At 72.4% G+C, this 56863-nt stretch carries 50 protein-coding genes, 2 tRNA genes, 1 rRNA gene and 1 other RNA gene (1 of these 54 cut by a window edge); 30 read left to right on the forward strand and 24 right to left on the reverse strand.

Annotated elements, in window-relative coordinates:
• Nucleotides 1–89: ribosomal RNA gene (gene rrf, locus ACGFIA_RS12450) — 5S ribosomal RNA — on the forward strand; the annotation flags it as partial.
• Between the two features lie 208 nt (nt 90–297).
• Nucleotides 298–924, forward strand: a complete 627-nt coding sequence (locus ACGFIA_RS12455; protein WP_357389577.1) for an NAD(P)-binding domain-containing protein — start codon at nt 298–300, stop codon at nt 922–924.
• A gap of 56 nt (nt 925–980) precedes the next feature.
• Here the strand turns inward: ACGFIA_RS12455 and ACGFIA_RS12460 are convergent, their stop codons facing one another.
• The 3 genes from ACGFIA_RS12460 to ACGFIA_RS12470 form a co-directional block, all read right to left on the reverse strand.
• A complete protein-coding gene (locus tag ACGFIA_RS12460) occupies nt 981–2798 on the reverse strand; it encodes a VanW family protein (protein ID WP_357389591.1) in 1818 nt (605 codons plus the stop codon).
• A 136-nt stretch (nt 2799–2934) separates the two neighbouring features.
• Nucleotides 2935–4200 carry a lipopolysaccharide biosynthesis protein gene (locus ACGFIA_RS12465; protein ID WP_393259880.1) on the reverse strand — a complete coding sequence of 422 codons (1266 nt, stop codon included), beginning with the start codon at nt 4198–4200 and terminating at the stop codon, nt 2935–2937.
• The gene (locus tag ACGFIA_RS12470; RefSeq protein ID WP_357474501.1) at nt 4197–8591 is read right to left on the reverse strand and encodes an alpha-(1->3)-arabinofuranosyltransferase; all 4395 of its coding nucleotides are present in this window, start codon (nt 8589–8591) and stop codon (nt 4197–4199) included. The genes ACGFIA_RS12465 and ACGFIA_RS12470 overlap by 4 nt, the downstream gene beginning before the upstream one ends.
• 168 nt (nt 8592–8759) lie before the next feature.
• On the opposite strand from ACGFIA_RS12470, the gene ACGFIA_RS12475 reads away from it, so the two are divergent.
• From ACGFIA_RS12475 to ACGFIA_RS12485, 3 genes are read left to right on the forward strand one after another with little or no spacing between them, the layout of a single operon-like run.
• Complete coding sequence (locus ACGFIA_RS12475; protein ID WP_393260422.1) at nt 8760–10640, forward strand: hypothetical protein; 1881 nt, start codon at nt 8760–8762, stop codon at nt 10638–10640.
• Nucleotides 10637–12343, forward strand: a complete 1707-nt coding sequence (locus ACGFIA_RS12480; RefSeq protein WP_393259883.1) for a hypothetical protein — start codon at nt 10637–10639, stop codon at nt 12341–12343. The genes ACGFIA_RS12475 and ACGFIA_RS12480 overlap by 4 nt, the downstream gene beginning before the upstream one ends.
• A 35-nt stretch (nt 12344–12378) precedes the next feature.
• Complete coding sequence (locus tag ACGFIA_RS12485; RefSeq protein ID WP_091425994.1) at nt 12379–12573, forward strand: hypothetical protein; 195 nt, start codon at nt 12379–12381, stop codon at nt 12571–12573.
• On the opposite strand, the gene ACGFIA_RS12490 is transcribed toward ACGFIA_RS12485, so the two are convergent.
• Both ACGFIA_RS12490 and ACGFIA_RS12495 read right to left on the reverse strand, forming a co-directional pair.
• Nucleotides 12558–13736, reverse strand: coding sequence for a glycosyltransferase family 4 protein (locus ACGFIA_RS12490; protein WP_393260425.1), 1179 nt, complete (start codon nt 13734–13736; stop codon nt 12558–12560). The genes ACGFIA_RS12485 and ACGFIA_RS12490 overlap by 16 nt on opposite strands.
• 152 nt (nt 13737–13888) lie before the next feature.
• Entirely contained in the window at nt 13889–15118 is a 1230-nt protein-coding gene (locus ACGFIA_RS12495) for an acyltransferase (protein ID WP_357474491.1), read from the reverse strand.
• A gap of 113 nt (nt 15119–15231) precedes the next feature.
• On the opposite strand from ACGFIA_RS12495, the gene ACGFIA_RS12500 reads away from it, so the two are divergent.
• From ACGFIA_RS12500 to ACGFIA_RS12510, 3 genes are all read left to right on the forward strand, one after another.
• Nucleotides 15232–16383 (forward strand): porin PorA family protein, encoded by a 1152-nt coding sequence (locus ACGFIA_RS12500; protein WP_357389563.1) that lies wholly within the window; start codon nt 15232–15234, stop codon nt 16381–16383.
• A gap of 393 nt (nt 16384–16776) precedes the next feature.
• The gene (locus ACGFIA_RS12505; protein WP_357389561.1) at nt 16777–17400 is read left to right on the forward strand and encodes a DUF6230 family protein; all 624 of its coding nucleotides are present in this window, start codon (nt 16777–16779) and stop codon (nt 17398–17400) included.
• Between the two features lie 77 nt (nt 17401–17477).
• Nucleotides 17478–19037 (forward strand): DUF6114 domain-containing protein, encoded by a 1560-nt coding sequence (locus ACGFIA_RS12510; RefSeq protein ID WP_357474488.1) that lies wholly within the window; start codon nt 17478–17480, stop codon nt 19035–19037.
• Between the two features lie 45 nt (nt 19038–19082).
• On the opposite strand, the gene ACGFIA_RS12515 is transcribed toward ACGFIA_RS12510, so the two are convergent.
• Nucleotides 19083–20753, reverse strand: a complete 1671-nt coding sequence (locus ACGFIA_RS12515; protein WP_357474485.1) for a DUF885 domain-containing protein — start codon at nt 20751–20753, stop codon at nt 19083–19085.
• A 73-nt stretch (nt 20754–20826) separates the two neighbouring features.
• Here ACGFIA_RS12515 and ACGFIA_RS12520 point away from each other — a divergent pair, with 73 nt between their 5' ends.
• Nucleotides 20827–21801, forward strand: a complete 975-nt coding sequence (locus ACGFIA_RS12520; protein WP_393259888.1) for a DMT family transporter — start codon at nt 20827–20829, stop codon at nt 21799–21801.
• A 3-nt stretch (nt 21802–21804) separates the two neighbouring features.
• Here ACGFIA_RS12520 and ACGFIA_RS12525 read toward each other — a convergent pair whose 3' ends face one another.
• Nucleotides 21805–22875 (reverse strand): PHP domain-containing protein, encoded by a 1071-nt coding sequence (locus ACGFIA_RS12525; protein ID WP_357479290.1) that lies wholly within the window; start codon nt 22873–22875, stop codon nt 21805–21807.
• Between the two features lie 48 nt (nt 22876–22923).
• Nucleotides 22924–23667 (reverse strand): M23 family metallopeptidase, encoded by a 744-nt coding sequence (locus ACGFIA_RS12530; protein ID WP_357389551.1) that lies wholly within the window; start codon nt 23665–23667, stop codon nt 22924–22926.
• A gap of 171 nt (nt 23668–23838) precedes the next feature.
• Between ACGFIA_RS12530 and ACGFIA_RS12535 the strand changes: the two genes are divergently transcribed.
• From ACGFIA_RS12535 to ACGFIA_RS12550, 4 genes are all read left to right on the forward strand, one after another.
• Nucleotides 23839–24135, forward strand: a complete 297-nt coding sequence (locus ACGFIA_RS12535; RefSeq protein WP_357389587.1) for a hypothetical protein — start codon at nt 23839–23841, stop codon at nt 24133–24135.
• 72 nt (nt 24136–24207) lie between these two features.
• Nucleotides 24208–24378 (forward strand): hypothetical protein, encoded by a 171-nt coding sequence (locus ACGFIA_RS12540; protein ID WP_018786529.1) that lies wholly within the window; start codon nt 24208–24210, stop codon nt 24376–24378.
• Between the two features lie 121 nt (nt 24379–24499).
• Entirely contained in the window at nt 24500–25024 is a 525-nt protein-coding gene (locus tag ACGFIA_RS12545) for a tRNA adenosine deaminase-associated protein (protein ID WP_357389549.1), read from the forward strand.
• A gap of 148 nt (nt 25025–25172) precedes the next feature.
• On the forward strand, nt 25173–25637 hold the full coding sequence (locus tag ACGFIA_RS12550) for a nucleoside deaminase (protein ID WP_357389585.1): 465 nt from the start codon (nt 25173–25175) through the stop codon (nt 25635–25637).
• An 11-nt stretch (nt 25638–25648) separates the two neighbouring features.
• On the opposite strand, the gene ACGFIA_RS12555 is transcribed toward ACGFIA_RS12550, so the two are convergent.
• From ACGFIA_RS12555 to deoD, 3 genes are all read right to left on the reverse strand, one after another.
• Nucleotides 25649–26116, reverse strand: a complete 468-nt coding sequence (locus tag ACGFIA_RS12555) for a thioesterase family protein (protein WP_357389547.1) — start codon at nt 26114–26116, stop codon at nt 25649–25651.
• On the reverse strand, nt 26113–26751 hold the full coding sequence (locus ACGFIA_RS12560) for a TetR/AcrR family transcriptional regulator (protein ID WP_357389545.1): 639 nt from the start codon (nt 26749–26751) through the stop codon (nt 26113–26115). Before ACGFIA_RS12560 ends, ACGFIA_RS12555 begins: the two co-directional genes overlap by 4 nt.
• A 112-nt stretch (nt 26752–26863) precedes the next feature.
• Nucleotides 26864–27571: a purine-nucleoside phosphorylase gene (deoD, locus tag ACGFIA_RS12565; RefSeq protein ID WP_357389543.1), complete on the reverse strand. Its 708-nt coding sequence runs from the start codon at nt 27569–27571 to the stop codon at nt 26864–26866.
• 75 nt (nt 27572–27646) lie between these two features.
• On the opposite strand from deoD, the gene ACGFIA_RS12570 reads away from it, so the two are divergent.
• Nucleotides 27647–27733 (forward strand) — tRNA-Ser (locus ACGFIA_RS12570).
• A gap of 64 nt (nt 27734–27797) precedes the next feature.
• On the opposite strand, the gene ACGFIA_RS12575 is transcribed toward ACGFIA_RS12570, so the two are convergent.
• The 6 genes from ACGFIA_RS12575 to ACGFIA_RS12600 form a co-directional block, all read right to left on the reverse strand.
• Nucleotides 27798–28382, reverse strand: coding sequence for a SigE family RNA polymerase sigma factor (locus ACGFIA_RS12575; RefSeq protein ID WP_357474470.1), 585 nt, complete (start codon nt 28380–28382; stop codon nt 27798–27800).
• Nucleotides 28379–28990, reverse strand: coding sequence for a permease-like cell division protein FtsX (locus ACGFIA_RS12580; RefSeq protein ID WP_357474467.1), 612 nt, complete (start codon nt 28988–28990; stop codon nt 28379–28381). The genes ACGFIA_RS12575 and ACGFIA_RS12580 overlap by 4 nt, the downstream gene beginning before the upstream one ends.
• Before the next feature lie 86 nt (nt 28991–29076).
• Nucleotides 29077–29598, reverse strand: coding sequence for a hypothetical protein (locus tag ACGFIA_RS12585; RefSeq protein WP_357474464.1), 522 nt, complete (start codon nt 29596–29598; stop codon nt 29077–29079).
• A complete protein-coding gene (locus ACGFIA_RS12590) occupies nt 29595–30209 on the reverse strand; it encodes a hypothetical protein (protein ID WP_357389535.1) in 615 nt (204 codons plus the stop codon). Before ACGFIA_RS12590 ends, ACGFIA_RS12585 begins: the two co-directional genes overlap by 4 nt.
• A 51-nt stretch (nt 30210–30260) precedes the next feature.
• Nucleotides 30261–30773: an NUDIX hydrolase gene (locus ACGFIA_RS12595; RefSeq protein WP_357389533.1), complete on the reverse strand. Its 513-nt coding sequence runs from the start codon at nt 30771–30773 to the stop codon at nt 30261–30263.
• Nucleotides 30774–30794: 21 nt separating this feature from the next.
• Nucleotides 30795–31292: a hypothetical protein gene (locus tag ACGFIA_RS12600; protein WP_357479297.1), complete on the reverse strand. Its 498-nt coding sequence runs from the start codon at nt 31290–31292 to the stop codon at nt 30795–30797.
• A 1037-nt stretch (nt 31293–32329) separates the two neighbouring features.
• Between ACGFIA_RS12600 and ACGFIA_RS12605 the strand changes: the two genes are divergently transcribed.
• The 3 genes from ACGFIA_RS12605 (at nt 32330) to ACGFIA_RS12615 (ending at nt 34245) form a co-directional block, all read left to right on the forward strand.
• Nucleotides 32330–32662: a YciI family protein gene (locus ACGFIA_RS12605; RefSeq protein ID WP_357389529.1), complete on the forward strand. Its 333-nt coding sequence runs from the start codon at nt 32330–32332 to the stop codon at nt 32660–32662.
• Complete coding sequence (locus tag ACGFIA_RS12610) at nt 32659–33879, forward strand: RNA polymerase sigma factor (RefSeq protein ID WP_393259897.1); 1221 nt, start codon at nt 32659–32661, stop codon at nt 33877–33879. Before ACGFIA_RS12605 ends, ACGFIA_RS12610 begins: the two co-directional genes overlap by 4 nt.
• Before the next feature lie 114 nt (nt 33880–33993).
• Complete coding sequence (locus ACGFIA_RS12615; protein ID WP_357389525.1) at nt 33994–34245, forward strand: TM2 domain-containing protein; 252 nt, start codon at nt 33994–33996, stop codon at nt 34243–34245.
• Nucleotides 34246–34323: 78 nt separating this feature from the next.
• Here ACGFIA_RS12615 and ACGFIA_RS12620 read toward each other — a convergent pair.
• Nucleotides 34324–34408 (reverse strand) — tRNA-Ser (locus ACGFIA_RS12620).
• 81 nt (nt 34409–34489) lie between these two features.
• On the opposite strand from ACGFIA_RS12620, the gene ffs reads away from it, so the two are divergent.
• The 9 genes from ffs (at nt 34490) to ACGFIA_RS12665 (ending at nt 44823) form a co-directional block, all read left to right on the forward strand.
• Nucleotides 34490–34579, forward strand: an RNA gene (ffs, locus tag ACGFIA_RS12625) — signal recognition particle sRNA small type.
• Between the two features lie 107 nt (nt 34580–34686).
• A complete protein-coding gene (locus ACGFIA_RS12630; RefSeq protein ID WP_357474446.1) occupies nt 34687–37620 on the forward strand; it encodes a DNA polymerase III subunit gamma and tau in 2934 nt (977 codons plus the stop codon).
• 108 nt (nt 37621–37728) lie between these two features.
• Entirely contained in the window at nt 37729–38037 is a 309-nt protein-coding gene (locus tag ACGFIA_RS12635) for a YbaB/EbfC family nucleoid-associated protein (protein WP_357389583.1), read from the forward strand.
• Nucleotides 38038–38045: 8 nt separating this feature from the next.
• Nucleotides 38046–38639, forward strand: a complete 594-nt coding sequence (gene recR / locus ACGFIA_RS12640; RefSeq protein ID WP_357389521.1) for a recombination mediator RecR — start codon at nt 38046–38048, stop codon at nt 38637–38639.
• A 231-nt stretch (nt 38640–38870) separates the two neighbouring features.
• Complete coding sequence (locus tag ACGFIA_RS12645) at nt 38871–40541, forward strand: ABC transporter substrate-binding protein (RefSeq protein WP_357389519.1); 1671 nt, start codon at nt 38871–38873, stop codon at nt 40539–40541.
• 104 nt (nt 40542–40645) lie between these two features.
• Nucleotides 40646–41653 carry an ABC transporter permease gene (locus ACGFIA_RS12650; protein ID WP_357389517.1) on the forward strand — a complete coding sequence of 336 codons (1008 nt, stop codon included), beginning with the start codon at nt 40646–40648 and terminating at the stop codon, nt 41651–41653.
• On the forward strand, nt 41650–42690 hold the full coding sequence (locus ACGFIA_RS12655) for an ABC transporter permease (RefSeq protein ID WP_393259902.1): 1041 nt from the start codon (nt 41650–41652) through the stop codon (nt 42688–42690). The genes ACGFIA_RS12650 and ACGFIA_RS12655 overlap by 4 nt, the downstream gene beginning before the upstream one ends.
• 43 nt (nt 42691–42733) lie before the next feature.
• Nucleotides 42734–43720: an ABC transporter ATP-binding protein gene (locus ACGFIA_RS12660; RefSeq protein WP_357389515.1), complete on the forward strand. Its 987-nt coding sequence runs from the start codon at nt 42734–42736 to the stop codon at nt 43718–43720.
• Entirely contained in the window at nt 43717–44823 is a 1107-nt protein-coding gene (locus tag ACGFIA_RS12665; protein WP_357389513.1) for an oligopeptide/dipeptide ABC transporter ATP-binding protein, read from the forward strand. Before ACGFIA_RS12660 ends, ACGFIA_RS12665 begins: the two co-directional genes overlap by 4 nt.
• A 51-nt stretch (nt 44824–44874) precedes the next feature.
• Here ACGFIA_RS12665 and ACGFIA_RS12670 read toward each other — a convergent pair whose 3' ends face one another.
• Together ACGFIA_RS12670 and ACGFIA_RS12675 are read right to left on the reverse strand one after the other, a co-directional pair.
• Complete coding sequence (locus tag ACGFIA_RS12670; RefSeq protein ID WP_357389511.1) at nt 44875–45309, reverse strand: hypothetical protein; 435 nt, start codon at nt 45307–45309, stop codon at nt 44875–44877.
• Nucleotides 45291–45950, reverse strand: a complete 660-nt coding sequence (locus ACGFIA_RS12675; protein ID WP_357389509.1) for an HNH endonuclease family protein — start codon at nt 45948–45950, stop codon at nt 45291–45293. The genes ACGFIA_RS12670 and ACGFIA_RS12675 overlap by 19 nt, the downstream gene beginning before the upstream one ends.
• Before the next feature lie 108 nt (nt 45951–46058).
• Between ACGFIA_RS12675 and ACGFIA_RS12680 the strand changes: the two genes are divergently transcribed.
• Complete coding sequence (locus tag ACGFIA_RS12680) at nt 46059–47501, forward strand: MFS transporter (RefSeq protein WP_357389507.1); 1443 nt, start codon at nt 46059–46061, stop codon at nt 47499–47501.
• A gap of 121 nt (nt 47502–47622) precedes the next feature.
• Here the strand turns inward: ACGFIA_RS12680 and leuA are convergent, their stop codons facing one another.
• Both leuA and ACGFIA_RS12690 read right to left on the reverse strand, forming a co-directional pair.
• On the reverse strand, nt 47623–49368 hold the full coding sequence (gene leuA / locus ACGFIA_RS12685; RefSeq protein ID WP_357385337.1) for a 2-isopropylmalate synthase: 1746 nt from the start codon (nt 49366–49368) through the stop codon (nt 47623–47625).
• 238 nt (nt 49369–49606) lie between these two features.
• Entirely contained in the window at nt 49607–50881 is a 1275-nt protein-coding gene (locus tag ACGFIA_RS12690) for an MFS transporter (RefSeq protein ID WP_393259908.1), read from the reverse strand.
• A gap of 71 nt (nt 50882–50952) precedes the next feature.
• Between ACGFIA_RS12690 and ACGFIA_RS12695 the strand changes: the two genes are divergently transcribed.
• Entirely contained in the window at nt 50953–51939 is a 987-nt protein-coding gene (locus ACGFIA_RS12695; protein WP_393259911.1) for an ArsR family transcriptional regulator, read from the forward strand.
• A 10-nt stretch (nt 51940–51949) separates the two neighbouring features.
• Here ACGFIA_RS12695 and ACGFIA_RS12700 read toward each other — a convergent pair whose 3' ends face one another.
• Nucleotides 51950–52714, reverse strand: a complete 765-nt coding sequence (locus tag ACGFIA_RS12700) for a hypothetical protein (RefSeq protein ID WP_393259914.1) — start codon at nt 52712–52714, stop codon at nt 51950–51952.
• Nucleotides 52715–52951: 237 nt separating this feature from the next.
• Between ACGFIA_RS12700 and ACGFIA_RS12705 the strand changes: the two genes are divergently transcribed.
• Nucleotides 52952–54217 (forward strand): aspartate kinase, encoded by a 1266-nt coding sequence (locus tag ACGFIA_RS12705; RefSeq protein ID WP_357385345.1) that lies wholly within the window; start codon nt 52952–52954, stop codon nt 54215–54217.
• A 6-nt stretch (nt 54218–54223) separates the two neighbouring features.
• On the forward strand, nt 54224–55285 hold the full coding sequence (locus tag ACGFIA_RS12710; RefSeq protein ID WP_393259917.1) for an aspartate-semialdehyde dehydrogenase: 1062 nt from the start codon (nt 54224–54226) through the stop codon (nt 55283–55285).
• 180 nt (nt 55286–55465) lie between these two features.
• Here ACGFIA_RS12710 and ACGFIA_RS12715 read toward each other — a convergent pair whose 3' ends face one another.
• Nucleotides 55466–56863: the 3' portion of a diguanylate cyclase gene (locus ACGFIA_RS12715; protein ID WP_393259920.1), read on the reverse strand. It continues 60 nt past the right edge of the window; only the last 1398 of its 1458 coding nucleotides appear in the window; its start codon lies beyond the right edge, outside the window — the gene reads right to left on this strand; its stop codon occupies nt 55466–55468.

Below are 56863 nucleotides of genomic sequence, written 5' to 3' on the forward strand. Positions count from 1 at the left end.
CCGGTCACATTCCGAACCCGGAAGCTAAGCCCTCCAGCGCCGATGGTACTGCACTCGGGAGGGTGTGGGAGAGTAGGACACCGCCGGACAATCTTTCAATTCAGGGCCACCCCGCACAGGGTGGCCCTGAATTGCGTACTCCCCCGGAATCACCACGCCGGGCCGCCTCCGTCTCGTACCGTCGAGCCGGGACCGCCGACACACGTCGGCCCGCCCGCCGGCTCGGCGGCGCGAAACGTGACGTGCCGTACGCCGGGGCCGTGATGAGGTCCGACCGTACGGGGTACAGGAGTGGGCATGGAGATCGGAATCATCGGGTCAGGGCACATCGGGGGCACCCTCACCCGTCGTCTGCGTTCACTCGGTCACGACGTCGCGGTGGCCAACTCCCGCGGCCCACAGAGCCTGACCGACCTCGCCGCCGAGACCGGCGCCCGGGCCGTCTCCGTGGAGGAGGCCGTGCGGGATGCGGAACTGGTCGTCGTCGCGATCCCGCTGAAGGCGGTGCCGCAGCTCCCGGCGGCGCTTTTCGACGGCAAGCTGGTGGTCGACGCCAACAACTACTACCCCCAGCGCGACGGGGACATCCCCGAGCTGCTGGACCGCAGCCTCAGCTCCAGCCGCTGGACCGCCGACCACCTCAAGGGCGCGCGGGTGGTGAAGGTGTTCAACAACATCCAGGCCGCGCACCTGATGGACGAGGGCAAGCCGGCGGGTACGGCGGGCCGGATCGCGCTGCCGGTGGCCGGTGACGAGGCCGACGCCAAGCGGATCGTCATGGGGCTTGTGGACGAGCTGGGCTTCGACCCGGTCGACGCGGGCACTCTCGACGAGAGCTGGCGGCAGCAGCCGGACACGCCCGTCTACGGCACCGACCGCGACGCGGACGGCGTACGCGAAGGGCTGGCCGCGGCGCGGCCCTGAGAAGCATGAGAAGGCCCCGCCGGCGACATGCCGGCGGGGCCTTCTGCGTGAGCGGATCAGTCGTCGCCCGGCTTGGGGGCGCAGATGAAGCGGGGCTCGGCGTCGTAGCGCCAGCTGAACTTCTCCCGCTTGACCACCTTGCCGTCCTTCTTGATGACCCGGTACGCGTCCTGGGCGAACCCGACACTGCCGGCGGCGGCGATGCAGGTCGGCCCGGGCGTCAGGTAGACCGTCTTCGGCTGGGTGATGTCGCGGCGGGGGCCGTACTCGGTCTTCACACTGTCGTAGATCTTCGTGCTCCAGATCGAGACGGTGATCGAGCTGGACGTGTACGAGGTGTCGATCAGCACCCCGTAGGGCGTGTTGTTGCGGAACTTGAAGTCGAGCTGCGGCCAGTAGATGGTCGACTCGATCACCGCCGGGTAGCGGCTGAAGTAGAACGAGTGCGGCTTGTGCTCGACGTCCTCCAGCCCGGCGTAGTAGGTGGCGTTGAACAGCGTGGTGGTGAACTGGGAGACACCACCGCCGACACCCGGCACGAGTTTCCCGCCGACGATCGTCGGCGCGTCCTTGTATCCCTGGTCGTAGCCGCGTTCGCCGGTGTGCCCGTTGAGCGAGAACGTCTCGCCCGGCTTCACCAGCGCACCGTCCACGTCCTTCGCGGCCCGCACGATGTTCTGGCTGCGCGGCGAGGAGAGACCGCCGGTGAACTGGGTGGTGAAGCTCGACACCCGTTCCTTGATGCCGAGCTTCGCCAGTTCCGCCTCGGTCAGCTCGGGGGCGGCAGGCTTCAGCTCGGCGGTGACCGTACGGCCCTCGGTCTTCGGAAGCACCGCGAGCAGGGCCGGGCCGAGCGCGGCGGCGTCGACCTGGCGCCCGGCCTTGCTGGGCACCACCTTCGGCTTGCCGCCGCTGATGGTCAGGCCGGCGTCCTTCGGCTCCACCTCGAGCTTCGTGAGCCGGTCGCCGAGCGCGGCACGCAGCCGCTTGACGTCGACCTTCGGGGTGAGCGTGCCCGCGTCGTCGGCGGAGAAGCGCAGCGACCGGGCGATGGCGGCGGGCGGGATGGTGACCGAGCCGCCGTCGGTGGTGAGCGTGACAGGCGCGGCCACCGCGGGCCGGGCCAGCTCGGCGACGAGGCGATCCACCTCCTCGCGGGTGGTGGCCGGCCACTTCTCGACCAGCGGCACGGTGACCGGCTCGGCGGCCAGCCAGCCGGCCTTCACCACGGCGGTGGCCCCGTCCGTGTCGATCGTCAGCGCCGGCTTCGGGTAGACCGGCTTCGGTGTGGTGCCGGTCCAGATGATCGCCGGCATGGTCATCTCACGCCCCTGCGGGCCCATCACCTTGCGCAGGGCCGCCCCCAGCTTGGCCTGGTCGACGGTGACCACCGGCTCGACCGTACGGGAGCCGACGAGCCGGCTCACCGCGTGCGCGTCGGCCTCGGCCGCCGCTGCCACTGTCGCGTCCACGTCGATGGCGAGCCCCACGTCGGAGGGCTTCAGTTCGGCCTTGTTCTCACCCACAGTGACCGCGAGCGGGGCGTTGAGCTTCTCGGCCCGGCGTTCCAGCTCGGCGCGCAGCGTCTGGGCCGCCTCCGCGCGGCTGCGCCCGCCCAGCTCGGTGCCGAGCACCGTGGTGCCGCGGGGCACGTCACCGGCGTACGCGTAGGCGCCAAGGCCGACGCCGCCCGCCAGGACGGCCGCGACGATCCCCCCGGCCAGCAGCAGCCGGGTCCGTCGCGAGCGTGTGGGCTTGGCCGCGTCGCCCCCGGGCGGTGTGGCGACCGGCTCGATCTCGACGCCGGGCCAGCTCACCGCCGCCACCTTGATGGTGGGTCGGTCGTCGGCAGCCGGCATCTTCTCGCCGTACATCGTCACTGCAACCTCGATCGGAAGTACACGCGGGGACCGCTTCCCCCACGGGAGACACCTACGGTAACCAACGCTCGGGCCCACCGGGAGTGTCCGGCCCGGAGGTCGTGTCGGGTGACCGCCGGTGTCGCACCGATCACCCGTTTCGGGGTCGCGCCGCGGTGGGCAGCGTCGCACGGACAGCGGCGGGCGGAGGTCCGGCCGTGCGCCGGCGCGCCGGTACGGCCATCAGCGCCGTGGTGACCGCGGCAGTGACGAGGGCCGCGACGACCAGGCCGCCGACGGTGCGCGGGCGCACGGCGGCGGCGACAGTCACCAGCGCGGCGGTGCCCAACCACAGCGGTGCCGCCGCCCACCTGACGCCCCCGGCGAGACGGTCGTTGAGCAGCACGAACGTGACCGCGTAGAGCGCGCCGACGGCGGCGAACAGCGGCGCGTACCGGCCCAGCGCCGTGTAGTCGGGTCCGCCGACGAGCCGGAAGGCCAGCCCGCCGGCCATCGCCGACGCGCCCACCAGGACCAGACCGCAGGCGCCGGTCACCGCGAGCGCGACGGTGCGGCTGCGGCGGTCCCCTCGGGCCAGGCGCGGCAGGGCCAGGACGGCGGCGACCTGCGGCGCCCAGAGCGCGCCCTTGGTCAGGACAGTCCCCACCGAGTACGCGCCGGAGCCCGAGGGCGGCAACAGCTGGCGGGCCAGCAGCAGGTCGGCGTAGGAGACGACGAGCATCGCCAGCGTCGCCCCGCATCCGGCGGTCACCTGCGCGACGGTCAGGCGCGGGGCGGCAGAGGGACGCCGGGGCGTGCCGGTGAGCCAGGCCAGCGCCGGGGGCGCCAGCGCGGCGGTGAGCGCCCCGGCGCCGAGCGCGCCGGTCAGGCCCGCGCCGAGCAGCAGCCCGACGATCACCCCGCCGTAGCGGGCGGCGGCGAGCAGCGCGATCGCGGTGGCGAGCCGCAGGAAGCGCTGGCCGCCCTGCAGCTCGCCGAGCGAGCGCGACGAGAGCACCACCGAGGCCGTGGTGACGGCCAGCAGCGCGGGCACCACGACCGGCAGGTCCAGCGCGGCGACCAGCACCGGCGTCGCCAGCACCAGCGCGCCCGCGCACAGGGCGGCGGTCAGCACGGTGAGCCGCCGGGTGTCGGACGGGCCGTGCCGGGCGTGGTGCACGGCAACGGCGAGTTGCAGGCCGAGCCCGGGCACACCGGCGATGGCGACCAGCCCGAGGGCGGTGGCGAGCGCGCCGAGGTCGTCCGCGTCGAGCTTGCGGGCGGCGAGGACCGGCACCAGGTAGGCCAGGCCGTTCACCAGGACACCGGCGAGGGTGACGGCGACGCCCGCCGCGCCCAGCCCGCTCCGGCGGCCGTCCGCCGGCTCGGGCGCGGGGTCCGGCCGCCCGTCGCTCACGTGATCTCCGAGACGCGGGACACCGGGGCGGCGTCCGGCGCCGGTCGCCCGTCCGGCTCGGCGCGATCGTCGCGGTCCGCCTCCCGATCCGGAACCGGCGCGGCGTCGTGTTCCGGCTCGCGGGGTGCCGGCACGGCCGGGGTCGCCGCCGGGCGGATCCGGCGTACGGGCCGCCGCCGGGCGGTGGTGGAGAGCCAGAGCGCGCCGAGGGCGGCGACCGTCACGAGCTGCGGCAGCGCGTCGGTGTGCCGGTCGGCCGACTCCAGGTAGATCCATCCGGCGAGCACCACGAGCGCCCCGGGAAGCCACGTCTCGGCGGCCCGGACGAGCCGCCTGATCCGCCGGGGGTCGCCGCCCCAGGGCAGGCGACGCGGTCCGGGTACGGCGAGCATGAAGCCCGCCGCGACCAGCAGGCCGCCGAGCAGGCCGCTGTGGAGCACGAGCGCGGCGGCGCCGACGGCGAGCAGCGGCAGCGAGCGGGTGAGCCGGCGCCGGGTAGCCGGCACGGCGGCGACCGCGCGATCCCCGGCGGGGCGGCGATCAGGCAGCACCGCGAGCAGGACCACCACCACCAGCAGGACGCCGCCGAGCAGCAGGCCCATCCGGTACGGGGTGTCCGGCGTGAAGCGCAGCACCACCTCCCCGGAGACACCCGCGGGCAGGATCCAGCCCTGCTGCCAGCCGTCCACCACGAGCGGGGTGAGCGTCTTCCCGCCGATGGTGGCCTGCCAGCCGGTGTTCGTGTTCTCCCGGACCGCGAGCACCCGGTCGCCGGAGTGCTCGGCCACGCGTACCCGCCGCTCGGTGGCCGACCAGGAACCCACCTCGATGTCGCCGGCGGTGGCCGCCGCGACGGGCGTGGCGGTCCGCGGCGTCAGCGCGACCCGGGTGGCGGTGGCGAGCGTGCTCGCGGTGGTGACGACGCGGTGCTCCCCGCTGCCCAGGTCCAGCTGCTTGGGCGTGGTCCGGCCGCAGGCCGTCACCGGCATCTCGCGTAGTTCCAGCAGGTCACGGACCGTGCCGGTGAGCGTCGTGGTGATCCGGGACGGGCCGACCTGAAGCGTCGGACCCGAGCCGCAGGCCAGCTTCAGTGGCGTCTCCGGTCGGGGTGCGACTGTGGTGCCGAGGGGCAGCACCGTCACCTCGCCGACGGCGATGGGCAGTGGCTCGGGCAGCCGCAGGCCGTACGGGTCGGTGCTGGTGGCGGACGGCTTGTCCAGGAACTGGATGGTGATCGAGTCGGTTCGCATCGGCGGGTCGAGCGTGAGCACACCGTCGTTCGTGAGCAGGTTGCTGCGGAACCCGTCGTTGCCGACCACCCGTACGCTGCCGAGCCGGGTGGCGGCGGTCCCCTCCTCGACGGTGAACCGGATCCGGCTGATGACCTGCGGTTCGAGCCAGGTGAGGCGCAGGATCGGCGCCTCGTCGTTGAGCGCCGGTGACCAGCTCGTGGCCGGGTTGCCGTCGAGGACCGCGCCGGGCCGGCCGGCCGGGTCGGGTACCGCCGTCGACGATGCGGTGACCTGCGGCGCGAGGCGCAGCGGCTGGGCCTCGGCGACCAGCTTGTCCAGGGCGGCGTTCAGTTCGGGGCCGGGTGTCGGCCGCGCCCACAGCTTCGCGTCGTACGTCCCGGCAACCGGCAGGGTGAAGGTGCGGTCGATGGTGGAGGCGTCCTCCGAGCCGCGGACCGCGTCGGTGGAGCAGCGCGGGCGGCCGTCGACGGTGAAGCAGGCGGGCGTGGTCGGGGCCGCCGACACGACGACGCCGGCCGGCTGGTCGGTGGCGGGTGCGGCGGGCAGTTGGAGGGTCCGGCTGGTCTGGATGCCGGGGATCTTGATCTCGGTGATGCCGACCGTCTTGTCGCCGAACGGGCGCAGGTCGAACGCGGCGTCGACGGAGACCTCGACCTTGCGGGTGGCGTGCACGCCCTGCAGCTCGAAGACCATGTGGTCGCCGAACTGCTCGACGGTGCGGCTCTCGTACCCGGCGGTCACGGTGACCGTGGTGGGCAGGGCGTCGGCCTTCAGGTCGAACCACACCTCCACCCGGGTGACCCGGGTCGGGTTCGCCAGGTTCACCTCGATCCACTGCCTGTCGCTGCGGGAGTGCGGCGCCGACCGCCAGGACGTGGCGGTGTTCCCGTCCATCGCCGCGTACGGCTGGTATTCGGGCCGGGTGCCGCCGGTGGCGTCGATCTGGGAGCGGGCGGTCGAGGCGCGGATCCCGCTGATGCCCTCGAAGCGGGCGACAGTCGACCACTCCGGCCCCCAGTCGGGCAGGTAGTCGTGCGCGGGCGCGGACACCGCGAAGGTGTCGTCGGCGGTGAGTGTCTGCGAGGAGTTGTCGCGCAGCCGGCCGAACGACACGTCGCGCCGGCGCAGCCCGTCGGTCAGCACGACCCGCCCGGTGGACTCGCCGGCCTTCGCGTCGCCGGCCAGGACCGTGGGCGCGGGGCCGAGCTGGCCCGAGGCGGCCAGGTCGAGCAGCGACTCGGGACCGCCGACGACAGTGGTCACGTCGTCGCGGTCGTACGCGACCACCGGCTGGACGGGCCGGTCCACCCGGTACACCTCAAGTGCCCGTCCGGGCACGTCCAGGCCCTGGTCGCGGAACTCGTCGGGGGTGTCGGAGCCGCCGCGTACCGGGCCGAAGGACGCGACGCGGCTCAGGCCGGGCGAGCGTTCCAGCGCCTGCCGGACGACCGCCGGGCGGGCCGTGTCCGAGCGGCCGTGGTCGAGGTCGGCGCGGAACAGGACGTGGCTGATCCCGGAGCGGGCGAGCAGGTCGGCCAGGCCGGCCGAGCCGGCGCCGGTGGCGAGCGTCGACTCGATCGCGTCCAGCAGCCGGATCGTGGCGGGCGGGGTGAACGGGATGGCGTTGCGCACCGCCCACCGGCTGTCCAGCAGCGGCTGGGCGATCTCGTCGGTGGTGCTGCCCCAGTCGTACGCGGGGAAGCGCGCGCCGGGGACGACGAGCACCCGCCCACGGCCGGTGTTCGCGTCCAGCCAGTCGGTGGCCTCGTGCCAGTAGCCGGGCACGTCCTTCACCGCGCCCGGCGTGGCGAGGCCACCGGCGAGCGCCGGTGAGGCGACGCCCGCGACCGCGACCATGGCTGTGCCGGCGGTGAGCCAGGCGCGGGCCGTGGCCCGGCCACGGCGTTGCTCGGGGGCGGTCCGGGCGGCGCGTACCGCGAGGCTGACCAGGTGGGCCAGGCCGAGCGCCAGCGGCAGGCGGAGCAGCACGTCGAACTTGTGCACGTTGCGCAGCGGGGCGCCGATGCCGTCGAGGAACTGCTGCTGCGGCCCGGCGAGGATGTTCGGCAGGTCGCCGGTGTGCCCGAGGCCGACGAGCGCGACGCCGAGCAGCAGGCCGGTGATGAGGAATCGGCGGTGCGGCATTCCGCGCCGGGACAGGCCGAGCACCCCGAGCGCGGCGACCGCCAGGGTGGCCACGACGAGCAGCGTGTCGTTCGCCAGCCGGGCGCCGGCCGGGATGGTCGCGCCGAACGGGGAGGCCAGGTAGGCGACCCAGTAGGACGTGCCGCGCAGCGTGGTCACCCCGTCGGTGACGCTCGTGGTGTTGCGGGCGGTCTCGATGTAGTCCAGGAAGGGCGGGCTGTAGCGGCCGAGCACCAGCAGCGGGATCAGCCACCACGCGGTGGCCAGGGCGACCGCCCCGCACCAGGCCGCGAGGGCGGTGACGCGGCGGCGCAGCGGTTTGAGCGTGGCGAGCCAGAGCAGGGCGAGCGGCACCACGGCGGCGACGGCGGTGGCGTTGACACCGCCCGCGCAGGCGACGGCCACCGCCGATCCGGCGACCGCGCGGCGCAGCCGGGCGCCCCGGGCGAGGCCCACGAGCGGGATGAGCACCCACGGCGCGACGGCGCTGGGCCAGGACTCCACCGACGACCAGCCGAGCTGGGTGAGGATGCGCGGGGACAACGCGAACGCGACACCGGCGACCATCCGGCCGGCGGGGCTGCCGATGCCGAGCCGGCCCGCCAGCCGCACCACACCGAGGTACGCGACGCAGAACAGCAGCGCCCACCAGAGCCGCTGGACGATCCACGGCGCGACACCCAGTTCCGTCCCGAGCAGGAAGAACGGGCCCATCGGCCAGAGATATCCGTACGCCTGGTTCTGGAGCTGCCCGAACGTGCCGGTGGGATCCCACAGGTGCAGCGAGCGCAGCAGCCACCCGGCCGGATTGACGTTCAGGTCGACCTTGGTGTCCGGGACCACCTGCCCGGGCGCCTGCTGGAAGGCGAGGGCGGTGAGCGCGAGACAGATCGTCAGGTGCCGGAACCGCCGTGCCGTCTGCCGGGCACGGCCGGTCTCCCGGACGAGGGCATCCGTCCCCGTCGGCGGCGTTGTCGTCCCGTCCGCCCGCATTTTCGGCTCCTGTCTCCGCCGGCCGTACGCGTACCCGCACATGACGCGTGTCGCGCGACGTTATCCGGAACCGGCCCGCAGCGGCGACCGGGGGCCGGTGCTGGGCGTTATCGGCGGAACGGCCGTCCCCACGGCAGGTAAGCGTGTGGCAGGCTGCCGACCATGTCAATGCCACAAGCAGCGGCCGAGACGCGTCCGGCAGCCGTCGGCGCGGAGGACGACGGACCCGGACCGATCGGTCGCTGGATAGCCGCCGACCGCGTCCGCGCGGTCGCGATCGCCCTCATCGTCGTGTCCGTCGCGTCGCGCGCCGGGCTGGCCGCCCGTGGCTGGTTCTCGCAGGACGAGTTCGTCATCGCCGCGCAGGTGCTGGACACCCGGCTGGACCCGGACTACCTCCTGGGCACCTTCAACAACCACCTCATGCCGGCCGGGCTGGCGGTCGCGTGGCTGATGGTCCGGGCGGCCGGTTTCGCCGAGTGGCCGTGGATCCTGCTGCTGGCGGCCGGGCAGGCGGCGGTCGGGATCGCCCTGTACCGGCTGCTCCGTGACCTGCTGCGGCCCGGCTGGGGGCTGCTGGTCCCGCTGAGCCTGTTCCTGTTCAGCCCGCTGACGCTCGAGGTGTCGTCGCTGTGGCTGGTCGGGCTGCTCGTGCTGCCGCCGCAGCTGGCGCTGGTCCTGGCGGTGGCGGCCCAGGTCCGGTACGTGCGCACCGGGCGGAAGCGGCACCTCGTCCTGGTCGCGCTCTGGGTCGTGTTCGGCCTGCTCTTCGACACCAAGGCGCTGCTGATCGTGCCGCTGCTGTTCCTGCTGACCGCGTTCCTGTTCACCAAGGGACGCGCGTGGCGCAGCCTCGTGAACACTGTCGTGCGGTTCTGGCCGGCGTGGCTGATGCTCACCGCGCTGTCCGGTGCGTACCTGGCGTACTACCTGACCCGCCCGGCCCGGGGGCTGGACGAGCCCACCTCGGTCGGGCAGGTCTTCACCTTCCTCGGCGACCTGATCGGCGACACGGTGGTGCCGGGCCTGCTCGGCGGGCCGTGGCGCTGGACGTACGCCGGTGACGGGCCGCCGCTGTCCGACCCGTACGACATCGCGAAGTGGCTGTCCTGGGCGGTGCTCGCGGCGCTGATCGTGGTCACCGTGCGGCGGCGGCCGTCCGCCGGGCGGGCCTGGCTGCTGCTCGCCTGCTACCTGGGCCTGGTCGCGGCGCTGTTCGCGGTGACCCGGCTCGGCGGGCCGCTCGGGCCGCTGGTCGGCGTCGTCCCCCGGTACGTCGCGGACGTGGTGCTGGTGGCCGCGATCTGCGTCGGGGTGGCGCTGCTCGGGATGAAGGACAGCGACGAGGACGACGTCTCCGCGTGGCCGCTGCCGACGGTGCTGCGGGAGCCGGGGGCCTTCGCGGTCGGTCTGGTCTCCATGGTGGTGCTGCTGGCCACCATCGGCGTGGGCACGCTGTGGAGCACCGCGCGCTTCGGCGACAACTGGAGCACCAAGCACGGGCGGGACTACCTGGCCACGACGCAGGCCGAGCTGGCCGCAGCGCCGCCGGGCACCGTCTTCTTCGACACCACCGTGCCGGACCGGGTGGTGGCCGGGTACTTCTGGCCGGACAATCTCCAGTCCCACTTCTTCCGGCCGGCGCCGCGCAAGCCGACGTTCGTGACGATGAGCGAGAAGCCGTCGACGTTCGACGAGAACGGCCGGATCCGTCCGGTCGTGGTCGAGGGGCGCAAGGTCGCGCCCGGGCCCGTGGAGGGCTGCGGGCACCTGGCCGAGGGCGGCCGGACCGTCCGGATCCCGATGGACGGCTACCTGGTGGAGTGGCCGTACGTGGTGCACTTCGGCTACGTCGGCTCCGGCGACTCGACAGCGGTGTTCAACCTCGGCGACGCCACCCGCGAGATCACGCTGAAGAGCGGGCTGAACGACGTGTTCTTCATGCTGGAGGGCGCCGGGTCCGCCGTCGAGCTGACGGTGAACACCCCCGGGGTCAGGTTGTGCACCAACCTCATCACCATCGGCAAGGCGGTGCCGAAGCCGCAATGACCGGACGTACCGCCGAGGGCGGCGGCCCCGCGGTCCGGCGGTGGCGGGAGTCGCTTCCGCTGTACCTCGTGGCGGTCGCCGCCACCGCGTTGATCCTGGCCCCGCTCGCGGCGCCGGGCTACGCGCTGCGGTACGACATGGTGTTCGTGCCCCGGCAGCCGCTGAGCTGGGATCTGGTGGCCCCGGCGCAGAGCCTGCCCCGGGCGGTGCCGATGGACGCGCTGGTCTCGCTGGTGACCCAGCTCGTGCCGGGCTGGGTGGTGCAGCGGGTGGCGCTGGCCGGGGCGGTCCTGTTCGCCGCGGTGGGCGCCGGACGGCTGGTGCCGACCGAGCGGCGTGCGGTGCGACTCGTCGCCGCCGTGGCGTACGCGTGGACGCCGTACCTGGCCGAGCGGCTGCTGATCGGCCAGTGGGGGCTGCTGCTGGCGTACGCCGCACTGCCCTGGCTGGCGCGGGCGGCGCTGAACCTGCGGGCGGGCCGCGACGGCGCGCTCGCCCGGGTGGTGCTGCTCGCCGCGCCCGCCGCGATCACCCCGACCGGCGGCCTGATCGCGCTGGCGACGGTGCTGGTGCTGGCGGCGGATCGCCGGCTCCGGCGGTCGGCGCTTGCGGTGGGCGGTGTCGCGCTGCTGAACGCTCCGTGGATCGTGGCGGCCCTGGTCACCGGCGCGGGCGGCACGTCCGATCCGGCCGGCGTGGCGGCGTTCGCGGCGCGCGCGGAGAACTGGGCCGGCCCGCTGGTGGCGCTCGCGGGCACCGGCGGCATCTGGAGCGCGCAGGCCACCCCGTCCAGCCGGTCCGCCGCGCTGGCTCCGCTGGCGACAGTGGTGCTCGTGGTCCTGGCCGTGGTGGGCGCCGGCCTGTTGCGACGCCGGCTGCCGGCGGGCGCGGCGGTACGGCTGGGTGTGCTGGCCGGTGGCGGGTACCTGCTGGCCGCCCTCGCCGTGCTGCCCGGTGGGCAGGGCGCGTTGAGCTGGGCGGTGGCGCACGTGCCGGGGGCGGGGCTGCTCCGCGACGGGCAGAAGTTCCTCGCGCCGTACGCCCTCGTGCTGGTGGTGTGCGCGGCGCTGGGCGCCGAGCGACTGGTGGCCCGGATCGACCGGGAGGTCGGCGGGATCGTGCTGGCCGGGCTGCTGCTCCTGCCGGTGGCCGCGATGCCGGACCTGGCGTTCGGCGGGGCCGGCCGGATCAGTCCGGTGCGTTACCCGGCGGACTGGCGGGCGGTCGCCGAGCGCCTGCCCGACGACCCGGGTGAGGTCCTCTCGCTGCCGCTGACCGCCTACCGGGCCTATCCGTGGAACCCGGGCCGGGTGGTGCTGGACCCGGCGCCCCGCTACCTGCCCGGAACCGTGCTCACCGACGACACGCTGGTGGTCGACGACGTCGCGGTGGCCGGGGAGAATCCGCGCCTGCGCGAGGTGCGCCGGGTGCTCGCCGAGGGGCGGCCGGTCTCGGCCACCGGGGTGGGCTGGGTGGTGGTGCAGCACGGCACGCCGAGCACAGTGGACCCGGCCGTGCTGGCCGGCCTCGACCTCCGGTACGAGGGGGAGTCGCTGAGCCTCTACCGGAACCCGGCCGCCTCGGGCGCGCCGCAGCGGACCGGGGCGAGCCGCTGGCTTGTCGTGCTCGCGTGCGGAACTGCCGTTCTGGCGGTCATGGCTGCCGCCTTTTCGACCCTACGCCGGCGAGCTACTGCGTGGTAACGTCCGCTCGCACGTCTCACCACTGGAGGAATGGCATGCGTAGAGCTTTGACCCTTGTCGTGTCCGGCCTGGTGGCGGCGTTGCTCGGGGTCCTGGCCCTCGGCGGGCTCTCGGCCGCCGCGACCGCCACGGCCGAGGAGGCCGCGACCGAGGCGCGTAACGCCACGGAGGCGGCCAAGCGGGCCGGGAAGCAGGACCCGTACGCCCCCGAGGTCTACGGCAACAGGTAGGACGGGTCGCCCCGCCGCTGGACCGGGCGGGGCGAGTCCGCAGTCTCCAGCAGGGTCGCGAAGCGTTCCCCCGCCACCGGCCAGGTGAAGTTCGCCGCGTGCCGCCGGGCCTGAGCGCCCATCTCCTGACGCATCTCGTCGTCGTGCAGCAGCGCGCGCACCTTGGCCAGGTAGTCGTCGATGTCGTCGGCCAGCAGGCCGGTACGGCCGTCGACCACCGCCTCCGCGACGCCGCCCGCCTCCCGGAACGCCACTGTCGGCGTACCCGCCGCGCCGGCCTCCACGATCGTCAGCCCCCAGCCCTCCTTCAGCGACGGCGTCAGGGCGACCCAGGCCGAGGCGAGCAGCGCGGCCTTCTCCTCCTCCGTGACGAAGCCCCGGAAGTCGACCCGGTCGGTGATGTCCAGCTCGGCTGCGACCTCGCGCAGGTGCGACTCCCACCAGCCCTGCCCGGCGACCACCAGCCGCAGCTGGGGCAGCTCGTCGGCGAGCGCCGCGACCGCGCGCAGCGCCACCTCCACCCGCTTGTGCGGCACTAGGCGGTTGAGCGTCACGAGCAGCGGGAACGGGGCGCGCTCGGCGTCGGTGCGGGGCATCTCCGGCGTGCCGTTGTAGACCACCGAGACCTGCTCCGGCGGTACGCCGAGGGTGCCGAGTTCACGCCGGGTCGCCTCGGACACGGTGACGTACCGGCACCGCCGGTAGACGCGTACCGCGAGCGACGACTCGACCCACCAGCCGAACCGGGCGGCCCACTTCGGCAGGACCACCGGCCACTGCTCGCGGTGCACGTGGTGGATCAGCTTGACCACCGGGCGCCGGGCCCAGAGGGGCGCGAGGAACGGCAGGCCGTTGCAGACGTCGACCAGGATGTCCGGCCGGCCGCCCCGGCGTGCGGCGAGCGGGCCCAGGCCGACTGCTCCGGCCAGGTAGCAGAGCGCCGCCCACAGGTAGACGGTGTGCCGGCCGCCGCGCCGGATGAATCGGATGCCCGCCTCGTTGACCTCGTCGGCGGGAGCCTCGCGGTGCGCCGCGCAGAACAGGGTGGCGCGGAATCCGCGCGACACCAGCTCGGCGGCGATCCGTTCCACGTACACCTCGGAACCGCCGCCCTCGGGGTTGCGAGTGTCTCGCCAGTTGAGGAACAGCACGTGTCCGGGCATGCCGAAGCGACGCTCCACGCGAACCCTACTCTCAAGTAATTTAGCGGTGCGCGTCACATTAAGGGCTGGGCTCCCCGCCCGGCAATGCCCCGACCGGCGGCGTTGGGCCGACGGCCGTCGTCAGGTCACCTGGAGTGATCGAGGAGTTACGGTCAGGCCGGTGCCGCGACGTCCGGAGTGGTGGCGGCGACGGCTGGCGTCTCCGGTGCCGGCCCGCGTCCGGCCGGTCGGCGGCGGCGCTGCGTGCCGAGCGTCTGGAGAGGGCGCTCGACGCCGTAGTAGCTGAGCGCGGCGTACACCAGGCCGAAGAGCATGGTCAGGGCGAAGGTGCTGAGGAACCCGCCGGTGAACAGCGGCCGGTCGTCGAGCAGGTAGATCAGCTCGATGACCAGCGGGTGCCACAGGAACAGCCCGTACGACACGAGGCCCATCCACCGTGCCGACCCGCTGCTGAAGACCTCCTTGGCCCGGGTCCGCCCGCCGAACGCCACCGGGATCGTGATGAGGACGGCGATCAGGAGGTAGAGCGCCATCTTGGTGCCGAACTCGACGGCGGTCGGGCTGGTCAGGTCGCGCGGCCCGGCGATCGGCGTCGTCGCGATCGCCATCACCGCGACCGCCGCCCCCCAGCAGGCGAGCGGCGCCGAGGCGAGGTCGTCGAGCAGGCGGAAGGCGGCCGGCGCGGTGCCGGTACGCAGGGCCACGTGCGCCGCGGCCAGCGCCATGCCGCCGCCGAACCAGGCGCCGTACGACGGGAACCACATCGTGTGCAGCGCCCCGTCGAGCCAGCCGGCGCCCATCATGGCGACCCACGCGACGGTCAGCAGCGCGCCGGAGGAGGCGAGGAGGACGGTGCGGACGGGACGCCAGGTCCGGCCCACGGCGAGCACCGCGAGCAGCGGCAGGAGCAGGTAGAACACGACCTCGGTGGCGAGGCTCCAGGTCTGGCTGAGGCCGTGCCGGAGCTGGCCCGGGCCGTAGATCTGGGTGAGCGTGAGATGGCGCAGCCAGTCACCGGCCGACACCGGGTGGTTGCCGGGCAGGACGACGAAGCAGACCACCACCGCAAGCCAGTACGCGGGCAGGATCCGCAGCGCGCGGCGCCAGAAGTACCGCTTGGTGCGGGGCCGGGGGCGCCCGGTCGCGACGGTGAGCGCCCACGGGCGGAACAGCAGGAAGCCGGAGAGCACGAAGAAGATCGCGACGCCCACGTCCAGGCGCGCCAACCAGCCGCCCCACGTGGTGTTCATGGTGACGGCGGTCTGGAAGCCGACGTGGTGGCCGACGACCGCCACCGCGCCGATCGCTCGCAGCGCGTCGAGGGCGGGAAGACGGCCGGTCACCGCAGGCTCCGGCGTTGTTGGCGTGGTGGCTGTGGACATCTGGACATCCAGGGGGTCGCTTTTGCAGGTGACTGGGGAGTAACCTCCCGCCAATGCTAAGGATCGGGTGCCCCGGACGACAGACCGTAGGGCGGCAGGTTACAGGAGGATGAGTGAAGCTTCGCGTGGGCGCCGCGCTCTTCGGGCTAGGTGTCTTGTTGCTGGTCTTCGCGGCTGGGCTGCCGTTCTACGTGGCCCCCGCTGTGACCAAGCTGCCCTATGACCTGGAACCAACGACGTCCGTCGCCGAGGCGAAGGGCGCGAAGTTCCTACAGATCAAGTCGGAGAACGGCGCGGTAAGCATCGACGTGCCGCAGGCCGATCTCGTGTCCAGCATCGAGGTCATCCCGCAGCCGGAGGACACCAAGGACCGCGTGCCCAAGGAGCTGAAGGGCGACGCGGTCATCTGGAACGTCTACCAGACGGTCAAGCGCAGCGACAACCAGGACGTGATCAGCCAGTACAGCACCGAGCTGGCGCTGTACCGGATCTCGGGTGCGGCGGCGCCGTGGGACGAGCAGTGGCTCAACGAGTCCGGGGCGGAGCAGGCCCCGGTCGGCAACGTGCGTTACTCCGGCCAGATCTACAAGTTCCCGTTCGGCACCGGCAAGCGTGACTACCAGGTGTTCGACCGCGACCTGAAGAAGACGTACCCGGCGCGGTTCACCGGTACGGAGAAGATCAAGGGCGTCGAGACGTACCGCTTCGTGCAGCGGATCGAGAACGAGCCGCTGAACACCCCGGCGGACAGCGTCAAGACCCTGCTGGGCAAGTTCGCGCCCAGCGCGACCAGTGGGCAGGTCGTCTACAGCAACACCCGGACGCTCTGGGTCGACCCGGTGACCGGCGCCTACATCAAGGTGCGTGAGCAGCAGTACAAGGAGCTGCGCCCGGACACCGGCACCCCGACCGTGCTGCTGGACGCGGACTTCAACTACAACGACGCCACGATCAGCCGCAGCGTCGAGACGGTGAAGGACAACCGTTTCAAGATCGGCATGATCAGCCTCTGGGGCCCGATCATCGCCGGTGTGCTCGGCCTGATCGCCCTCATCGCGGGCGTGTGGCTGGTGACGCGGCCCAAGAGCGACGGCAGCGCCCGGCACCGGGCGGACCCGCCGACCTCCGACCCGACGGCGACGCGGGTGGACCAGCAGCCCGTGGGTGGCCCGCTCGACGACGAGATCCCGCCGGCGTCGACGAACTGGCGGTCCGACGAGGTGCCGGCCCAGCGTTCGGGCGCCGGCGACGTGGAGCGCCGCTGACCGGTACGCCGGAAGCACGACGGAGGGGTGGGCCGCACAGCGGCCCACCCCTCCGTCGTGGAGATCTCCCATGCGGGCGAAGCTACTTTACATTTGTTACTCGATTGTAACTGGCGGATGTCCGGTAACTTTCCGTCGCTTTCACCGTCATCTATGCCGGTTTTGAGACGAGATGCCGCCCCGGACGTCCCGCCTGGGCTGGCGTTTCGTGACGCCGGGTCACCTCGCGCTCCTGGCCCCGTATTACCGCCCGGTAATCGGGGGGTTGTGAGCTACACCGCATCGGGTGCACGATCAGGCTCGATCGTTACCCGTCGGTAACAGAGGGGCGGGTCCAGCGCGTGCCACCGGTTCCCCACCGGCCGCCGCGCACATTCGTTCGAGGAGGAACCCGTGCAGAATCGGCTCGACAACCAGGGTCGTACCCGGTGGCGGCGCTTCGCCGCCATGATCGTGCCCACCACGGCCGCCGCCGGTGCCATCCTGTTCGGCATGTCGACCGGCGCCATCGCCTCCGACATCACCGTGTCCGGGCAGACGTTCAAGATCGGCGCCGACCGCCTGGAGGGTGAGGGCTTCAAGCAGTACGGCGGCATCGTCCGCGAGAAGGGCGAGAACGGCAAGGCCGGCGCGACGCACCCGGTCGCGATGGCCGAGATCAGCAGCGCCGAGCTGTACAAGCTCTGCCAGTCCGTCCGCGCCGACCTGCCCGGCCTGCCGGTGGTGCTCACCATCAACGCCGGTGACGGCAAGGACCCGGCCCGGGCCAAGGACCTCGTGATCGCGATGGACTCGCTCGAGGGCAACGCGACCTTCACGAACATCCAGATCGGCCGCGACGCCAGCGACCTCAACCCGACGGCGCAGCGGGGCTCCTTCGGCCAGAACTCCGACCGGGTGACCATCCGCGACCTGAAGCAGGTCTCCCGCTACACCACCTCCTCGACGTTCAACCTGGTCGGGCTCCGGCTCAAGGTCAACGTGGGTGACGACGCCAAGGGCAAGGAGTGCTTCTGAGCTGAGCACGGCCCGCGGTGGCCGACCACCGCGGGCCCGCCCCACCGTTCCCGTTCCCGCTCCGCCAGGAGGAGTACGTGACAACCGTCGACCCGTCCCACACCCGGACCGGCACCGCGGCCCGGGCGTGGCGGACCTTCCGCCGCTGGCAGCGGAGCCGGCCGTTCTGGGGTGGCCTGTTCATCATCCTGGCCGGGGTGGAGATGCTCGCCTCCACCCGGTTGACCCTCAACGGACTGAGCTTCAGCAGCGGAGCCACCGGCCTGCTCGCCCTGCTGATCCCGGCCATCCTGGTGACCTGCGGCGTGCTGCTCTGGCTCAGCCCGGCGCAGCGGCTGTTCTACTCGATCGTCGCCGCGATCACCACCATCTACTCGCTGATCGGGCTCAACCTCGGCGGCTTCTTCCTCGGCCTGCTGTTCGGCATCGTGGGCAGCGCCCTCGCCTTCGCCTGGGTGCCGGCCCGTCCGGCCGCTCCCGGCACGGAGGAGTCCGCCGCCGGCGCGGAGGAGTCCGCCGCCGAGACCGACGACGAGCGCGCCGCCGGAACCGACGCCGAGCCCGACACCGTCGTGGACGCGCAGCCGGTGGACGAACCAGCCGCGGACGAGCGGCCGACAGTCGAGGTGCCGGCCGGAGTACGACCGGCCGTCGAGCAGCCGACTGCCGAGTGGCCGGGCGGGGAGCGGCCGGTCCCTCGGCAGTCGGTGAACGGGAAGCCCGCCGGATCCGACGGCGGTCCGCCGGAGTGGGCGGGCCGCTCTGCGGACCCGCGCGCCTTCGGCATCGTCCTCGTGGTGCTCGGCCTCGCCACCGCAGGCCTGGCCGTACAGCCGAGGGCGGTGCAGGCCGCCCCGAACAAGCCCGCCGCGAGCGCCTGCCCGTCGAAGCCCGCCACGCCGGCGCCCGGCGCGAGCGCGCCCACGGCGACGCCCACCCCGTCGCCGAGTGCGAGCCCGACGCGGGAGGGCAACATCATCACCGACTTCTTCGACGGGATCGGTGACCTGTTCAAGGGCAGCAGCAAGAAGAGCGAGACGCCCTCGCCCACACCGACCGCGAGCGGATCGGCGGCCCCGACGAGCAAGCCGTCGACCCGGCCCGGATCGGCTGACTGCCCGGCGCCGGACAAGCCCGGCAAGGTGGACCCGGCGAAGCCCGGCAAAGTGGAACCGGGCAAGCCGCTGCCGCGGATCGCCGCCGACCCGAGCCTGCCGAAGGTGGCCCAGACGCCGTCGAAGCTCACCGGCACCAAGGTGACGATGACCGGGCTGCGGTTCGAGGGGATCACCGACCTGCAGACCGAGCGGGGCGCGCTCAAGGTGCTGAAGTTCAGCATGAAGGAAGCCGTGACCGACGACTTCCTGCTGGTCGCCGACGGCCCGCGCGGCCGCACCCAGCGGTACGCGACCGACCGGCTCACGGTCCGCGACGACGTCGCGTTCTACTGCACCCGGTTCGTCGGCAAGCTCGCCGGCATCAAGCTGACGCTCACCCCGGACCTGCCGTTCCCGGACGGCCTGCCGGTCACGCTGCCCATCCCGGTGACGTTCACCGACCCGGTCATCGACCTGGCGTACGTCACCAGCGACACGCTCACCGGACGGCCCACGTTGCGGCTGACGCTCGGCGCCTGACCGGACGGGTGCCGGCGATAGTCATCGCCGGCGCCCGCCACCGGCTCAGAGCCGGGCCAGCGCCTTGCGCAGCGGGTCCAGTCCCAGCGAGCCCAGGTCGAGTGCCTGGCGGTGGAACTCCTTGAGATCGAAGTCGGCGCCCTTGCGCGCCTTCGCGTCCTCCCGGGCCTGCAACCAGATCCGCTCGCCCACCTTGTACGACGGCGCCTGACCGGGCCAGCCCAGGTAGCGGTTCAGCTCGAAGCGCAGGTTCTCGTCCGGCACCCGGCAGTGCGCGCGCATGAACTCCCAGCCCAGCTCCGGCGTCCACCGCTCGCCCGGGTGGAAGCCGAACGGGTTGTCCTTCGGGATCTCCAGCTCCAGGTGCATGCCGATGTCCACGATGACCCGGGCCGCGCGCAGCGCCTGCCCGTCGAGCATGCCGAGCCGGTCACCGGGGTCGGCGAGGTAGCCCAGCTCGTCCATCAGCCGCTCGGAGTAGAGCGCCCAGCCCTCGCCGTGCCCGGAGACCCAGCACAGCAGCCGCTGCCAGCGGTTGAGCAGGTCGGCCCGGACGGCCGTCTGGGCGACCTGGAGGTGGTGACCCGGCACGCCCTCGTGGTAGACGGTGGTCACCTCGCGCCAGGTGGAGAAGTCGGTGATGCCCTGCGGCACCGCCCACCACATCCGCCCCGGCCGGGAGAAGTCCTCGCTCGGCCCGGTGTAGTAGATCGCGCCGTCGCTCGTCGGCGCGAGGCAGCACTCGATCCGGCGTACCTGCTCGGGGATGTCGAAGTGGGTGCCGTTCAGGTCGCTGACCGCCTGGTCGGCGAGCGCCTGCATCCAGTCCCGGAACGCCTCCTTGCCGCGTACCGTCCGCGCCGGGTCGGCGTCGAGCACGCGTACCGCGTCGTCGATCGACGCGCCGCGACCGGCGATGCGCGCGGCCACCGCCCGCATCTCGGCCTCCAGCCGGGCCAGCTCCGCGAAGCCCCAGGCGTACGTCTCGTCCAGATCGACAGTCGCGCCGAGGAAGTACTGGGAGGCCAGTTCGTAGCGTTCCCGCCCGGCGGCCTGCTTCTCCCGCCCGGCCGGCGCCAGCTCGGTGCGCAGGAACTGCCCGAACTCGGCGGTGGCGGCGGTCGCGGCGGCGGCGCCCTTGCGCAGCTCCGCGCCGAGCGCGCCGTCGGCGTCGAGCCGCTCGACCAGCCCGTGGAAGAAGTTGTCGCCCTCCGGGTCGACCCACACGTCGCACTGCTTGGCGACCTCGACGAGCTGCACCTGTGAGCTGACCCGGCCCGCGGCGGCGGCCTCGCGCAGCGTGCGCTTGTAGCCGTCCAGTGTGGACGCGAAGCGGTTGAGCCGGGCGGCCACGTTCGCCCGGGCCTCCTCGCCGTCGGTCGGCATGAGGTCGAAGACCATCCGGATCTCGTGCAGGCCGCTGGAGATCACGTTGACCTCGCTGCCGGTCTCGCCCGCGTCGTGGCGGGCCAGCTCCAGGCCGAGGCGCTCCTGCATGGCCTCCTGGGCGGTCCGCTCCGCCTCGGTCTCCGGCTCGGTCACGTCGAGTTCGCCGAGCGTACGGCGGGCCAGCTCGGCACGCGCCGCGTAGCCCTCGGGCGACAGGTCGTCGAGCTGGTCGTCGTAGCCGGCGATGCCGACGTAGGTGGCACCGGTCGGGCTCAGCGGGGCCCACTCGGCCACGTACCGGTTGGCGAGGTCATCGATTCGTCCCACGAGGCGACCCTACGTGACCGCGCATCCGGAATACCGCGCGACTTCGTCGTACCCCTGCGGCAGAGTGTCAGGGGTGAACGTCGAGATCACTCCTGACCGGGCACCGGTGCGGGCCTGGTTGCCCGGCTTCGTCGCGCTCGCCGCCATCTGGGGTTCCAGTTTCCTGTTCATCAAGGTCGGCGTGACCGAGCTGCACCCCGTGCACCTCACCCTCTACCGGGTGGCCACCGGCGCGCTGACGCTGCTCGTGGTGCTGGCCGTGCTGCGCGACCGGCTGCCCCGCGACCTCCGGGTCTGGGCGCACATGCTCGTGGTGGCCGCGTTCGGCGTCGCCGTGCCGTTCACGCTGTTCGGCTACGGCGAGCAGCGGGTCGAGTCGATGCTCGCCGGCATCTGGAACGCCACCACACCGCTGATCGTGCTGCCGCTGGCGGTGCTGGTGTTCCGCACCGAGCGGCTCACCACCCGGCGGGCGGTCGGGCTGGGGCTGGGCTTCGCCGGTGTGCTCGTGGTGCTCGGCGTCTGGGAGGGCGTCGGCGGCGCCCACTTCGTCGGCCAGCTCATGTGCTTCGGCGCGGCGGCCTGTTACGGGCTGGCCATTCCTTACCAGAAGAGGTTCGTCGCGGGTAGTGCGTACTCCGGGCTGTCGCTGTCGGCGGCCCAGCTGCTGGTGGCTACCGCGCAGCTCGCGCTGGTCGCGCCGTTCGCCGGGACGCCGCCGTCGCCGACCGGCCTCTCCCCGCGCGTGGTCGCGAGCGTGCTGGCGCTCGGCGCGCTCGGCACCGGCCTCGCCTTCGTCATCAACATGCGCAACATCCGGCTGGCCGGGGCGAGCACGGCGTCCACAGTGACATACCTGGTCCCGGTGTTCGCGGTGCTCGTCGGCGCGGTGGTGCTGGGCGAGCGGATGAACTGGCACCAGCCTGTGGGCGCGTTCGTGGTGCTCGTCGGCGTGGCTGTCGCGCAGGGCCTGTTCGGGCGGCGCCGCCGTCGCCCGGAGGCGGTGGCGCCCGCCGTCCCCGCCGCCGAACCGGCCACCCGGGGCTGACCCTCAGCTCCGGCCGGCGGTCCACTTCACCAGGCGGTCGGCGGTCCAGGTGTTCACCACCCGCTTCGCCGGTACGCCGCACAGCGCGGCCCGCTCGCAGCCGAAACGCTGCCAGTCGAGCTGACCCGGGGCGTGCGCGTCGGTGTCGATGGCGAACCGGCACCCGGCCTCCAGCGCGAGGCGGATCAGCCGCTTCGGCGGGTCCTGCCGCTCCGGCCGGGAGTTGATCTCGACGGCCACGTCGTGCTCTGCGCAGGCGGCGAAGACGGCGTCCGCGTCGAAGTCGCTCTCCTTGCGGGTACGCGCCCGGTGCCCCCGGTCGCCGGGCCCGGTCACCCCGGCGGGCCGGGAGGAGACCATCCGGCCGGTGCAGTGACCGAGGATGTCCAGGTGCGGGTTCGCGATCGCGGTCAGCATCCGGCGGGTCATCTTCGCCCGGTCGTCGTTCAGGCCGCTGTGCACCGAGCCGACCACCACGTCCAGGCGGGCCAGCAGCTCCTCGTCCTGGTCGAGCGAGCCGTCGGCGAGGATGTCCACCTCGATGCCGGTGAGGATGCGGAAGCCCTTCGGCAGCGCCTCGTTGACGGCGGCGACGTGGTCGAGCTGCTTGCGCAGCCGCTCGGCGGTCAGGCCCCGGGCCACTGTGAGCCGGGGCGAGTGGTCGGTGAGCACCATGTACTCGTGGCCCAGCTCGACCGCGGCCAGCGCCATCTCCTCGATCGGTGAGCCGCCGTCGGACCAGTCCGAGTGGGTGTGGCAGTCGCCGCGCAGCGCGTCCCGCAGCTTCGCCGCCGCCTCGTCCAGGTCGGTGCCCTCGGTCGCCATCAGCCGGCGCAGATAGACCGGTTCCTCGCCGGCCAGCGACTCGGCCACGCAGCGGGCGGTGACGTCACCGACGCCGGACAGCTCGGTCAGCTTGCCGGTGCGGGCCCGCTCGGCCACCTCCGTGGCGGGCAGCGCGCCGAGCGTCTTGGCCGCCGACCGGAACGCCCGGACCCGGTATGTGGCCTCGTTGGCCCGTTCCAGCAGGAACGCGATCCGGCGCAGGTCGGCGAGGGGATCCCGGGCAGTCATGTCCTGGAACCTACGCGCTCACGCCGTCCGGCGGGTGGCCCCGCATCGTCAGCCGCCGCTGGTGGGCCGGCCGGGCGCGGCCGGGCAGCCGTGCTTGCGCTGCCAGGCGGTGATCTCGGCGACCGGCGAGCGGTTGCCGCCCTTGCGCCAGGAGTTCAGGTACGGCGCCGGCCAGACCACGCCCCGGCGGATCCACCAGTCGTCGGCGCCGGTGCACTTCGGGGAGAGCCCGAAGTGCAGGTGGCAGACGTTGTTCGCGTTGCCCGTACGGCCCACCTCGCCGAGCTGCTGCCCGGCACGCACCCGCACCCCGGCGTCCACGCCGACGGTGATCGCGCTCAGGTGCGAGCCGTAGTAGCGCACGCCGTCGTCGCCGAGCAGCGACACGGAGAGCCCGCCGTTGTTCGGGCCCAGCGGCCCGCGCCTGTCGAACCGGTCGACGCGGCTCACCTCCAGCACCACGCCGTCGGTGACCGCCACCACCGGTTCCCCGCAGTCGGCGAACACGTCGGTGCCCGGGTAGCCGCCGTGCGTCGGGTGGTAGTCGACGTCGCCGGCCCGTACCGGGAAGACCCGCTTCACGTCGGCGCGCGACGGCGACGGCGCGGCGGACGAGGAGCCGACCGGCGGCGCCGTCGGGTCGGCGGGCTGCGCGGCGGTCACCACCGGGCTCGGCTCCTGCCACCTGTCGGCACGCCCGGCCGGGGTGCCGCACCCGGCGGCGAGCGCCGCCACGAGCAGCACTACCGGGTACGCCGGCAGCGTGCGGCGTCCGATCGATGGCGAGCGCATCCGGTCATCCTGACAGACCACTACCGTAGGGACGAAAGCCGAACGCGGGACCGATGGTCCGGAGAGGGGGCGGCGGTGACGCACGGATGGCACGGCGGACCCGAGGGGACCGGTCCGGGGGCGTTCCCGCCACCGCGTACGCCCTCGGGGCTGTTCCCGTCGCACACGTCGATGCGGCCCAGCTACCGCGAGCCGTACCCGGTCACCGGCACCGGCGTGGCGGTCGGCGCGCTCGTCGCGTTCGCCTGGCTGCTGCTGTTCGGGCTGTTCGGCGGCGGCGTGGCCGGCTACGCCTGGTGGACGCTGCTGGCCGGCGGTCTGGCGTGGGTGGCCGCCGCGGTGCTGGTCCGTCACGGCGACCGGGGGGTGGCGACCGGCGTGGCGATCGTCACCGCGGGTGGCTGGAGCATCGCCGCGGCGATAGTCGTGACCAGGTGGGCGCAGACCGGAGACTGGCCGCTCTGGTGACCTTCGGTGCCGGTCTCGCTGCGTAGCGAAGGCCACCTTGACGTACGCACGAGGACGGTCCACCCTCGCGGTATGGCCTGGACCACACCGCCGCGGCTCGACCCCGATCGGAGCCGCCGTCGCCTGCAACTCCTCGCCGAGTTGGCCGGTGCCCGTGCGGTACAGCAGCGCCAGCGGCCGCAGCGGGCCCGCACCGAGCGGCTGCGCCAACTCATCGCCACCCGCCGGCGCGTCGTCGGCTGACCAGCTTTCTCTCTCAGAACGGCCGGTTCATCCGGGGCGTTGACCGCTCGCCCGCCGACCCGACCGGTTAACGTGCATCGCGTGACGTGTCGGCATGCTGCTGAGCCAATTTGGGGGGACCGTGTCGTACTTCGCTGCTGCCGTGGCGCGCGTCGACGGCGGCTGGACCGCCGGTGAGGTGAGCCTGCGGGGCGTCACCGACATCGAGGAGGTCGCCGACCGGCTGCGCGACGTCGAGCCGGACGCCGACCTGTCGCTGCTGTTCGTCGAGGCCGACGACACGTACCTGGTCCTCCTGCGCCTGGACGAGGGAGAGGACCTGCGGGTCTTCGGCTCGGACTCGGCGTACGCGGAGGAGTCCCGGCTGGGCGCGCTGCTCGTCGGTGACCTGAAGACCTCGGTGACCGGGCTGGAGGAGGTCGACGAGCCGCGCGCCTCCGGCGGCGACGACGAGACCGAACAACCCGCTGTGGACCCGGAGGCCGACCCGGTGGGCGACGCGGACCTCCTCGCCGACCTGGGCATCCCGGCGCAGAAGCTGCTGGCGCTCTGCGCGCACGAGGGCTCCATGCCGGCCGATGTGACATCCGAGATCTGCCAGGTACTGGGCTGTGTGGACGAGGTCGAGGAGCTGCGTGAGGTCTGAGCCCGGGGAGTCCCTGACGCCCGGCGCCGCCGAACCGGCCGACGCGACCGATCCGGCGCTGGAGACCGTACGCCCGGGGCAGCCCACCCCCGGCCGGGCCGGGCGTGCCGGTCCCGGCGCGGACGAGGCGCTCGCCGACCCGGGCGCGATCGGCCGCCGGCAGCGGCACGAGCTGTGGATGCGCCGTGCCCTTGAGATCGCGGTGACCGGCCCGGCGGCCGACCGCGACGCCGACGACGTGCCGGTCGGCGCGGTGCTCTACGGCCCCGACGGCGCCGAACTGGCGGTCGGCCGCAACGAGCGGGAGCTGACCGGCGACCCGACGGCGCACGCCGAGGTGCTGGCGTTGCGCCGGGCCGCGCGGCGGCTGGGCCGCTGGCGGCTGGACGACTGCACGCTCGTGGTGACGCTCGAACCGTGCACCATGTGCGCCGGGGCGATCGCGCTGGCCCGCGTCTCGACAGTGGTGTTCGGCGCCTGGGAACCCAAGACGGGCGCCGTCGGGTCGCTCTGGGACGTGTTGCGCGACCGCCGCGTCACGCACCGCCCCGAGGTGTACGGCGGCGTGCTGGAACGCGAGAGCGCGGCGTTGCTGCGCGCGTTCTTCCGCTGAGAGTTCTCGGCTCAGGCGCTTGCCGGCGCGGGGCGCAGCAGCGTCGCGGCCACCCCCTGGGCGACCTCGGTCCAGGCGGTCGGGCGCAGCGTGGCGGGGTCGAGCCGGACGATCGACCGGGTGCCGGTGGCGTGCACTGTGGCGCCGTCGGTCGAGCGGAACTCGAAGGCGTAGCGGGCGCTGCTGGCGCCGAAGTGCTCCAGCCAGAAGTGCACAGCCACCGCGCCGACGCCGATGACCGGCGCCCGATAGGTGATGGTGAACTCCCGGACGGCGTGGAACACGTCGGGTGTCGCGTGCACGTCGCCCCGGAAGGCGACGCCCCGCTCCGCCCAGTAGGGCGTCAGCGCGCGTTCCAGCAGCACGGCGTAGCGCGCGTTGTGCAGGATGCCCATCGCGTCCAGATCGTCGAAGTGCACCGGCACGTGCTCGACGTGCCCGAACTCGGCGACCGGCAGGTCGGCGGTGGTGTGGCTCATGACTGGCCTTCCGGTAGCAGGGCCGGATCCGGGCAGAGCGCCCGCAACCGGTTCAGCAGGCCCTGGCGGGCGTGCCGGTAGGAGGCGTCCGGGTCGAGCAGCCGGGACCGCATCACCGCGCTGATCCCCAGCGCGTCGATCTCGTACGCGAGCAGCGGCACGTCCAGGTCGGCGGGGAGCTCGCCGAGGTCGACCGCCTCCTGGACGAGGCGCTCCAGCAGTGCGGTCCACCGGGACAACGCGTCGGCGAGCCGGTCCCGGACCGGGCCGGGGCGGGCGTTGTACTCGAACTCGGTGTTGGCGAAGAAGCAGCCGCCGGGCAGCACCCGGGCGGCGTAGAACTCGATCCGGGCCTCGTGCAGCGCGTGCAGCCGGCGTACGCCCCGGGGTGCCCGCAGGGCGGGGGCGACGATCATCTCCTGCCACTGCGCCACGGCCCGGTCGACTGTGGCGAGTTGCAGCGCCTCCTTGGAGCGCCAGTGCGCGAAGAGACCGGACTTGCTCACCTCCAGCCGGTCGGCGAGCTGGGCCAGGGACAGACCGTGCAGGCCGACCTCGGTCGCCAGCGCCACCGCGGTGTCCAGCACCGCGGTGCGGGTGCGGTCGCCACGGGCGACGCGGCCGTCGGAGGTCATGCGATCAGCCTAGAGGAAACAAGCACGACCGGTCGTATTTATTTTTGTGACGACGGTAACGCGCGACCGCCCCGCCACCTTGCGGCGACGGGGCGGTCCGGGGTCGATCAGGTCAGGCGATGATGGTGTCCAGCGCGATCTCGACCATCTGGCCGAACGTCTGCTCGCGCTCCTGCGACGTGGTCTTCTCGCCGGTCTTGATGTGGTCGCTGACGGTCAGGATGGTCAGCGCGCGGGCCTTGTAGCGCGCCGCGATCGTGTAGAGCGCCGCCGACTCCATCTCCACCGCCAGCACGCCGTAGTCGGCGAGCCGGTCGTACAGGTCCGGCCGGTCCGTGTAGAAGGCGTCCGCCGCCAGGATCGGCCCCACCCGCATGCTGATGCCGCGCCGCTCGGCCACCTCGACCGAGGTACGCAGCAACCCGAAGTCGGCCACCGGGGCGTAGTCGATCAGCCCGTCGAAGCGCATCCGGTTCATGTTCGAGTCGGTCGACGACCCGATCGCCGCCACCACGTCCCGCAGCTGCAGGTCCTCGGTCAGCGCGCCACAGGAGCCGACCCGGATCAGCGACTTCACGCCGTACTCGTTGACCAGCTCGTGCGCGTAGATCGAGGCGGACGGCATACCCATGCCGGAACCCTGGACGGACACGTCGACACCGTTCCACCGGCCGGTGAAGCCCAGCATGCCGCGCACCGTCGTGTAGCAGCGGGCCCCCTCCAGGTAGGTCTCCGCGATCCACTTGGCCCGCAGCGGGTCGCCCGGCATCAGGACCCGCTCGGCGATCTCTCCCGGCTCAGCGCCGATGTGCGTACTCATGGCAAAGATCCTGCCAGGCCGGGCCGAGGGATACCGGTTCGGCGTCCAACCCGGCGGTCCTGTACCCTCGTCGGCGGTGGCGTGTCCGAGTGGCCTAAGGAGCACGCCTCGAAAGCGTGTGAGGGTTTACGCCCTCCGCGGGTTCAAATCCCGCCGCCACCGCTCGTGAACAGCGAGAAAGCCCGGTCGATCCGCGAGGATCGCACCGGGCTTTCCGCGTTCCGGGTCAACTCCCGGTGAAGTCGTCGCCGAGCAATGCGCGGATCCGGCCCAACGCCCGGGCGTCCCGCATCTTCACCGCCGACGCGGAGATGCCGAGGATCTTGGCGACGGTGGCGACGCTCTGGTCCTCCCAGTGCCGCAGCACCACTATCGCCTGGTCCCGGATCGGCAGCGTCGCCAGTGCGGTCATCAACGCGACGTGCAGGTCCGTCGCCGCCGCCGGTTCCGGCCGCTCGGGCAGGTCGGCGCAGACCACCTCGGTGCCGCTGCGCCGGTTCCGCTGGTCGAAGACGGCGTTCATGAGCACCCGGCGGCTGTACGCGTCGAGGTTCGCGGTGTGCCGGATCCGGGTCCACGAGGCGTACATCCGGGTGAACGTGATCTGGGTCAGATCCTGGGCGAGGTGCCAGTCCCGGCACATGAGGTAGGCGATGCGTCTCAGCCGGGGTGCGGTCGCCGCGACGAACGCGCTGAAGTCGTCGTCCCGGGTGCTGCGCTCACGCCTGCGGGCGGCGCTCCACCGGGCCAGCGGACCGGCCGGGCGTTCGACGGACGGTGTCGCGCGTACGTCGATCTGCCCGCTGGTCACTCACCCTCCCCGGACCCGGAGCGCGCCGGGCACGGACCGCCCAGGATCTGATCGACGCCGTCCCGGTCGTGGAAGTTCGCCACCAGGCGGGAGTAGTCCCTCGCCTTCGTCACTGTGACCTCGAAGGACTCGGGCATCTGTTCCGGTGTGACCGCGTCGACCAGGTCCGGGCTGTTCCGGTACATCTCCTTGAATCTGGCGTACGCCTCGTCCCGGCTCTGGAACGTCACGTTCCGCACGATCGGATCCGATCGGAGCGCGTCACGCAGGTCGAGGCGCTGCCGATCGGTGATCTCCCGCCGCAGGAAGACGCGGATGTCGACCGGCTCGTCACCCCACTGCCGCTCACAGGTGGAGCCGGCGGAGGGCATCAGTGCGCCGGCCGCCACCACCGGCGGTGCCGGTTCCCTCGGTGCCGGCGTCAGGTTCAGCCCGACCACGACGGCGGCGACCGCGAGGAGACCGGTCGCCGCGCCTCCCGTGACCAGCCGGCGCCTGCGCCGCAGCGCGGTGCCCCCGGCCATGGCCTCCCGGGCCAGTTCCCCGGTCAGGGGTGCGGGTTCCACCCCGAGTGCCCGCTCGAAGAGCACATGCAGTTTCTGGTCCACAGCTCGCTCCCGGTGTCCGACGACGTCCTCTCCAAGAGACCGGTCGAGTCGCCGTATCGGTCACACCGGAGTTTTGGCGGGTCGGGTCAGCAGGGGCCGTAGCCCTCGTCGAAGAGGCGGCGGGCCCAGTCCGCGTACCCGGCGATGATCTCCCGGACGGTGACGCCGTCGTGCAGGAACAGGTACGCGCGGTCGCCGTCGCGGGCGAGCAGCCCGGCGAAGCGGTGACTGCCCGGCGGCGCCGGCAGGTCGACGGCGCCGGGGTACGCGGCGCGGGCCTCGCCCACCGGGGAGCCGGCGCTGATGCCCTCGGGTGTGCTCATCGGGTCGTCGAGCCAGAGCAGGACGAGCCGGTCGTCGACGAAGATCGGGCTGACCGAACCGTGCCCGACCAGCGCGGGCCCGCAGGCCGCCTCGTCGGCGCGCAGCACACCGCGCCGGGTCAGGTCCGCCTCGGTGTCGCCGAACCCGGCGTTGCGCAGTCCGTCCAGGCCGACCACCTGGGCCGCGCCGACCGGGCGGGTGGCCCACTGTGGATGAACGCCGCTGCCGGCTGCGGACGCGGCAACAAGCAGTGCGGCAATAAAGCCGAATTGTCGTAGTTTCATGCAATCCCCCAGTCACCAACGGGACCGGGGCGATGAGGTTGCTGGTGCTGGTCGGATTGGCGTAGTTCCCACTCCTCGGCCAGCTCGTCCCAGTAGTCGGCGGACAGTCCGCGGCGGCCGTGCGCCAGCCAGCCGTCCGTGTCACGCTCCAGATGCAGGCCCAGCTCGGCGAACGGGTCGATCCACGCGCCCGGCTCCGCGCCCAGCCGGGCCAGCGCGGTGTTGATCGGCCACTCGGTACGCGGCCGGTCCAGCGCGGCGTCGTATCGCGGACCCCAGCTCACCTCGCCACCCAGCCAGACCACCGCCGACTGGTGGCCGAGCCCGCCCGCGAACTCCGCCTCCAGGTACGCCACCGGGCCGCTCCTCGACCAGCGCGCAAGCACCTCCGCCAGTGGCGGCGAGAGCACCAGACGGAACGGACGCTCGGCGTGCGGCTCGTCGGTGGCGTAGTCCGGCAGGCCGCCGGTCAGTTCCTGCACCAGTTGCGGGGTGACAGGCAGCAGCGCGAAGTCCTGGCGGAGCGCGGCGAGCACCGCGTGGTCCAGGTCGGCGGTCTGCTCGCGCAGCAACTCGACGTCGGCGACCACGGCGCTGAGCTGGTAACTCATCCGGTCCTCTCGGCGTCCACAGGCTGTGGATGGAACATGTGTACGACGGCTTCAGGTGATTCCGTTGGTCAGGTACCTCGGGCGTCCGTCGCTCAGCGCGGCCACCGCGTGACGCAGCCGATGCCAAACGTACGGGCGAAGCAACGCCTGCGCATCAGCGAGCGCAACGAATCGAGCGTCGGCCAGTTCGCCGTCAGCCGGTTTCAACGGCTCGGCGGGCGGCAGTGCGCCGCCGTCGAAGATGAACATCAGGCTGTCGTCCCACGGGCCGTGCGGTGCCACCCAGTCCACCACCAGCAACGGTCCGACGCGCAGTTCGAGACCCAACTCCTCGCGTACCTCCCGCTCGGCGGCCAGGTGCGGCGGCTCGTTCGCCTCCGCCATGCCGCCCGGCAGGTCCCAGTCCGGCTTGTAGCGCGGATCCACCAACAGGACGTCGCCGTCACCGTTGCGCAGCAGTACGTCGGCTCCCACCCGCTTCCGGGGCTGCCGCGCGTTGCCCTCGGCGAGGTGGGCCTGCCAGGCTGCCGGATCTCGCTCGTACAGGGGACGCTCGTCGGCCATACCGACGATTGTCAGCCGTCCTCACCCCGTCGGCAGCGGCAGCGCCACCCATCTCCGCTCCCAGATGGCGTCGCGAAGCCGGTCCAGAAGCTGTGGCACGTCCGGGCACCGGACGGCATGCGACCGCAAAAGCAGTGCGAGATGTCTGAGCTGGTCGAGGACGACGGCCGAGCCCAGACCATGGGTGAGATCGACGGTCTGATGTGTCAGGTCGCACGCCTCCTCGATCCGGGCCTGCCCGACGAGCGCGGTGGCCAGGAGCATCCGGGCGAGCGCCTGACTCCGCACCCGGCCGCCCGGCCGCTCGGCGACGCTGCCGTTGAGGATGCGAAGAGCGGCCGTGACGTCACCGAGGCGAAGCAGGCAACGTGCCGACTCGATATCGAACGAGGTGCGGTCGAATGGACTCAGCCATTCGGTGGGTGCAGGTGCCGCCTCCGCGAAGGCGGACTCGGCCCGCTGAAGGGAAGCGTGGCAGTCGGCGGTGAGACCCGCTGCGGCGAGACCGCGCGCCTGCAAGGCAAGAAGACGGCGCGTATCAGAGCACCGGCGTCCTCTTGGGCGACGGCCGCGAGCCCGTCGCTGGCATGTGAGATCGCGGCCCCCGCGTTTCCACCGTGGCAGGCGAGGTGGCTCAGGCTTCCGTGCACCTGCGCCACCAGCAGCGCATCTCTGCTGTCGACGGCGAGCGCCAAGGCGTCAAGGAAGTGCCGTCTACTCGTCGTGCTGTCACGGAATCGTGTGCCATCCAACCGGCCATCTCGTGCAGGGCAGCGGTCGCCATGAGCACCTGCGAGGACATGGCAGGAGGACGACCTGTCGGCCTGGAGAAGGTGGCGAGGTGCGCCAGCACAGTGCTGTAGAGGTTCTTGCCGCCAACCTGACGATCTGCGGACCGGAGTGCGCGGATCAGTTGAGGACCCACCTCCACGACATCGGCTGGCACGGAGGTGTCGCCTGGCGCGGCCGGTAGTCGGAACCACAAGGTATGCGCGGGTATCCGCAGCACGCGGACCCAGTGCGCCAGTCGGTCGAGGTGCACCACCGCCGGTCCGTTCTCGATGCGGCTCAGTTGCGCCTGCGTAATCCCGAACCAGCCGGCGACCGTGGCCTGCGGCAGCGGCTGTCGCCCGTGATAGGGATGGTGACGGTAGGCGCGGACAACGCGACCGAGGTGCCGATCCGCAAGCGCATGGCGAAGCGGTTCATGGGACCAGAAGCTGGGTGGAACGTCGGGAGCAGCGACGATGCGGTCCCGCTCCGCTCGCTGACAGGGAGCGCACCGTCCCGAGTCGTTGTCGGCAGCCAGGTTGGCGCCGCAACGCGCACACCTGCTCGGCCTCGATTCCGCGATCACTCACTTATTCAACCCGCTCAGTGACTTTCGGTTATACATGCAACGCATAACCGGTCATGACTAGGACGAGAGCTTTGACGTGCCACGTACGAGGATTGTGTGATCGACCTCCTCGGAGGCTGTCGGATCGGGGTGGCGGTGTTCGTAGCCGGGGTGACGGCGGCCCGGTCGGCGGCCGACCAGAGCGAAAGAGGAACCGATGGCGCAGTACCTGATCTCCGTACTCGACGACACGACCGGCTCGGCCACCGACGCGGAGATGGCCGCGATCGGTGAGTTCAACGAGCGGTTGCGAGCCGACGGCCACTGGGTCTTCGCCGGTGGGCTCGCGGCGCCGGAGACGGCCACCGTCGTTGATGCGCGGGGCGGGAGTCCGCTGCTCACCGACGGGCCGTACCTGGAGACGAAGGAGTACGTCGGCGGGTTCTGGATCATCGAGGCGCCGGACTTCGACGTGGCGCTGCCGCTCGCCGCGCTGGCCTCGGAGCGGTGCAACAGGCGGGTCGAGCTGCGGCCGTTCCTGGGCGCGTGACAGACGTCGGCGAGGCGCTCACCCGGGTCCACCGCGAGGAGTGGGCCCGGGTCGTCGCCACGCTCGCCCGGCGCATCGGTGACCTCGACGTCGCGGAGGAGATGACAGCCGAGGCGTTCGCCGCCGCCGTCGAGCGCTGGTCGGCCGACGGCGTACCGCCGAACCCCGGCGCGTGGCTCACCACCACCGCGTACCGCAGGGCCGTCGACCGGATCCGGCGCGAGAGCCGGCGGGAGGACAAGCACCGGGAGGCGCTGATGCTGGCCGACGCCCCGGAACCGCTCGGTGTCATCGACGACGACCGCCTTCGCCTGATCTTCACCTGCTGCCACCCGGCGCTGGCCGTCCAGGCGCGGGTGGCGTTGACGCTGCGCCTGGTCGGCGGGCTGACAGTGCCGGAGATCGCGCGGGCCTATCTGGTCCAGGAGGCCGCCATGAGCAGGCGGATCACCAGGGCCAAGACGAAGATCAAGGCGGCCGGGATCCGGTACCGTGTGCCGTCGCGTGAGGACCTGCCGGCCCGGGTCACCGGCGTGCTCGCCGTGCTCTACCTGATCTTCAACGAGGGCTACCTTGCCTCCGACCCGGGCGAGGAGGCGGTGCGCGCCGACCTGACCGCCGAGGCGATCCGGCTCGCCCGGCTCGTCCGTACGCTGCTGCCCGACGACCACGAGGCCACCGGCCTCCTGGCGTTGATGCTGCTCACCGAGGCCCGCCGGCCCGCCCGCGTCTCCGCGACAGGCGAACTCGTCGTCCTCGCCGAGCAGGACCGCAGCGCCTGGGACCGCGCACTCATCGCCGAGGGGCACGCCCTGGTCAGGGCGTGCATCGCCGCCGGCCGGCCGCCGGGCCGCTATCAGATCCTCGCCGCGATAAACGCCGTCCACACCGACGCCCGCGACGCGCGGGACACCGACTGGTCGCAGGTCGCCGCGCTCTACGACCATCTGGTACGCGTCGACCCGTCGCCGGTCGTACGGCTCAACCGGGCGGTGGCGGTCGCCGAACTGGACGGGCCACAGGTGGCGCTGGCCGAGGTGGACGGGCTTCCGCTGGAGGGTTACCACGCGTACCACGCCACGCGCGCCGAGCTGCTGCGCCGGCTCGGCCGTGGCACCGAGGCGCGGGTGGCGTACGACCGGGCGATCGAGTCGGCGGGGAACAGCGCGGAGACGGCGTACCTGAGGCGGCGACGGGACCAGTTGGGCGGCAGCTGAGGCGCGCCGACGAGCTCCGGAAGGGCGGGACCACCCTGTCGTTGATCTTCACGGTTAGCGTCGTGTGCATCGGTGCGACCCGAGCCCGCCACCATGCCTACTTTAGGAGCTGATATGTCTCAGGGAGCTGCCGCGCCCCAGCCGGTACTCGTGCAGGTTCGCCAGAAGTCGCTGGGCCTCGCCTACCTGTTCTGGCTGCTGCTGGGCGTCTTCGGCGTTCACCAGTTCTACCTCGGAAAGACGGGCCGGGGCCTGCTCTACCTGTTCACCGGTGGCCTCCTGTTCGTCGGAGTGCTGGTTGACCTGTTCACGCTGCCGAGTCAGGTGCGTCAGGTCAACACGCAGCTCGCCGTCGGAATCCGCTGAAACGAAATCGATCGCAGACAGAACGGAAGGGCCGGTCCCTGACGGGGCCGGCCCTTCCGTTCGTGCTGCTCAAGAGAGCGGAGGATACGAGATTCGAACTCGTGAGGGTGTGAACCCAACACGCTTTCCAAGCGTGCGCCCTAGGCCTCTAGGCGAATCCTCCGCGAGCCAGGATACAGGTCCCGCGACGACGGGCCACCCCACCCTCCCGGAAGATCCACAACCCTTCGGGTAGGCTTGGCGTCACCTCCCGTGCGGCGGTACCTCGTGAACCTCCCCAGGGCCGGAAGGCAGCAAGGATAAGCGAGCTCTGCCGGGTGCACGGGAGGCCTTTCTGTCTCCCGGGCCGGGTAACGTCGCTGCGGGTCGGGTCACGGGGTGGTGGGTGGTCACCCGGGGCCGACCGGCGCAGAATGGCTCGGTCGAGAGGAGGCGGGACGGGTGGCACTGGCCCTTTACCGCAAGTACCGGCCGCGAACGTTCGCCGAGATGATCGGCCAGGAGCAGGTCACCGAGCCGCTGTCGCAGGCGCTGCGCAGCGGGCGGCTCAACCACGCCTACCTCTTCTCCGGTCCGCGGGGCTGCGGCAAGACCTCCAGCGCCCGGATCCTGGCCCGCTCCCTCAACTGCGAGCAGGGCCCCACCCCCGAGCCGTGCGGGCAGTGTGACTCGTGCCGCGGGCTGGCTCCCGACGGTGGCGGCTCGATCGACGTGATCGAGATCGACGCGGCCAGCCACGGTGGTGTGGACGACGCCCGTGAGCTACGCGAGAAGGCGTTCTTCGCCCCGGCCCGCAGTCGCTTCAAGATCTACATCATCGACGAGGCGCACATGGTCTCGTCGGCCGGCTTCAACGCGCTGCTCAAGCTGGTCGAGGAGCCCCCGGAATACGTCAAGTTCATCTTCGCCACCACCGAACCGGAGAAGGTCCTCGGCACGATCAAGTCGCGGACCCACCACTACCCGTTCCGGCTGTTCCCGCCGAAGGTGGTCCGCCCCTATCTGGAGCAGCTCTGCGAGGCGGAGGGCGTCAAGGTCGAGCCGGCGGTCTTCCCGCTGGTGGTGCGCGCCGGCGGGGGCAGCATGCGCGACAGCCTCTCCGTGCTCGACCAGCTCATCGCGGGCGCCGGCCCGGAGGGCGTCGACTACGCCCGGGCCGCCGCGCTGCTCGGGGTCACCGACGCCGCGCTGATCGACGAGATGTGCGACGCGCTCGCCGCCGGTGACGGCGCCGCCGCGTACGCCACCGTCGACCGGGTCGCCGAGGCCGGGCACGACTCGCGTCGCTTCGCCTCCGACCTGCTGGAACGCCTCCGCGACCTGATCGTCCTGCAGCAGGTGCCGGACGCCGCCGCCAGGGGCCTCATCGACGGCCCGGCCGACCAGATCGAGCGGATGGCCGCCCAGGCGCAGCGCCTCGGCCCGGCGACGCTGTCCCGTTGCGCCGACATCGTGCACAACGGCCTGGTCGAGATGCGCGGCACCACGGCGCCCCGGCTGCTGCTGGAGCTGATCTGCGCGCGAATGCTCCTGCCCGGCGCTGACGACTCCTCCGGCGGCCTGCTCCAGCGCCTGGAACGGATGGAGCGCCGGCTGACGCTCGGGGGCGCCGAGCTGCCGCCGGCCGCCGCCGGCTCCGCGCACCCCACCCAGACCCCTGGGGTACGCCAAGCGGCTCCCGCCCCGGGCGCGGCTGCCGCCGCGATCCAGCCGGACACCGCCGGCACGCCGGCGGCTGCCGGTGCCCCGACCGGGGCCGCCGCCGCACGGGCCGCCGCCGCGGCTGCGGTAGGCGCCCGGAGCACCGCACCCGGCTCCCGTCCCGCCTCTGCCGCCGGGGCTACCGGCTCCCGTCCCGCCCCGGCCGGTGCGACAGCCGACTCCGGCGCGGCCGCTGCCGAGTCCGGCCCGCGTCCCGCCCTGGCGACCGAAGCGCCCGCCGGAGTTCACCCCGGCACGGACGCCGGATTTCCGGCGCCGGCCGCCGCCGGCTCGACGACCTCCGGTCCGGCCGCTGCCCGACGCCCGGTACCGCCGTCCGCGGTGATGCCCGACCCGGCCACGCCCGAACCGCCCCGCCCCGGCGCGGCGAATCCCGGCGCGCTCGACGCGGTCGCCGTGCGCCGGGTCTGGTCCGAGGTGGTCGGCAAGGTCAACCGGAGCAACAAGCGGATCGCCGCGCTGATGCGTGACGCGGTGGTACGCGACCTGGACGGCGACACGCTGGTGCTGACCGTGAAGTCGACGGTGCTGGCGAAGATGATGGCCGACCACGCCGCAGTGCTGACCGACGCGCTCTACGAGGAGCTGGGCGGGCGCTGGCAGATCCGCTGCGAGGTGGCCGGCGAGCGCGGCGCGGCCTCGCTCGGTGGCCCGTCCCGCCCGTCCGGAGCGAGTCGCGCGCAGGCCGACGCCGCACCGGCCCGCAGCGCGTCCGACAGCGCCCCGACCCGCCCGGCGTCCGACACCGCGTCCGGTCGCCCGGACTCCGGGGCGGCAGGCACCGCTGACGGCCGCTCGGCCGTAGCCGACGCGGGACCGAACCGTCCCGGCTCCGACACCGGCCCGGGCCGCCCGGGTTCGGTCCACGCCGCGCCCGGTCGCCCGGACTCCAGCGTCGCCGGACGTGATGCGGCCGGTGGCGCCCCGGGACAGCCGGTGTCCGGCCCGGGCAGCACCACCGGTAGCCGAGACACAGGCGACCCGGCCACCGGCAACCGAGGTGCGGGAAGCCAGGCCGGGGGAGCGGCGGGTCGTGCCGGCGCGGGATCGCCTGATGCCTCGCCCCGGCCGATGGCGACCCCTGCCGTGGACCATGCCGGCGAGGACGACTGGCCGGAGCCGGCCCGCCCCGGCGGCACGGCCTCGACCACCGGCACCGCCTCGGCGAGCACCGGCGACGGGGGGGACTGGCCGGCGGCGGCCCGTCCGGGCGGGGGCACGGCGACCGCCACCGCGCCTGTCGTCGTACCCGAGCCGGCGGCACCCGCGACGGTGCCGGCACCCGCCGGTGGGCCGCGATCCGCGGGCGGTGGGGCGAAGAACAGCGCCATCGCGGCGGCGCGTGCGGCAGCGGCGGCGGCCGCCGCGGGCGGTGGTCCCGGCAAGGGACCGCGCGCGGCGCAGCCGGCGCGGAAGACGGCCGATGCCGAGTGGGCGGGCGAGCCGCCCTACGACCCGGACTTCGACGGCCCGGTGCGGGGCGGTGGCGCGGCGGTGGCGGCGCCCGCCTACGAGGGTTTCGATCCGGGTGACGAGCCGCTTGACGAAGTGATCGACGAGCGGACGGCACGGCAGTCGAGCGAGGAGCAGGCGGTGCAGCTGCTGCGCGAGACGTTCGGCGCGGAGAAGATCGACGAGGTGGACGCGCGCTGAGCGCGCGTCGACCGCGATTCAGCGGTGCCGTGGCCCGACTAGGCTGGGCGCGGCCGAGCAGACGAGTGGAAGAAGGAGCGGTCCGTGCGCCCAGGTGGACAGCCGAACATGCAGCAGATGCTGAAGCAGGCGCAGAAGATGCAGCAGCAGATCGCCAAGGCCCAGGCCGAGCTGGCCGAGGCGGAGCTGACCGGCACCGCCGGCGGCGGCCTGGTCACCGCGACGGTCGCCGGCACCGGTGAGCTGAAGGCGATCAGGATCGACCCGAAGGCGGTCGACCCGGAGGACGTCGAGACGCTGGAGGACCTGGTGGTCGCCGCGGTGCACAACGCCGCCGAGGCGGCCCGCGAGCTGACCGAGAAGAAGATGGGCCCGGTCGCGGGCGGCATGGGCGGCCTCGGCCTGTCCGGGTTCTGAGCCGGCAGATGTACGAGGGTGCCATCCAGGATCTGATCGACGAGCTGGGCCGGCTTCCGGGCGTGGGCCCGAAGAGTGCCCAGCGGATCGCGTTCCACGTGCTGTCGGCGGATCCGGCCGACGTCAACCGTCTGGCCGGCGCGCTGCGCAAGGTCAAGGACCTGGTCCGGTTCTGCACGACCTGCTACAACGTGGCGGAGTCGGAGCAGTGCCGGATCTGCCGCGACCCACGGCGCTCCGACGAGGTGCTCTGCGTGGTCGAGGAACCGAAGGACGTGGTGGCGATCGAGCGGACCGGCGAGTTCCGCGGGCGCTACCACGTGCTCGGCGGCGCGATCAATCCGCTGGAGGGCATCGGGCCGGACAACCTGCGGATCCGTGAGCTGATGACCCGCCTCGGCAGCGGGACGGTCCGCGAGCTGATCCTCGCCACCGACCCGAACACCGAGGGCGAGGCGACCGCCACCTACCTGGCGCTGATGGTCAAGCCGATGGGGATTGCGGTGACCCGGCTCGCGAGTGGACTGCCGGTCGGCGGCGATCTGGAGTACGCCGACGAGATCACGTTGGGCCGGGCCTTCGAGGGGCGCCGCGCGGTCTGATGCCGTGGCCTGGTGGTGGGCGGCGTCTCCTCCCACCACCGGGCTACCGCTCCCGTGCCGATGAGCGCCGGTCGATACCCCGCACCGTCCGGTGAGGAAACCATGCGAAGGTGTCGGCTTGATAGCGATTGCCCCTCGCCCGTTCCTCTTCTCTGTGACATGCCATAACCTCCCGCACACGGACTGAGTCACAGCTCGGCGTGTACACATGCGCATACACAGAGGTGAGAGATGCAGGCGAGCAGGCTGAAAACGGCCGTGGCCCTCGCGGCCGCGGCCGCCCTGGCGGTCGGTGCGTCCGGCTGCGCCAAGAGCGACCGGGAAGAAGGCGGTGGGGAGGCCAAGAGCGGCGGCACCTTCGTCTTCGCCGGTGCCGGGGACCCGAAGAACTTCGACCCGATCTTCAACGACGACGGCGAGACCTTCCGGCCGATCCGCCAGATGTACGACACCCTCGTGCAGAACAAGCCCGGCACCGCCGATCTGCAGGGTGCCCTGGCGGAGAGCTGGGAACACGACCCGGAGGGCAAGGTCTGGACCTTCAAGCTCCGCAAGGGAGTGAAGTTCCACGACGGCACCGACTTCAACGCCGCGGCGGTCTGCTTCAACTTCGACCGCTGGTTCAACATGAAGGGCGCTGCCGCCCAGTCGCAGATGATCTACTACTCGGACGTCTTCGGCGGCTTCGCCAAGAACGAGGCCGAGGGTACCGGCGACCCGATCTACAACAAGTGCGAGGCGAAGGACGAGGGCACCGCCGTCGTCACGATGAACAAGTACAAGGGTGCCTTCCCGGGCGCCTTCGCGCTCACCGCGCTCTCGATCGCCAGCCCTGACGCGCTGAAGAAGTACGACGCCGACACGGTCAAGCAGAACGGCGACTCCTTCGAGTACAGCGCGTTCGCCAGCGAGCACCCGGTCGGTACCGGCCCGTTCAAGTTCGTGGGCTGGGACAAGAGCAAGGGTGAGATCACCCTGGAGCGCAACGCCGACTACTGGGGCGAGAAGGCCAAGGTCGACAAGCTGATCATCAAGGTCATCAAGGACGAGAACACCCGCAAGCAGGAACTGCGGGCGGGCACCGTCCAGGGCATCGACTTCCCGGCCCCGGCCGACCGCAAGGCGCTGGCCGGCGAGGGCTTCCAGGTCCTCGACCGCCCGGCGTTCAACATCCTCTACCTCGGCTTCAACCAGAAGAACCCGAAGCTGAAGGACCTGCGGGTGCGGCAGGCGATCGCCCACGCCCTCAACCGTCAGCAGCTCGTCCAGACCAAGGGCCCGGGTGGCACCAAGGTCGCCGACGAGTTCATGCCGGAGAGCGTGCTCGGCTACGCGCCGGACGTGCAGAAGTACGACTACAACCCGGAGAAGGCCAAGCAGCTGCTCAAGGAGGCCGGCGCGGAGAAGTTGACGCTCAACTTCTACTACCCGACCGACGTGTCCCGGCCGTACATGCCGAACCCGCAGGAGATCTTCACCGTGCTCGCCAACGACCTGAAGGCCGTCGGCATCACGGTCAACGGTGTGGCCCGCCCGTGGAACGGTGGCTACAAGGACGACGTGCAGCAGTTCGGCAAGCACGACCTGCACCTGCTCGGCTGGACCGGTGACTACAACGACCCGGGCAACTTCGTCGGCACGTTCTTCGGCCGCGCGAAGGTCGAGTTCGGCGCCGCGGGCATGACCGACATGTTCGAGGCCATCGCCAAGGCCGACGGCACGGTCGACGAGACCGCCAAGAAGGCGGCCTGGGAGCAGGTCAACCGCGACATCGCCGCCAAGTGGCTGCCGGCCGTGCCGGTCTGGCACGCCCCGCCGGCCATCGTGGTCACCAAGGACGTCAAGGGTCTCGTCGCCAGCCCGCTGACCGACGAGCGGTTCAACACCGTCAGCGTCGGCTGACGCGACATCCACCGCTGACGTTCCACGCGGAATCGGCCCGGGCCGGGCGCTCGCTCCCGGCCCGGGCCGACCCGCTGTTCAACCGAGAATCTGGTGTGTGAGAGATGTTGCGAGTCATAGTTCGCCGCCTGCTCCAGCTGGTGGTGACCCTGATAGGGCTGTCCGCTCTGGTCTTCGTCTGGCTGCGGAATCTGCCCGGTGGCCCGGTCGAGGCGCTGCTCGGTGAGCGGGCCACGCCGGAGCGCCGCGCGCTGCTGATCAAGGCGCTGGGCTACGACCAGCCGGTCCTGGTGCAGTACGCGAAGTTCATGCAGCGGTTGATCACCGGCGACTTCGGCAACTCGATCCGGAGCGGTGACCCGGTCACCGAGGTGATCGGCCGTGCCTTCCCGGCGACCGTCGAGCTGGCCGCCGCCGCCATGATCATCGCGATCGGGCTCGGTGTGCCGCTCGGCTACCTCGCCGCCCGCCACCGCGGCCGGCTGCTCGACAACCTGAGCATCGGCGGCACCCTGCTCGGCATCTCGATCCCGATCTTCTTCCTGGGCTATCTGCTCAAGGACGTGTTCACCCAGAACATGCACATGTTCCCGCCGTCGGGCCGGATCAGCACCGGGTTGGACAACACCGACGTGACCGGCTTCTTCGTGCTGGACGGCCTGCTCACCCGGGAGTTCGACGCCGCCGGCGACGCGCTGTGGCACCTGATCCTGCCGGCGATCACGCTGGCCACCATCCCGCTCGCGGTCGTCGTCCGGATCACCCGGGCCAGCGTGCTCGACGTGCTCAACGAGGACTTCGTCCGCACCGCCGAGGCGAAGGGTCTGCGGCACCGTACGATCCGGGGCCGGCACATCCTGCGCAACGCGCTGCTGCCGGTGGTCACCACCATCGGCCTGCAGACCGGTGCGCTGCTCTCCGGCGCGGTGCTCACCGAGCGGGTCTACAACTGGGGCGGGCTCGGCACGCTGATCTACGACTCGATCAGCGGCGGCCGCGACTACCCGGTGCTGCAGGCGCTGATCCTGCTGGCCGCGCTGGTATTCGTGCTGGTCAACCTCCTGGTCGACCTCTCCTACGCCTTCATCGACCCCAGGGTGCGTGTGCGATGAGCGATCCGATCACCCGGCCCGTCGTGGGCACCCCGCGCGAGAGCGTGGACCCGTCGGCCGTCACCGAGAAGCCCGAGGGCAGCCTGCCCCGCGGCTTGGACCGGCTCGGCGAGCGCAAGCGCGCCCGGCTGGAGCAGCTGGCTCAGGCCACCGCCGAGAAGGGCGGGGTGAGCCTGGTCCGGGACGCGCTCCGCCGGCTGCGCCGCAACCCGACCGCGATGGTCGGCGCGGCGATCGTGGCGCTCTTCGTGCTCGTCGCGATCTTCGCGCCGCTGCTCGCACCACACGACCCGGCGCAGCGCTTCGACGAGCTGACCAAGAACCTGACCGTCGACAACATCCCCGGGGCCAGCAGCGATTTCCCGCTCGGCTCCGACCCGCTCGGCCGGGACTTCCTGTCCCGGATGATCCACGGCAGCCGGCAGACACTGTTCGTCGGCGTGCTCGCCACGCTGATCGGGCTGATCCTGGGTGTGCTGGTGGGTGCGATCGCCGGCGCGTTCGGCGGCTGGGTCGACAACATCCTCATGCGCTTCACCGACGTGATGCTGGCCCTGCCCGCCCTGCTGCTGGCGATCAGCCTGGTGGCCCTGGCCAGCCGGTCCAGCCAATGGACTGTCATCCTCGCGGTGGCCATCGTCAACGTGCCGATCTTCGCCCGGCTGCTACGCGGCTCGATGCTCGCCCAGCGGGAGAGCGACCACGTGCTGGCTGCCCGGGCACTGGGCGTCAAGCGTGGGGCGATCGTGCTGCGGCACATGCTGCCGAACGCGATGACGGCGGTGATCGTGCAGGCGACGCTGACGCTCTCCACCGCGATCCTGGAAGCCGCGTCGCTGTCCTTCCTCGGCCTCGGTGACCCCGACATCAACCGCGCGGAGTGGGGCCTGATGCTCGGTGTGGACGGTCAGCGCTACTTCGAGGTCCGGCCCGAGCTGGCCTACTTCCCGGCCGCCGCGATCATCGTGGTGGCGCTCGGCTTCACCCTGTTGGGCGAGGGCATGCGCGAGGCGATCGACCCGAAGAGCCGGCGGTGACGGCGATGTGGACATATGTGCGGCACGGTGAGGAAGTGACCCGATGAGCCTGCTCGACGTACGCGACCTGAGCGTCGTGTTCCAGCGCAAGGGTGAGCGGCCGTTCACCGCCGTCGACGAGGTCAGCTTCAGCGTGGAGCCGGGGCAGACGGTCGGCCTGGTGGGCGAGTCCGGCTGTGGCAAGAGCGTCACCAGCCTGGCGATCATGGGCCTGCTGCCGAAGCGCGGCAACAAGGTCACCGGCGAGGTCAACTTCGACGGCGCCGACCTGCTGAAGCTGCGGCCGGAGGACCTGCGGGACCGGCGTGGCCGGGACATCGGCATGATCTTCCAGGATCCGCTCTCCTCACTGAACCCGGTGATCCCGATCGGCATCCAGGTGGCCGAGGTGCTCGAACGGCACCGTGGCATGGACCACAAGGTGGCGCTCAAGGAGGCCCGGGAACTGCTCGACGCGGTCGGCATCCCGGACCCGATGCGGCGACTGAAGGAATACCCGCACCAGATCTCCGGCGGCATGCGCCAGCGCGCGCTGATCGCCATCGCGCTGGCCTGCAAGCCACGGCTGCTGATCGCGGACGAGCCGACCACCGCGCTGGACGTGACGATCCAGGCGCAGATCCTCACGTTGCTCAAGCAGCTGGTCGACGAGACCGGCACCGCGCTGATCATGATCACGCACGACCTGGGCGTGGTGGCCGGCCTCTGCGACACGGTGAACGTCCTCTACGGCGGCAAGATCGTCGAGCGGGCGGAGCGGCACGAGTTGTTCGCCCGGCCGCGGCACCCGTACACCCACGGGCTGCTCAACTCCGTGCCGAGGCTCGACTCGCCCCGCGGCGAGCGGCTGCACGCCATCCGTGGTTCGGTGGCCGACAACATTCCGTGGGTCGAGGGCTGCGCGTTCGCTCCCCGGTGCGACAACGTGGTGGACGCCTGCCTGGACGGGACCCCGCCGCTGGAGCCCACCGCGAACGGCGGCGACCTGCGCTGCAACAACCCCGTTTCCGAGGAGGTGGCGGTTCCGTGACCGAGCCGACCGAGTCGACCGGACCTCTGGTCGAACTGCGCGACGTCAAGGTCCACTTCCCGATCAAGAGCGGCGTCCTGTTCGACCGCACGATCGGGCAGGTCTACGCCGTCGACGGAGTCTCGCTCACCATCAACCGGGGCGAGACGTACGGGCTGGTGGGCGAGTCGGGTTGCGGAAAGTCCACGCTCGGCCGGGGCCTGCTGCGGCTGGTCGAGCCGACCGACGGCGAGATCGTCTTCGACGGTACGGACCTCCGCTCACTCAAGGACGAGCCGATGCGCCGGATCCGCCGCCGGATCCAGATGATCTTCCAGGATCCGCTGTCCAGCCTCGACCCCCGACAGTCGGTGGAGTCGCTGCTGGTCGAAGGGCTCAAGGCGCACGGCCTGGCGAAGGACAAGGCGGCCGTCGGCAAGCGGCTCCGCGAGGCGCTCTCCGCTGTCGGTCTGCCGGCGTCGGCGCTGAGCAAGTATCCGCACGAGTTCTCCGGCGGCCAGCGCCAGCGCATCGGTATCGCCCGCGCGCTCGTGCTCGAACCGGACCTGATCGTCGCCGACGAGCCGGTCTCCGCGCTGGACGTGTCGATTCAGGCCCAGGTGCTCAACCTGCTCGACGAGTTGCAGGAGGAGCGCGGTCTCACGTACCTGATCATCGCGCACGACCTGGCGGTGGTCCGGCACATCGCGGACACGGTCGGGGTGATGTACCTCGGCGGCCTGGTCGAGGAGGCGTCCAGCGACGACCTCTACCGGGCGCCGATGCACCCGTACACCCGGGCGCTCATGTCGGCGGTGCCGGTGCCCGACCCGCAGGTGGAGGACCGCCGGGAACGGATCCTGCTCGCCGGCGACCTCCCGTCACCGGCGAACCCGCCGGCCGGCTGCCGGTTCCACACCCGCTGCCCGTGGGCCCAGCCCACCCGCTGCGCCGAGGAGCGGCCCGCGCTGCGCGAGGTGCTCGACGGGCACCGGGTCGCCTGCCACTACGCGGAGGACATCGCCGACGGCCGGATCCGGCCGCACGAGGTCGAGCCGGAACTGGTCCGGCCGGACGACGGGGCGGCACCGGGCGAGACCGGCGAACTCATCCCCACCCCGTGACGCGTGGACGCGTCGGCCCATTCGATCGGAGGGCCGACGCGTCCGCCGGACTCAGCCCTCGGGGCGGTCGAGCAGACCCACCGCGATCGTGTGCACCGCGTCCAGCGCGGCCGGGTCGGCCAGCGGCGCTGACCCGCCGGTGACCGCGTACCACTCGTCGGCGTCCTTGTACTGCACCCGCAGCGTCACCCGGCCGTCGGCGTGCTCGGTGCGCAGCGTCAACTCGCCGGTCACCACGCCGACCTCGTCGGTCATCACCCCGCCCAGACCGGGGGTGATGTCAGTGGTGCGTTCCGCAGGTCCGCCCGGCGCGCCGCCGGCCGGCGCACCAGGCACCGCGTCGGCGGCCATGCCCGCCCCGGAGACGTCGGCGGGTTCGGGCTGCCGGCCGTCCGCCGTCATCCCGGCCGAGGCCGGGCCGGCGGGTTCCGTACCCGTCTGCGGGGTCGGTGTGGCGTCCGGCCCCGTCACGGCTTGCTCGCCCATGTGCAGCCCTCCAGCATGTCGGTGAGAGCGGCCTTCTCGGCGCTTGTCACAGTCAGCTTCCAGTAGTGCTTGACCGTCACCCAGTCCGCCGCGTACTGACACCAGGACGACCTGTTCGGCGGCTTCCACTGGGACGGATCCTGGTCACCCTTTGCCCGGTTGGACCGCGCCGAAACCGCGATGAGCTGTGGCCGGGTCAGGTCGTTCGCGAAGTCGCCGCGCTTCGAGTCGTCCCACTCGTCCGCGCCGGAGCGCCACGCGGCGGCCAGCGGCACGGTGTGGTCGATGTCCACGCCCGACGGATCGTTCAGGACCACACCGTCGTAGACGCTCTCCCACCGGCCACCCACCACGTTGCAGCCGGACAGCTTGATGCCCTCGCCGTCGCGTTGCAGCACGCTGTCGCGTACGTCGCAGTTCTTGCCGGTGTTCCGCCAGTGCGGGAAGCGGGAGCGACTGTAGCCCTTCATCGACCCGGCGGTGGCCACTGTCAGCTCACCGAGCTGCTTGTTCACGTTCCCGGAGGCGCTCGGCGGCGCCTCCGGCTCGCTGACCGACACGTCGCAGCCGGCCACGCCGAGGGCGAGCACCGCGCTCAGCGCGGCGGCCAGTCCGGCTCGGGCTCCTGATCTCGTACGCACAGACGACACCTCTCCAGCTTGCGTGCTCCGGGCGAGTCCGCACAGTACCCGGCGGCGGTTTCCGCGATTCGTGGCGTCGACGGTGGGCGGCGGGCAGAGTGGTGAGACGTGACAGCACCCGCTCCCGCGTTGCGTACCGGCACCGCCGCCGGTCGCGGCACGCTGCTCGCCGCGATCCTCGCCTCCGGCATGGTGTTCCTGGACAGCACTGTCGTCAACGTCGCGCTGCCGCGCCTCGGCGCCGAGCTGGACGCCACGGTCGCCGGTCTGCAGTGGACCGTGAACGGCTATCTGCTCATGCTCGCCGCGTTCGTGCTGCTCGGCGGCGCGCTCGGGGACCGGTTCGGGCGGCGGCGGGTCTTCCTGCTCGGCGTGGTCTGGTTCGCGGCGGCGTCGGTGCTCTGCGGGCTGGCGCAGGACACCGGCTGGCTCGTCGCCGCCCGGTTCCTCCAGGGCGCCGGCGGGGCGCTGCTCACCCCCGGGTCGCTGTCGGTGCTCCAGGCCAGCTTCCACCCGGACGACAGGGGCCGGGCCATCGGCACCTGGTCCGGTCTGTCCGGAGTGTCCACCGCGCTCGGTCCGCTGCTCGGCGGCTGGCTCATCGACACCCTCTCCTGGCGATGGATCTTCTTCGTCAACCTGCCGCTGGCCGTCGGCGTGGTGCTCGCCGCGCTGCGCTGGGTGCCGGAGAGCCGCGACGAGCAGGTGTCGCGTACCGGAGGCGGGCGACGGTTCGACGTGGCGGGCGCGCTGCTCGGCGCGCTGGCGCTCGGCGGTGTCACGTACGCGCTGATCGACGCCCCGGCGCGCGGCCTGGACTCCCCGGCGGTGCTGGTCTCGGCGGTGCTCGGAGTGGTCGCCGTGGTGGTCTTCGTACTGGTCGAGCGGCGGCGCGGGGACGCCGCGATGCTGCCCACCGGGCTGTTCTCCAGCCGGTTGTTCTCCGTGCTGAACGTCTTCACGGTGGTGGTGTACGCGGCGCTCGGCGGGTTCACCTTCTTCCTCGCCGTCTACCTGCAGAACGTGGTCGGCTGGTCGGCGCTTCTCACCGGCCTGGCCACAGTGCCGATGACGGTGCTGCTGCTCGTCGGCTCGCCACGCGCGGGCGCGCTGTCGGCCCGCATCGGCCCCCGGCTGCCGCTCACCGTCGGCCCGGTGATCGCCGCTGTGGGCCTGCTGCTGCTGCGCCGGGTCGGGCCGGGTGCGTCGTACTGGGTGGACGTGCTGCCGGGCGTGGCGCTGTTCGGCGCCGGGCTCACGCTCGTGGTGGCGCCGCTGACCACGTCGGTGCTGGGCGCGGTCTCGGACCGGTTCGCCGGGGTGGCGAGCGGCTTCAACAACGCCGCCTCCCGGGCCGGTGGGCTGCTCGCGGTGGCCGCGCTGCCGCTGCTGGTCGGGCTCTCGGGCACCGGGTACGAGCAGAAGGGGGCGCTCGCCGGCGCGTACCGGGGGGCGTTGGCGTGGTGCGCGGGGCTGCTGCTCGCCGGCGCGGTGCTCGCCGCCGTGCTGATCCACCGCCCCCGGCGGGGGGAAGGAAGGGCCCCTTCTTAACGCCTCAGGCAGAGGAAGGGCCCCTTGTTAACACTCGGGCCATTCGGGCGCGGGCGTTAAGAAGGGCCCCCTCCTATGCAGCATGCGTTAAGAAGGGGCCCTTCCTTACACCTCAAGCACCTCAGGCGCGGGTGCGGTTCACCGCGCTCGTGACCGCCTTGATCGAGGCGGTGACGATGTTGGCGTCCACTCCGACGCCCCACACCGTGCGGCCGTCCACCTCGCACTCCACGTACGCGGCGGCCTGCGCGTCCCCACCGGAGGACAGCGCGTGCTCGTGGTAGTCGAGCACCCGTACCGCCACGCCCAGGGACTGCAACGCGTTGACGTACGCGTCGATCGGGCCGTTGCCGACGGCGGTGAGCGCGCGGGTCTCGCCGCCGAAGCCGACGCGGGCGTCGATCTCGACCTTGCCGTCGACGGTGCCGATCGTGTAGTCGGCCAGCTTCACGGCCGGGTCGACCTGGTGGTCGACCAGGTAGTTGCGGGCGAAGATGTCCCACATCGCGCCCGGCTCGACCTCGCCGCCGTCGTGGTCGGTGACGTGCTGCACCACGCCGGAGAACTCGATCTGGAGGCGGCGCGGCAGGTCGAGCTGGTGCTCGGTCTTCATGATGTACGCGACGCCGCCCTTGCCGGACTGCGAGTTGACCCGGATGACCGCCTCGTACGTGCGGCCCAGGTCCTTCGGGTCGATCGGCAGGTAGGGCACCGCCCAGGTGAAGTCGTCCACCGGCACCCCGGCCGCCGCCGCGTCGGCGTTCAGCGCGGCGAAGCCCTTGTTGATCGCGTCCTGGTGGGAGCCGGAGAACGCGGTGTAGACCAGGTCGCCCGCGTACGGGTGGCGCTCGTGCACCGGCAGCTGGTTGCAGTACTCGACGGCGCGCTTGATCTCGTCGATGTTCGAGAAGTCGATCATCGGGTCGATGCCCTGGGAGAACAGGTTCAGGCCCAGCGTCACCAGGTCGACGTTGCCGGTGCGCTCACCGTTGCCGAACAGGCAGCCCTCGATCCGGTCGGCGCCGGCCAGCAGGCCCAGCTCGGCGGCGGCGACGCCGGTGCCCCGGTCGTTGTGCGGGTGCAGGCTCAGCACCAGGCTGTCCCGCCGGGGCAGGCGCCGGTGCATCCACTCGATCGAGTCGGCGTAGACGTTCGGCATCGCCATCTCGACGGTGGCCGGCAGGTTGATGATCAGCTTGCGGTCCGGAGTCGGGTCGATCACGTCGATGACCGCCGAGCAGACCTCCAGCGCGTACTCCAGCTCGGTGCCCGTGTACGACTCCGGCGAGTACTCGTAGTGGATGTCGGTGTCCGGGGTGTGGATCTCCGCGTACTTCTGGCACAGCCGCGCGCCCTGGGTGGCGATGTCGGTGATGCCGTCGCGGTCCAGCCCGAAGACCACCCGGCGCTGCAGCGTCGAGGTGGAGTTGTAGAAGTGCACGATGGCCCGGCGGGCGCCGCGCAGGGACTCGAAGGTGCGCTCGATCAGGTGCTCCCGGCACTGCGTCAGCACCTGGATGGTGACGTCCTCGGGGATCAGATCCTGCTCGATCAGCTGCCGTACGAAGTCGTAGTCGGTCTGGCTCGCCGACGGGAAGCCGACCTCGATCTCCTTGTAGCCCATCTGCACCAGGAGCTGGAACATCCGCCGCTTACGCTCGGGCGACATCGGGTCGATCAGGGCCTGGTTGCCGTCGCGGAGGTCGACTGCGCACCAGCGGGGCGCGGCCTCGACGCGGCGGGTGGGCCAGGAGCGGTCCGGCAGGTCGACGCCGAACTCCCTGTCGTACGGGACGTAGCGGTGGACCGGCATCCGGCTGGGGCGCTGGCGGGCGAACGGATCGGTGGCGGTGACAGGTTGAGCCATCTCGGAGTGCTCCCTGGAACATGTGGCGTCAGCAGATCGGAAAGGTGTCGGCGGGATGCCGGGCGACGGTGCGCGGCGGTGCCGAGGAGAAGATCGGATGTGCTGGACGGCGCGTAGCGACTCCGCGACGAGGTGCCGGCCGGTCAGGCCTCGTCGCGGCAGCCAAGGAGAAGGTACGCGCGCCACATGACAAGGTCACCCTACGTGGTGGGACGGGTCGTGGGAAGGCTGGTCCGGACTATGGGATCAGAGTCACGGAGCCGGTGGACCTCGGCACGCCCGGTAGCCGGGGGGTCCGCTCCGCCCGGGTCACCGCCGGCACGATCACCAGCCCGACCAGGACGAACAGCGTCGCCGCCGGGTACCAGCCCCAGCCGCCGGTGCTCACGCCGAGCGCGGTCAGCCCGGCCGGAGCGACCAGGAACTGCACCTGCGAGCCGAGCCCGAAAGCGCCGACGTACGCGCCGCGCCGGTCGGTGGGCGGCAGCGTGGCGGTGAGTCCCCAGGCGCCCGCCGCCTCGGTCAGCTCCGCCAGGATGAGCAGCATCGCGGCGGCCACCAGCGCCGCCACGGTGAGCCAGCCCCGGGTGACGCCGGAGACCGGCAGGACCACGCAGAACAGGGCGATCAGCAGCGCGCCCCGGCGGGACGCCCGGGCCGCGCCCGGCGCGGTGTCCGCGCCCCGGCTGGCCCGCACCTGGAGCAGCACGATCAGCACGGTGTTGAGCAGGACCAGCGCCGCGATGATCGTCTTCGGCGCGTCGGTACGGGTGAGGATCCACAGCGGCAGCACCGTCAGGTAGAGCGTCTGGTGCGCGGTGAGCAGCCCGGACAGCAGCGCGACGGTCATGAACGGCCGGTCCCGCAGCACCGCGAGCCGGCTCGTCGGCTCCGCCGGGCGGGTCACCTCCGGCAGTCGCGGCAGCCGGTGCACGAAGACGGCTGTCACCAGGAAGACCACGGCGATGAACCAGACCATCCCGCGGTACGCCCAGATCGTGTCGACGGCCAGCACCAGGCCGCTGATCAGCGCGCCGAGGCCGAAGCCGACGTTCATGGAGGAGCGCTGGTAGGCCAGCGCGGTGACCCGTTCCTCCGGCCGCAGCACATTGATCGAGTAGACCTGGCGGGCGGTGCCGAGAGCGGTGCCGGCCACGCCCAGCGCGATCACCACGGCGAGGAACCCGGCGAAGCCGCCGACGAGCGGGTACGCCGCGAAGAGAGCCGCGTCGAGCAGCAGGCAGACGATCCACACCCGCTGCGGGCCGTACCGGTCGGTGAGCCCGCCGAGCGGGACGCTGCCGAGCAGGGACACCCCGGCGGCGAGCGACAGGCCGAGTCCCACCTGGGCCGGGCCGAGTCCCAGCGCCCGGGTGAAGAACACCGCGCTGCCGGCCTTGAACAGGCCGTTGCCGACGGCGTAGACAATGGCCTGCACGGCCAAGGCGCGGGTCAGCCCGGCCGGCGGTACGACGTCGCGGACGGCGGTGCGGATGCTCTCTCGTGCCCCCATGGCCGGTGAGCAGATCGCGCCCCCCACGCATCGGTCGAGCCTTTTAGGCTGGACCGAATCCGGGGGTGCGCATGTCCGAGTTGCGGTTCACTCCGGCCGATGTCGCCGGCGTGCGGTTCGGCGTGTCGCCGGCCAACGAGACGGTCATGAGCATGTGGGCGCTCGCCGACCCGGCCCGCTACCCGGTGCACCTGCGGTGGATCGACAGCGCCCGGACGACGTTGCGCCGCCCGGAGGTGGCCGAGCGGGTCCGTCCGCTCGTCGAGTTGACCCGGCCGCGGCGCTGGCTGCCCGACTTCCTCACCCCGGCGGCCCGGCTCGGGGCGGAGATGGACGGCCAGCTCGACCAGATCGCGTCGACGCCGCCCGACGTGGTGGTCCGGGACCTGCTGGCCACCACCCCGAGGCGGCCGCTGAACCCGTTCGGGCGGGCGTTGCTCGCCGATCCGGCCGGGCTGCTGCCGCAGCTCGTCGAGGCGGTACGGGTCTGGTACGACGAGGCGATCGCCGCCGACTGGCCACGGATGCGGGCACTGCTCGACGCCGACGTCGCGTACCGGGCGGCCCAGCTGGCCGAGGGCGGCGCCGGGCAGCTGTTCGAGCGGATCCATCCCAGCCTGCGGTGGCTCGGTGACCGCGTGGTCAGCGACGACCCGTTCGAGCGGGACTTCGACCTGCGCGGGCGGGGCCTGGCGCTGAACCCGAGCGTGTTCACCGACCGGCGGGTGCTGTGGAACCTGCTGGAGGACTCGCTCCCCGCCGGGGCGTACCCGGTGCGGGCGGTCGGGACGCTGTGGGAACGCGGACCCGAACCGGCCGGCGACGCGCTGGCCCGGGTGGTCGGCGGCGGTCGGGCCGCGTTGCTGCGCCTGCTCGACGCGGCGACGACCACCACGGACCTCGCCCGGCTCACCGGGCTGTCCGCCGGGAACGTCTCCCAGCACCTCTCCGCGCTGCACGCCGCCGGTCTCGTCACCCGGCACCGGGCCGGGCGGCACGTGCTCTACCGCAACACCGAGGTCGGTGCCGCGTTGCTCCGCGCGGCCCGGGGCGGCTGAGCGGGACGGGTCACGGCGTGCCCGGGCTCGGGGCGTCCCGGCCCACCGGCTCGCCCTCGGTCACCGCGCCGGCCAGCTCGACGGTGCCCGGCGCGGCGCCCGGCTCGCCGGTCAGCGTCAGGGTGCCGAACCCGGCCCGTACCGCCGCCGGGGTGCCGTCCGCCCGGAAGCAGTAGATGCCCACGTCCAGCGGCGCGTTCAGCGACGCCGAGGTGCTGTCGACCGTGTAGCACGGGCCGTCGGTGCCGGGCAGCGACTCGGCGGGGGAGACCGCGAGCGGCGCACGCCTGTCGGTGAGCACCTCCAGCCAGTCGGTGAACGGGTGCTGCACGCGGGGGTCGAGCCGGCGCGGCACCGCGTCGTCGGCGTCGCCGAGGCGGACGCAGGTCGCCGCCCGGGCCCAGCCGGCCGAGGGCAGCGCGCACTGGAACAGCCCGTCGGAGGTGGCGGCCAGCGAGACGTCCACGGTGCCGGCGTGCCCCCAGCCGGGCACGTCGACCCGCCAGCTCCCGTCGTTCGCGCTGGTGACCGACACCGTGCGGGGCGTGCCCTCGGCGGGCGCGAACGCGTACGTGGCGGTGAGGTGCCGGTCCTGCGCGGCGGCGGCCAGCCCGGCCAGTTCCTCGCGGGCGGCGTCGACCTGCACCGGGACCGGGTCGGCGGTGCCGGTGGGCGCCGCCTCGGGGTGGGCGCCGCCGCAGGCGGCCAGCAATGCCGGCAGGGTGAGCGCGAGCACGCCGGTCAGCCGGCGGGCCGCACGTCGATGAGCGTGCACCGGGTCATTCTGCGTCGTGAGGGCGGTCGCGGTCAGCCCACCGTACGGCTGTACCGCTTGGCGTGTCGCGTAGTCCCCGGCTCGTGAGCCGCCCCACGCCCGGGCCGGATGGTGGGATCACCCGGCCCGGCGTCGCGGCCCGCCCGATAGGCTGAGGCGGTCTGACACGCGCCGCCGGACCGAGAAACCCGGCGGCGTCGGCACGCTCAGGGTCGTCGCTGGGAGGGAGTGCACGTCGTGGCACTCGTGGTGCAGAAGTACGGCGGGTCCTCCGTCGCCAACGCCGAGCGGATCAAGCGGGTGGCCGAGCGCATCGTGGCCGCGCGCAAGGCCGGCGACGACGTGGTGGTGGTGGTGTCCGCGATGGGCGACACCACCGACGAGCTGCTCGACCTGGCCAACCAGGTCAGCCCGCTGCCGCCGGGCCGCGAGCTGGACATGCTGCTCACCGCCGGGGAGCGGATCTCCATGGCGCTGCTCGCCATGGCCATCCACAACCTGGGGTACGAGGCCCGCTCGTTCACCGGTTCGCAGGCGGGCGTGATCACGACCTCGGTGCACGGCCGGGCCCGGATCATCGACGTGACCCCGGGGCGCCTCAAGGGCGCGCTGGACGAGGGCGCGGTGGTCATCGTGGCCGGCTTCCAGGGCGTCTCGCAGGACACCAAGGACGTGACCACGCTCGGCCGGGGCGGCTCGGACACCACAGCCGTCGCGCTCGCCGCCGCGCTGGAGGCGGACGTCTGCGAGATCTACACCGACGTGGACGGCATCTTCTCGGCCGACCCGCGGATCGTGCCGAACGCCCGGCACATCAAGCAGATCACCTACGAGGAGATGCTGGAACTGGCGGCCTGCGGCGCGAAGGTGCTGCATCTGCGCAGCGTCGAGTACGCGCGGCGCGCGGGCTTGCCGATCCACGTCCGTTCGTCATACTCGACCAACACCGGCACGATGGTCACCGGATCGATGGAGGACCTTCCCGTGGAACAGGCACTGATCACCGGGGTCGCCCACGACCGCAGCGAGGCGAAGATCACGATCGTCGGCGTGCCCGACGAGCCGGGCGCCGCGGCGTCGATCTTCGACACCGTGGCCGGCGCGGAGATCAACATCGACATGATCGTGCAGAACGTGTCCACCGAGGGCACCGGCCGCACGGACATCTCGTTCACGCTGCCCAAGGCCGACGGCCCGACCGCGATGACCGCGCTCAGCAAGATCCAGGAGACGGTCAAGTTCAAGGGCCTGCTGTACGACGACCACGTCGGCAAGGTCTCGCTGATCGGCGCGGGCATGCGCTCGCACCCGGGTGTGGCGGCCGGCTTCTTCGCCGCCCTCGGCGCGGCCGGCGTGAACATCGAGATGATCTCCACCTCGGAGATCCGGGTCTCCGTGGTCTGCCGGGACACCGACCTGGACAAGGCGGTCCGCGCCATCCACGACGCCTTCGAGCTGGGTGGTGACACCGAAGCCGTCGTCTACGCCGGCACCGGGCGGTAACGCGCCGTGGCGTCGCTGCCCACCCTCGCCGTGGTCGGGGCGACAGGTGCCGTCGGTACGGTGATGTGCCAGATCCTCTCCTCCCGGCGCAACGTGTGGGGCGAGATCCGGCTGCTCGCCTCGGAGCGGTCGGCCGGCCGGCGCGTGCAGTGCCGGGGCGAGGAGCTGACCGTCCAGGCGCTCACCGCCGACGCGCTCGACGGCGTCGACGTGGCGATGTTCGACGTACCGGACGAGGTCTCCGCGCAGTGGGCCCCGGTCGCCGCCGCGCGCGGCGCTGTGGTGGTGGACAACTCCGGCGCGTTCCGGATGGACCGCGACGTGCCGCTCGTGGTGCCCGAGATCAACCCCGAGCAGGTACGCAACCGGCCCAAGGGCATCATCGCCAACGCCAACTGCACCACGCTGGCGATGATCGTGGCGGTCGCGCCACTGCACCGCGAGTACGGCCTGCGCGAGCTGGTGCTCGCGTCGTACCAGGCGGTCTCCGGGGCGGGTCAGGCCGGCGTGGACGCGCTGCACCTCCAGCTCGGCAAGATCGCCGGGGATCGGGTGCTCGGTTCCCGCGCCGGTGACGTGCGCCAGGCGGTGGGCGACGAGCTGGGTCCGTTCCCGGCGCCGCTGGCGCTCAACGTCGTGCCGTGGGCGGGGTCGCTGGCCGACGGCGGCTGGTCCTCCGAGGAGATGAAGCTGCGCAACGAGTCGCGCAAGATCCTCGGACTGCCCGACCTCAAGGTCTCCGCCACCTGCGTACGGGTGCCGGTGGTGACCGGTCACTCGGTCGCCGTGCACGCGGTCTTCGCCACCGAGGTGGCCGCCGAGGGCGCCCGTGAGGTGCTGCGCAACGCGCCCGGCGTGATCCTGGTCGACGACCCGGCGGCCGGGGAGTTCCCGATGCCGATCGACGCGGTCGGCACCGACCCGTCGTGGGTGGGCCGGATCCGCCGCGCGGTCGACGACCCCCGCGCCCTGGACCTCTTCGTCACGGGCGACAACCTCCGCAAGGGCGCCGCCCTCAACACGGCCCAGATAGCCGAACTCCTGGCCAAGGACCTGACCCGCCCCTAACCCGGCCCCGCGCCCTCGCGCCGCGCGCTCGCCTGCCGCCCTCCTTCTGGCGTCGATCTTGCACTTCCGGCCCCGAACGTGGGGCATTTGCACCTTTCGCCGGGGCAAGAAGTGCAAGATCGCGGGAGCGGGAGCGGGAGCGGGAGCGGGAGCGGGAGCGGGAGCGGGAGCGGGGAGGGGTTAGGCGGCGGAGAGGTGGACGCCGTCTCGGCCGTGGCGCTTGACCGCGTACAGGGCCTGGTCGGCTCGGTGCAGGGTGCGTTCGGGGGACTCGCCGGGTCTGGGCAGGGCCACGCCGACGCTGATCGTCCGGCCGGTACGGCGGGCCGCCTCGGTGAGCCGTTCGGCGATCCGGACCGCCTCCTCCGGGCGGCTCACCTCGATCACCGCCACGAACTCGTCGCCGCCGGTCCGGTACAACTCGTCGCCCTGGCGCAGCGCGCCTTCGAGCGCCCGGGCCAGCCCCACCAGCAGCCGGTCGCCGGCCTGGTGGCCGTACGTGTCGTTGACGTCCTTGAACCCGTCCACGTCGATCGCCAGCAGCGCGGTACGCCCCGGCGTGGCGGTGGCGATCCGCTTCCCGAACGGGCCGGTGTGCCGCAGCCCGGTGAGCGGGTCGGAACTGGCCTGCTCGCGGAGCCGGGCGAGCGTACGCAACCGGTCCAGGCAGGTCCACGCCTGCCCGGCGAGCAGCTCGATCAGGTTGACAGTGGTCGGGTCGGGACGCAGGCGCTGCTCGTCGGCGACCAGCAGCACGCCACCGGCGGCCGGTGTGCCGACCGGCACCGCCACCAGCGTGCGCGCGCCGGCCCGGGTCAGCGGCAGGTACTCCTCGGTGGGCGGGTGGCCCGCCTCGCCCAGCGTGTACGCCGAGCCGTACCGGTGGGCCCGGTCGATCATGCGGTCGAGCGCGGCCGGTCCGGCCTCGTCCAGCTCGGCCCGGATCCTCGCCTCCAAGTCGCCAGGTGTGCCGGTGGGCGCACCGAGGCGCGGGCCCTGCCGGCCGGTGAGCACCAGCACCGCGGCGGAGAGCGCCGACACGTCCCGGGCCGCGGCGAGCGCGGCGGTCATCAGGTCCCAGTCGGTCGGCGCGGCGGTGAACGCGGCGGCGTGCCGGAGCAGCTTCTCGCTGCGGCTCTCGGCCGGTGGCCCGCCCAGCGCGGCGATCCGCCCGCCGAGGCGGTCGGCCACCAGCTCGGCGGTCTCCCGCCACTCCGCGAGCACGACCGGCTCGCTCCACTGGAGGTCGAGCACCCCGATCGGACGGCCGTCCGGGTCGCGTACCGGCACGCAGAGCTCGGCGGTGACGTCCGGGCGGACCTCGAGGTAGTCGGGGTCGGCGCTGACGTCGGGCACGGCGGCGGTGATGCCGGAGGCGTAGACCCGCCGCACCACCGACGGTTCGGGCCGGTGGCGACCCGGCGGGGTGCCGTCGGCGGTGGCCGGTACGTGCGAGAAGACCTGCCAGGCGCCGGTGGCGGCGGCGCAGCGCAGGCGGTCGTGGACGCGGAGCAGGACGGTGGCGGTCGCCGGCGTGTGCCGGGCGAGCGCGGCGACGGTCCACTGGCACGCCTCCGG

The sequence above is a fragment of the Micromonospora sp. NPDC049203 genome, from assembly GCF_043197215.1.
Classification (GTDB): Bacteria; Actinomycetota; Actinomycetes; order Mycobacteriales; family Micromonosporaceae; genus Micromonospora.

Bases quoted from the DNA above. Each gene is read 5' to 3' on its own strand.
- ACGFIA_RS12490 (WP_393260425.1), bottom strand. From the start codon at position 13,736: ATGCCCGGACACGTGCTGTTCCTCAACTGGCGAGACACTCGCAACCCC.
- ACGFIA_RS12495 (WP_357474491.1), bottom strand. From the start codon at position 15,118: ATGTCCACAGCCACCACGCCAACAACGCCGGAGCCTGCGGTGACCGGC.
- ACGFIA_RS12695 (WP_393259911.1), top strand. From the start codon at position 50,953: ATGTCCGAGTTGCGGTTCACTCCGGCCGATGTCGCCGGCGTGCGGTTC.
- ACGFIA_RS12590 (WP_357389535.1), bottom strand. From the start codon at position 30,209: ATGAGTTACCAGCTCAGCGCCGTGGTCGCCGACGTCGAGTTGCTGCGC.
- ACGFIA_RS12560 (WP_357389545.1), bottom strand. From the start codon at position 26,751: ATGACCTCCGACGGCCGCGTCGCCCGTGGCGACCGCACCCGCACCGCG.
- ACGFIA_RS12670 (WP_357389511.1), bottom strand. From the start codon at position 45,309: ATGGGCGAGCAAGCCGTGACGGGGCCGGACGCCACACCGACCCCGCAG.
- ACGFIA_RS12690 (WP_393259908.1), bottom strand. From the start codon at position 50,881: ATGGGGGCACGAGAGAGCATCCGCACCGCCGTCCGCGACGTCGTACCG.
- ACGFIA_RS12525 (WP_357479290.1), bottom strand. From the start codon at position 22,875: ATGACTGCCCGGGATCCCCTCGCCGACCTGCGCCGGATCGCGTTCCTG.
- ACGFIA_RS12655 (WP_393259902.1), top strand. From the start codon at position 41,650: ATGAGCGATCCGATCACCCGGCCCGTCGTGGGCACCCCGCGCGAGAGC.
- ACGFIA_RS12540 (WP_018786529.1), top strand. From the start codon at position 24,208: ATGGCCTGGACCACACCGCCGCGGCTCGACCCCGATCGGAGCCGCCGT.
- ACGFIA_RS12605 (WP_357389529.1), top strand. From the start codon at position 32,330: ATGGCGCAGTACCTGATCTCCGTACTCGACGACACGACCGGCTCGGCC.
- ACGFIA_RS12555 (WP_357389547.1), bottom strand. From the start codon at position 26,116: ATGAGCCACACCACCGCCGACCTGCCGGTCGCCGAGTTCGGGCACGTC.
- ACGFIA_RS12660 (WP_357389515.1), top strand. From the start codon at position 42,734: ATGAGCCTGCTCGACGTACGCGACCTGAGCGTCGTGTTCCAGCGCAAG.
- ACGFIA_RS12595 (WP_357389533.1), bottom strand. From the start codon at position 30,773: ATGGCCGACGAGCGTCCCCTGTACGAGCGAGATCCGGCAGCCTGGCAG.
- ACGFIA_RS12535 (WP_357389587.1), top strand. From the start codon at position 23,839: ATGCGGCCCAGCTACCGCGAGCCGTACCCGGTCACCGGCACCGGCGTG.
- ACGFIA_RS12480 (WP_393259883.1), top strand. From the start codon at position 10,637: ATGACCGGACGTACCGCCGAGGGCGGCGGCCCCGCGGTCCGGCGGTGG.
- ACGFIA_RS12645 (WP_357389519.1), top strand. From the start codon at position 38,871: ATGCAGGCGAGCAGGCTGAAAACGGCCGTGGCCCTCGCGGCCGCGGCC.
- ACGFIA_RS12455 (WP_357389577.1), top strand. From the start codon at position 298: ATGGAGATCGGAATCATCGGGTCAGGGCACATCGGGGGCACCCTCACC.
- ACGFIA_RS12485 (WP_091425994.1), top strand. From the start codon at position 12,379: ATGCGTAGAGCTTTGACCCTTGTCGTGTCCGGCCTGGTGGCGGCGTTG.
- ACGFIA_RS12530 (WP_357389551.1), bottom strand. From the start codon at position 23,667: ATGCGCTCGCCATCGATCGGACGCCGCACGCTGCCGGCGTACCCGGTA.
- ACGFIA_RS12475 (WP_393260422.1), top strand. From the start codon at position 8,760: ATGCCACAAGCAGCGGCCGAGACGCGTCCGGCAGCCGTCGGCGCGGAG.
- leuA (WP_357385337.1), bottom strand. From the start codon at position 49,368: ATGGCTCAACCTGTCACCGCCACCGATCCGTTCGCCCGCCAGCGCCCC.
- ACGFIA_RS12635 (WP_357389583.1), top strand. From the start codon at position 37,729: ATGCAGCAGATGCTGAAGCAGGCGCAGAAGATGCAGCAGCAGATCGCC.
- ACGFIA_RS12470 (WP_357474501.1), bottom strand. From the start codon at position 8,591: ATGCGGGCGGACGGGACGACAACGCCGCCGACGGGGACGGATGCCCTC.
- ACGFIA_RS12585 (WP_357474464.1), bottom strand. From the start codon at position 29,598: ATGAAACTACGACAATTCGGCTTTATTGCCGCACTGCTTGTTGCCGCG.
- recR (WP_357389521.1), top strand. From the start codon at position 38,046: ATGTACGAGGGTGCCATCCAGGATCTGATCGACGAGCTGGGCCGGCTT.
- ACGFIA_RS12650 (WP_357389517.1), top strand. From the start codon at position 40,646: ATGTTGCGAGTCATAGTTCGCCGCCTGCTCCAGCTGGTGGTGACCCTG.
- deoD (WP_357389543.1), bottom strand. From the start codon at position 27,571: ATGAGTACGCACATCGGCGCTGAGCCGGGAGAGATCGCCGAGCGGGTC.
- ACGFIA_RS12460 (WP_357389591.1), bottom strand. From the start codon at position 2,798: ATGTACGGCGAGAAGATGCCGGCTGCCGACGACCGACCCACCATCAAG.
- ACGFIA_RS12615 (WP_357389525.1), top strand. From the start codon at position 33,994: ATGTCTCAGGGAGCTGCCGCGCCCCAGCCGGTACTCGTGCAGGTTCGC.